Annotated in this window: 59 protein-coding genes (2 of these 59 running past the window's edge); 36 read left to right on the plus strand and 23 right to left on the minus strand. The window is 44.7% G+C overall.

Annotation, left to right across the window (positions count from 1 at the left end; all coding sequences use genetic code 11):
* The 5 genes in view from ACVFI8_RS14965 to ACVFI8_RS14985 are tightly spaced (at most 58 nt apart) and all read right to left on the minus strand, a layout consistent with a single transcriptional unit that may run on beyond the window.
* Window positions 1–153, minus strand: the 5' end (the start) of a protein-coding gene (locus ACVFI8_RS14965) for a DUF4426 domain-containing protein (protein ID WP_248712775.1). Its footprint begins 282 nt before the window's first position; only the first 153 of its 435 coding nucleotides appear in the window; its start codon is at window positions 151–153; the stop codon falls past the left edge of the window.
* 58 nt (window positions 154–211) lie between these two features.
* Entirely contained in the window at window positions 212–499 is a 288-nt protein-coding gene (gene yggU / locus ACVFI8_RS14970; protein WP_248712774.1) for a DUF167 family protein YggU, read from the minus strand.
* Window positions 500–1,045 carry a YggT family protein gene (locus ACVFI8_RS14975; protein ID WP_248712773.1) on the minus strand — a complete coding sequence of 182 codons (546 nt, stop codon included), beginning with the start codon at window positions 1,043–1,045 and terminating at the stop codon, window positions 500–502.
* A 17-nt stretch (window positions 1,046–1,062) separates the two neighbouring features.
* Entirely contained in the window at window positions 1,063–1,884 is an 822-nt protein-coding gene (gene proC, locus ACVFI8_RS14980; protein WP_248712772.1) for a pyrroline-5-carboxylate reductase, read from the minus strand.
* A gap of 23 nt (window positions 1,885–1,907) precedes the next feature.
* A complete protein-coding gene (locus ACVFI8_RS14985) occupies window positions 1,908–2,606 on the minus strand; it encodes a YggS family pyridoxal phosphate-dependent enzyme (RefSeq protein WP_248712771.1) in 699 nt (232 codons plus the stop codon).
* A gap of 26 nt (window positions 2,607–2,632) precedes the next feature.
* On the opposite strand from ACVFI8_RS14985, the gene ACVFI8_RS14990 reads away from it, so the two are divergent.
* The 4 genes from ACVFI8_RS14990 to ACVFI8_RS15005 all read left to right on the plus strand — a co-directional run bounded on the left by ACVFI8_RS14990 (window position 2,633) and on the right by ACVFI8_RS15005 (window position 6,529).
* Entirely contained in the window at window positions 2,633–3,667 is a 1,035-nt protein-coding gene (locus ACVFI8_RS14990; protein WP_248712770.1) for a type IV pilus twitching motility protein PilT, read from the plus strand.
* Window positions 3,668–3,675: 8 nt separating this feature from the next.
* Window positions 3,676–4,794: a PilT/PilU family type 4a pilus ATPase gene (locus ACVFI8_RS14995; RefSeq protein ID WP_248712769.1), complete on the plus strand. Its 1,119-nt coding sequence runs from the start codon at window positions 3,676–3,678 to the stop codon at window positions 4,792–4,794.
* Between the two features lie 22 nt (window positions 4,795–4,816).
* Complete coding sequence (gene yaaA / locus ACVFI8_RS15000; RefSeq protein WP_457871782.1) at window positions 4,817–5,596, plus strand: peroxide stress protein YaaA; 780 nt, start codon at window positions 4,817–4,819, stop codon at window positions 5,594–5,596.
* Between the two features lie 201 nt (window positions 5,597–5,797).
* Window positions 5,798–6,529, plus strand: a complete 732-nt coding sequence (locus ACVFI8_RS15005; protein WP_248712767.1) for an OmpA family protein — start codon at window positions 5,798–5,800, stop codon at window positions 6,527–6,529.
* 73 nt (window positions 6,530–6,602) lie between these two features.
* Here the strand turns inward: ACVFI8_RS15005 and srmB are convergent, their stop codons facing one another.
* Window positions 6,603–7,859: an ATP-dependent RNA helicase SrmB gene (gene srmB / locus ACVFI8_RS15010; protein ID WP_457871783.1), complete on the minus strand. Its 1,257-nt coding sequence runs from the start codon at window positions 7,857–7,859 to the stop codon at window positions 6,603–6,605.
* Between the two features lie 107 nt (window positions 7,860–7,966).
* Here srmB and ACVFI8_RS15015 point away from each other — a divergent pair, with 107 nt between their 5' ends.
* Both ACVFI8_RS15015 and brnQ read left to right on the plus strand, forming a co-directional pair.
* The gene (locus tag ACVFI8_RS15015) at window positions 7,967–8,683 is read left to right on the plus strand and encodes a tRNA1(Val) (adenine(37)-N6)-methyltransferase (protein WP_248712765.1); all 717 of its coding nucleotides are present in this window, start codon (window positions 7,967–7,969) and stop codon (window positions 8,681–8,683) included.
* Window positions 8,684–8,814: 131 nt separating this feature from the next.
* Window positions 8,815–10,122 (plus strand): branched-chain amino acid transport system II carrier protein, encoded by a 1,308-nt coding sequence (gene brnQ, locus ACVFI8_RS15020; protein ID WP_457871784.1) that lies wholly within the window; start codon window positions 8,815–8,817, stop codon window positions 10,120–10,122.
* A gap of 55 nt (window positions 10,123–10,177) precedes the next feature.
* On the opposite strand, the gene fldB is transcribed toward brnQ, so the two are convergent.
* Complete coding sequence (gene fldB, locus ACVFI8_RS15025) at window positions 10,178–10,702, minus strand: flavodoxin FldB (protein WP_248712763.1); 525 nt, start codon at window positions 10,700–10,702, stop codon at window positions 10,178–10,180.
* Window positions 10,703–10,806: 104 nt separating this feature from the next.
* Here fldB and xerD point away from each other — a divergent pair, with 104 nt between their 5' ends.
* The 4 genes from xerD to trxC all read left to right on the plus strand — a co-directional run bounded on the left by xerD (window position 10,807) and on the right by trxC (window position 14,944).
* Window positions 10,807–11,715, plus strand: a complete 909-nt coding sequence (gene xerD / locus ACVFI8_RS15030; protein WP_248712762.1) for a site-specific tyrosine recombinase XerD — start codon at window positions 10,807–10,809, stop codon at window positions 11,713–11,715.
* Window positions 11,716–11,825: 110 nt separating this feature from the next.
* The gene (dsbC, locus tag ACVFI8_RS15035; RefSeq protein ID WP_457871785.1) at window positions 11,826–12,677 is read left to right on the plus strand and encodes a bifunctional protein-disulfide isomerase/oxidoreductase DsbC; all 852 of its coding nucleotides are present in this window, start codon (window positions 11,826–11,828) and stop codon (window positions 12,675–12,677) included.
* A gap of 82 nt (window positions 12,678–12,759) precedes the next feature.
* Entirely contained in the window at window positions 12,760–14,481 is a 1,722-nt protein-coding gene (recJ, locus tag ACVFI8_RS15040) for a single-stranded-DNA-specific exonuclease RecJ (protein ID WP_457871786.1), read from the plus strand.
* Window positions 14,482–14,506: 25 nt separating this feature from the next.
* Window positions 14,507–14,944, plus strand: a complete 438-nt coding sequence (trxC, locus tag ACVFI8_RS15045; protein ID WP_457871787.1) for a thioredoxin TrxC — start codon at window positions 14,507–14,509, stop codon at window positions 14,942–14,944.
* A 51-nt stretch (window positions 14,945–14,995) separates the two neighbouring features.
* Here the strand turns inward: trxC and ACVFI8_RS15050 are convergent, their stop codons facing one another.
* From ACVFI8_RS15050 to ACVFI8_RS15060, 3 genes are all read right to left on the minus strand, one after another.
* Entirely contained in the window at window positions 14,996–15,997 is a 1,002-nt protein-coding gene (locus ACVFI8_RS15050; RefSeq protein ID WP_457871788.1) for a hypothetical protein, read from the minus strand.
* Between the two features lie 129 nt (window positions 15,998–16,126).
* Window positions 16,127–16,372: a hypothetical protein gene (locus ACVFI8_RS15055; RefSeq protein WP_457871789.1), complete on the minus strand. Its 246-nt coding sequence runs from the start codon at window positions 16,370–16,372 to the stop codon at window positions 16,127–16,129.
* Between the two features lie 76 nt (window positions 16,373–16,448).
* Window positions 16,449–16,844, minus strand: a complete 396-nt coding sequence (locus ACVFI8_RS15060) for a hypothetical protein (RefSeq protein ID WP_248712756.1) — start codon at window positions 16,842–16,844, stop codon at window positions 16,449–16,451.
* A 298-nt stretch (window positions 16,845–17,142) separates the two neighbouring features.
* Here ACVFI8_RS15060 and ACVFI8_RS15065 point away from each other — a divergent pair, with 298 nt between their 5' ends.
* Window positions 17,143–17,538 (plus strand): GlcG/HbpS family heme-binding protein, encoded by a 396-nt coding sequence (locus ACVFI8_RS15065; protein WP_248712755.1) that lies wholly within the window; start codon window positions 17,143–17,145, stop codon window positions 17,536–17,538.
* A 395-nt stretch (window positions 17,539–17,933) separates the two neighbouring features.
* Window positions 17,934–20,216, plus strand: a complete 2,283-nt coding sequence (locus ACVFI8_RS15070; RefSeq protein WP_457871790.1) for a hypothetical protein — start codon at window positions 17,934–17,936, stop codon at window positions 20,214–20,216.
* Window positions 20,217–20,276: 60 nt separating this feature from the next.
* Here ACVFI8_RS15070 and ACVFI8_RS15075 read toward each other — a convergent pair whose 3' ends face one another.
* Together ACVFI8_RS15075 and ACVFI8_RS15080 are read right to left on the minus strand one after the other, a co-directional pair.
* Window positions 20,277–20,426, minus strand: coding sequence for a hypothetical protein (locus ACVFI8_RS15075; RefSeq protein WP_248712753.1), 150 nt, complete (start codon window positions 20,424–20,426; stop codon window positions 20,277–20,279).
* A 334-nt stretch (window positions 20,427–20,760) separates the two neighbouring features.
* Entirely contained in the window at window positions 20,761–22,665 is a 1,905-nt protein-coding gene (locus tag ACVFI8_RS15080; protein WP_248712752.1) for a sigma-54-dependent Fis family transcriptional regulator, read from the minus strand.
* 289 nt (window positions 22,666–22,954) lie between these two features.
* Here ACVFI8_RS15080 and ACVFI8_RS15085 point away from each other — a divergent pair, with 289 nt between their 5' ends.
* The 6 genes from ACVFI8_RS15085 to ACVFI8_RS15110 all read left to right on the plus strand — a co-directional run bounded on the left by ACVFI8_RS15085 (window position 22,955) and on the right by ACVFI8_RS15110 (window position 28,936).
* The gene (locus tag ACVFI8_RS15085; RefSeq protein ID WP_457871791.1) at window positions 22,955–24,055 is read left to right on the plus strand and encodes an ABC transporter ATP-binding protein; all 1,101 of its coding nucleotides are present in this window, start codon (window positions 22,955–22,957) and stop codon (window positions 24,053–24,055) included.
* Complete coding sequence (locus ACVFI8_RS15090; protein WP_457871792.1) at window positions 24,048–25,151, plus strand: ABC transporter ATP-binding protein; 1,104 nt, start codon at window positions 24,048–24,050, stop codon at window positions 25,149–25,151. The genes ACVFI8_RS15085 and ACVFI8_RS15090 overlap by 8 nt, the downstream gene beginning before the upstream one ends.
* Window positions 25,144–26,007 carry a carbohydrate ABC transporter permease gene (locus tag ACVFI8_RS15095; RefSeq protein ID WP_248712749.1) on the plus strand — a complete coding sequence of 288 codons (864 nt, stop codon included), beginning with the start codon at window positions 25,144–25,146 and terminating at the stop codon, window positions 26,005–26,007. The genes ACVFI8_RS15090 and ACVFI8_RS15095 overlap by 8 nt, the downstream gene beginning before the upstream one ends.
* Window positions 26,008–26,029: 22 nt before the next feature.
* Window positions 26,030–26,830, plus strand: a complete 801-nt coding sequence (locus ACVFI8_RS15100) for a carbohydrate ABC transporter permease (protein ID WP_248712748.1) — start codon at window positions 26,030–26,032, stop codon at window positions 26,828–26,830.
* A gap of 10 nt (window positions 26,831–26,840) precedes the next feature.
* The gene (locus ACVFI8_RS15105; protein WP_248712747.1) at window positions 26,841–27,113 is read left to right on the plus strand and encodes a DUF2160 domain-containing protein; all 273 of its coding nucleotides are present in this window, start codon (window positions 26,841–26,843) and stop codon (window positions 27,111–27,113) included.
* A 98-nt stretch (window positions 27,114–27,211) separates the two neighbouring features.
* Window positions 27,212–28,936 (plus strand): ABC transporter substrate-binding protein, encoded by a 1,725-nt coding sequence (locus ACVFI8_RS15110; protein WP_248712746.1) that lies wholly within the window; start codon window positions 27,212–27,214, stop codon window positions 28,934–28,936.
* Window positions 28,937–29,149: 213 nt separating this feature from the next.
* On the opposite strand, the gene ACVFI8_RS15115 is transcribed toward ACVFI8_RS15110, so the two are convergent.
* The 7 genes from ACVFI8_RS15115 to ACVFI8_RS15145 all read right to left on the minus strand — a co-directional run bounded on the left by ACVFI8_RS15115 (window position 29,150) and on the right by ACVFI8_RS15145 (window position 38,136).
* Window positions 29,150–29,821 carry a hypothetical protein gene (locus tag ACVFI8_RS15115; protein ID WP_457871793.1) on the minus strand — a complete coding sequence of 224 codons (672 nt, stop codon included), beginning with the start codon at window positions 29,819–29,821 and terminating at the stop codon, window positions 29,150–29,152.
* Between the two features lie 40 nt (window positions 29,822–29,861).
* Window positions 29,862–30,278: a hypothetical protein gene (locus ACVFI8_RS15120; protein ID WP_457871794.1), complete on the minus strand. Its 417-nt coding sequence runs from the start codon at window positions 30,276–30,278 to the stop codon at window positions 29,862–29,864.
* Window positions 30,279–30,300: 22 nt separating this feature from the next.
* On the minus strand, window positions 30,301–30,546 hold the full coding sequence (locus tag ACVFI8_RS15125; RefSeq protein ID WP_457871795.1) for a hypothetical protein: 246 nt from the start codon (window positions 30,544–30,546) through the stop codon (window positions 30,301–30,303).
* A 611-nt stretch (window positions 30,547–31,157) separates the two neighbouring features.
* Window positions 31,158–32,405, minus strand: coding sequence for a hypothetical protein (locus tag ACVFI8_RS15130; RefSeq protein ID WP_457871796.1), 1,248 nt, complete (start codon window positions 32,403–32,405; stop codon window positions 31,158–31,160).
* A 5-nt stretch (window positions 32,406–32,410) separates the two neighbouring features.
* Window positions 32,411–33,550, minus strand: coding sequence for a hypothetical protein (locus ACVFI8_RS15135; RefSeq protein ID WP_457871797.1), 1,140 nt, complete (start codon window positions 33,548–33,550; stop codon window positions 32,411–32,413).
* Window positions 33,551–33,850: 300 nt separating this feature from the next.
* Window positions 33,851–34,759: a response regulator gene (locus tag ACVFI8_RS15140; RefSeq protein ID WP_457871798.1), complete on the minus strand. Its 909-nt coding sequence runs from the start codon at window positions 34,757–34,759 to the stop codon at window positions 33,851–33,853.
* Window positions 34,756–38,136, minus strand: a complete 3,381-nt coding sequence (locus tag ACVFI8_RS15145) for a hybrid sensor histidine kinase/response regulator (protein ID WP_457871799.1) — start codon at window positions 38,134–38,136, stop codon at window positions 34,756–34,758. Before ACVFI8_RS15145 ends, ACVFI8_RS15140 begins: the two co-directional genes overlap by 4 nt.
* 307 nt (window positions 38,137–38,443) lie before the next feature.
* Between ACVFI8_RS15145 and urtA the strand changes: the two genes are divergently transcribed.
* From urtA to ACVFI8_RS15180, 7 genes are all read left to right on the plus strand, one after another.
* Window positions 38,444–39,706: an urea ABC transporter substrate-binding protein gene (urtA, locus tag ACVFI8_RS15150; protein WP_457871800.1), complete on the plus strand. Its 1,263-nt coding sequence runs from the start codon at window positions 38,444–38,446 to the stop codon at window positions 39,704–39,706.
* A gap of 66 nt (window positions 39,707–39,772) precedes the next feature.
* On the plus strand, window positions 39,773–40,699 hold the full coding sequence (gene urtB / locus ACVFI8_RS15155; RefSeq protein WP_248712737.1) for an urea ABC transporter permease subunit UrtB: 927 nt from the start codon (window positions 39,773–39,775) through the stop codon (window positions 40,697–40,699).
* A 12-nt stretch (window positions 40,700–40,711) separates the two neighbouring features.
* Window positions 40,712–41,920, plus strand: coding sequence for an urea ABC transporter permease subunit UrtC (urtC, locus tag ACVFI8_RS15160; protein WP_457871801.1), 1,209 nt, complete (start codon window positions 40,712–40,714; stop codon window positions 41,918–41,920).
* Entirely contained in the window at window positions 41,907–42,671 is a 765-nt protein-coding gene (gene urtD / locus ACVFI8_RS15165; protein WP_457871802.1) for an urea ABC transporter ATP-binding protein UrtD, read from the plus strand. Before urtC ends, urtD begins: the two co-directional genes overlap by 14 nt.
* 11 nt (window positions 42,672–42,682) lie before the next feature.
* The gene (urtE, locus tag ACVFI8_RS15170) at window positions 42,683–43,372 is read left to right on the plus strand and encodes an urea ABC transporter ATP-binding subunit UrtE (RefSeq protein WP_248712734.1); all 690 of its coding nucleotides are present in this window, start codon (window positions 42,683–42,685) and stop codon (window positions 43,370–43,372) included.
* Window positions 43,373–43,411: 39 nt separating this feature from the next.
* Complete coding sequence (gene fmdA, locus ACVFI8_RS15175; RefSeq protein ID WP_248712733.1) at window positions 43,412–44,647, plus strand: formamidase; 1,236 nt, start codon at window positions 43,412–43,414, stop codon at window positions 44,645–44,647.
* A gap of 9 nt (window positions 44,648–44,656) precedes the next feature.
* The gene (locus ACVFI8_RS15180) at window positions 44,657–45,013 is read left to right on the plus strand and encodes a zinc ribbon domain-containing protein (protein ID WP_248712732.1); all 357 of its coding nucleotides are present in this window, start codon (window positions 44,657–44,659) and stop codon (window positions 45,011–45,013) included.
* Window positions 45,014–45,066: 53 nt separating this feature from the next.
* Here ACVFI8_RS15180 and ACVFI8_RS15185 read toward each other — a convergent pair whose 3' ends face one another.
* Entirely contained in the window at window positions 45,067–45,411 is a 345-nt protein-coding gene (locus tag ACVFI8_RS15185; RefSeq protein WP_248712731.1) for a DOPA 4,5-dioxygenase family protein, read from the minus strand.
* 114 nt (window positions 45,412–45,525) lie between these two features.
* Here ACVFI8_RS15185 and ACVFI8_RS15190 point away from each other — a divergent pair, with 114 nt between their 5' ends.
* On the plus strand, window positions 45,526–45,735 hold the full coding sequence (locus ACVFI8_RS15190; protein ID WP_248712730.1) for a ribosome alternative rescue factor ArfA: 210 nt from the start codon (window positions 45,526–45,528) through the stop codon (window positions 45,733–45,735).
* Here ACVFI8_RS15190 and yjjG read toward each other — a convergent pair.
* Complete coding sequence (yjjG, locus tag ACVFI8_RS15195) at window positions 45,732–46,409, minus strand: pyrimidine 5'-nucleotidase (protein WP_248712729.1); 678 nt, start codon at window positions 46,407–46,409, stop codon at window positions 45,732–45,734. The genes ACVFI8_RS15190 and yjjG overlap by 4 nt on opposite strands.
* 301 nt (window positions 46,410–46,710) lie before the next feature.
* On the opposite strand from yjjG, the gene rpsP reads away from it, so the two are divergent.
* Genes rpsP through rplS form a run of 4 tightly spaced genes read left to right on the plus strand, consistent with a single transcriptional unit; the run spans window position 46,711 to window position 48,674 of the window.
* Window positions 46,711–46,956 carry a 30S ribosomal protein S16 gene (gene rpsP / locus ACVFI8_RS15200; RefSeq protein WP_248712728.1) on the plus strand — a complete coding sequence of 82 codons (246 nt, stop codon included), beginning with the start codon at window positions 46,711–46,713 and terminating at the stop codon, window positions 46,954–46,956.
* 24 nt (window positions 46,957–46,980) lie between these two features.
* Window positions 46,981–47,511: a ribosome maturation factor RimM gene (rimM, locus tag ACVFI8_RS15205; protein WP_248712727.1), complete on the plus strand. Its 531-nt coding sequence runs from the start codon at window positions 46,981–46,983 to the stop codon at window positions 47,509–47,511.
* Between the two features lie 8 nt (window positions 47,512–47,519).
* Window positions 47,520–48,293: a tRNA (guanosine(37)-N1)-methyltransferase TrmD gene (gene trmD, locus ACVFI8_RS15210; RefSeq protein WP_457871803.1), complete on the plus strand. Its 774-nt coding sequence runs from the start codon at window positions 47,520–47,522 to the stop codon at window positions 48,291–48,293.
* 27 nt (window positions 48,294–48,320) lie between these two features.
* Window positions 48,321–48,674 (plus strand): 50S ribosomal protein L19, encoded by a 354-nt coding sequence (gene rplS, locus ACVFI8_RS15215; protein WP_248712726.1) that lies wholly within the window; start codon window positions 48,321–48,323, stop codon window positions 48,672–48,674.
* Between the two features lie 62 nt (window positions 48,675–48,736).
* On the opposite strand, the gene ACVFI8_RS15220 is transcribed toward rplS, so the two are convergent.
* Together ACVFI8_RS15220 and mutH are read right to left on the minus strand one after the other, a co-directional pair.
* Complete coding sequence (locus ACVFI8_RS15220) at window positions 48,737–49,060, minus strand: isoamylase early set domain-containing protein (protein ID WP_248712725.1); 324 nt, start codon at window positions 49,058–49,060, stop codon at window positions 48,737–48,739.
* Between the two features lie 97 nt (window positions 49,061–49,157).
* Window positions 49,158–49,826 (minus strand): DNA mismatch repair endonuclease MutH, encoded by a 669-nt coding sequence (gene mutH, locus ACVFI8_RS15225; protein WP_248712724.1) that lies wholly within the window; start codon window positions 49,824–49,826, stop codon window positions 49,158–49,160.
* Window positions 49,827–50,465: 639 nt separating this feature from the next.
* On the opposite strand from mutH, the gene rppH reads away from it, so the two are divergent.
* The 6 genes from rppH to nhaR all read left to right on the plus strand — a co-directional run.
* On the plus strand, window positions 50,466–51,005 hold the full coding sequence (gene rppH, locus ACVFI8_RS15230) for an RNA pyrophosphohydrolase (RefSeq protein ID WP_248712723.1): 540 nt from the start codon (window positions 50,466–50,468) through the stop codon (window positions 51,003–51,005).
* A gap of 3 nt (window positions 51,006–51,008) precedes the next feature.
* Window positions 51,009–53,276, plus strand: coding sequence for a phosphoenolpyruvate--protein phosphotransferase (gene ptsP / locus ACVFI8_RS15235; RefSeq protein WP_457871804.1), 2,268 nt, complete (start codon window positions 51,009–51,011; stop codon window positions 53,274–53,276).
* Between the two features lie 85 nt (window positions 53,277–53,361).
* Window positions 53,362–54,168, plus strand: a complete 807-nt coding sequence (lgt, locus tag ACVFI8_RS15240) for a prolipoprotein diacylglyceryl transferase (RefSeq protein ID WP_371923138.1) — start codon at window positions 53,362–53,364, stop codon at window positions 54,166–54,168.
* A complete protein-coding gene (locus ACVFI8_RS15245; RefSeq protein WP_248712720.1) occupies window positions 54,165–55,016 on the plus strand; it encodes a thymidylate synthase in 852 nt (283 codons plus the stop codon). Before lgt ends, ACVFI8_RS15245 begins: the two co-directional genes overlap by 4 nt.
* Window positions 55,017–55,210: 194 nt before the next feature.
* Complete coding sequence (gene nhaA, locus ACVFI8_RS15250; RefSeq protein ID WP_248712719.1) at window positions 55,211–56,437, plus strand: Na+/H+ antiporter NhaA; 1,227 nt, start codon at window positions 55,211–55,213, stop codon at window positions 56,435–56,437.
* 65 nt (window positions 56,438–56,502) lie between these two features.
* A protein-coding gene (gene nhaR / locus ACVFI8_RS15255; protein ID WP_248712718.1) for a transcriptional activator NhaR crosses the window boundary here: on the plus strand, window positions 56,503–56,752 show its 5' portion. Its footprint extends 689 nt past the window's final position; the window shows 250 of its 939 coding nt (coding positions 1–250); its start codon is at window positions 56,503–56,505; the stop codon falls past the right edge of the window.

Genomic DNA, 56,752 nt, shown 5'->3' on the forward strand with positions numbered 1-56,752 from the left:
ATAAATTTTGGCCACTTCAGCAGGGATAAAGGTAGAGTTAAAAGCGACATAATGCACTTCATAATCACCTAAAATGGCTTTTTGCTCTGCATGACTGGGTAGGGTAAATAACATCAAGCTAGAGATTAAGCTTATTAGCAAAAACTTACTCATAGTGGTGACCTTTTAAACAAATGTGGTTTTAGTATAGAAAGACTTTAGTCAACAATCCTTACAACAAAGCCGCAATAATCTCTGGTATTGTCGTTGGGTTGGTGATGCTCACTGTTTTGTGACGGCCAAGCTCACCGCGAACAATTTCGACGTGTGATTTAGCCACTTTACATTGCTTGGCTAAATATTTAATTAAATGTTGATTGGCTTTACCGTCAATAGGAGGCGCGGTAATGGCGATTTTTAGCGCTTCGCCATGCAAGCCTATAATACTGTCACGGCTAGCCTTAGGTTGCACGTAAACCTGTAATAGCAGGTTTACGCCATCTTGACTGACCGCGGGCATTTATAACATCTGCCAAAATGGAATCCAGCCGCTTAATAATATATTTAAAAAATTAAGGGCAATAAACAATACCAATACCGATAAGTCGAGACCGCCTAATGAAGGTAGAATTTTTCTAATAGGTGCCAACATCGGTTCGGTTAACTGACCCAGTACATATTCAACCGGGCTCCGCCCTTGGCTTACCCAACTAAGAATGGCCCGCAGTAAGAGTACCCAAAATACCATCATGCCAGCTTCTTTAAACATATTTACCACTGCTAGAATAGCTAAGGTGGGTACATCTATGCCGCCGGTCATCAGCATTAATATTGCCCATTTTGCAGCCACCACCAATAAAGCAATCACCACCGCTGCCCAATCAACACCTGCAAAGCCAGGAATAATGCGGCGTAATGGCACCACCAAAGGATTAGTCGCTTTTACTACAAACTGACTAAGAGGGTTGTAAAAATCAGCGCGAGCTAATTGTAACCAAACCCGTAGCAATACGACTATTAAATACAGGTCAAAAACTGTTTTTATAAGAAATTCAAACGCTTGCATAACTTCCTCAAAACTTATTAAAATAAACTTTCCATTTCTTTACCGCGTTCAATGGCGGCGTCCATGGCGTTAGTCACAATAGTACGTAAACCTTGTTCTTCAAATACTCGAATTGCTTCAGCAGTTGTTCCTCCCTTAGAAGTAACATTGGCCCGCAGTGTCGCTAAATCAAGGTCTGGATTAGCTGCAACGAGCTCGGCACTGCCTAAAGCGGATTGTTGCACCAACATCCGCGCTTGCTCGGGGCTAAAACCTAAGCGCTCTGCGTGTTGCTGCATGGCTTCCATAAACAAGAAAAAGTAAGCCGGCGCGCTGCCTGCTGCTGCAATGATATGATTTATTTCATCTTCTTGTTTTACCCAGCAGGTTTCACCCACGGCTTGCATCAACTGTTCAGCAGCCTGGCTTTGCTCAGCGCTAACATCACTTGGAGCATATAAACCAGTCATACCTCGGCCCACTAACGCGGGGGTATTTGGCATAGTACGCACAATCGATACCTGTTCACCGAGCAGACCTTTTAAGCGCTGTACACTAATGCCAGCAGCAATCGATACGAATAACTTGTCACTTAAGTCTGTAGCTTGCTCGGCGATGGCTTGGCATACCACAGCCATCAACTGAGGCTTTACGGCTAATACAATGAGATCACTTTGCTCAATAGCCTGACTATTATCTCCAGTGACATTTACACCAAATTGCTGTTGTAGTTTTTGTTGTTGTTCAGAATTTGGATCGCTAGCGGTAATACTGCTAGCACTTGCGCCGTTAGCGATTAGGCCGCCAATTAAACTGCTGGCCATGTTGCCGCCACCGATAAACGCAATTCGAGCTGTCATGTTGGTATTCCTTTGTTATTTATTTAGCTACGTTGGCCAAATATAGCGCTACCGACTCGTACCATGGTGCTGCCATGATTAATTGCGGTATTCATGTCGCCACTCATGCCCATGGAAAGGGTATCGACACTAGCATATTGCTGTTGCAGTTGAGAAAACTTTTTAGCCATCGCGGCAAATTGCGTCTCTAACTGTTGATTATTTTCTACCTGTTGCGGAATAGCCATTAAGCCTCGTAAGCAAAGGTTGGGTTGTTGCGCCACGTGCGCGGCGAGCTCGTCAACTTGGTCGAGGCTAAGCCCTGATTTTGTCGACTCTTGGCTAACATTAACTTGTAGGCATACTTGTAGCGGGGGCATACCCGCTGGTCGTTGTTGATTTAAACGATCCGCTATCTTGGCACGGTCTAAGGTTTGTAACCAAGCAAAATTCTCTGCAACCAAACGTGTTTTATTGGATTGTAGTGGGCCAATAAAGTGCCATTCTATGGGGTCATTTAGCCAGTCTTGCTGACGACTTTCGACAATTTTATCTACACCTTCTTGCACATAGTTTTCACCAAATAAACGCTGGCCAGCTTGATAAGCTAATCCAATATCTGACAGAGGTTTAGTTTTACTAACGGCCAATAATGCAACAGCATTAGCCGGACGATGTGCTTTATCTAACGCTTGCTGAATTTCGTGGTTAACAAATTGAAGTGCTTGGGTAATACTGCTCATAGTCTCAACGTCGAGGAATTGAATAAATGGATGTTACCGAATTACTGGCCTTTAGTGTAAAACATAACGCGTCAGATCTACACCTATCAGCTGAATTACCGCCAATGATTCGAGTTGATGGTGAAGTTAGAAAAATAAACTTACCTGCGCTTGAACATAAACAAGTTCATAGTTTGATTTATGACATTATGAACGACAAACAGCGAAAAGAGTATGAAGAGAACTTAGAAATCGATTTCTCGTTTGAGGTTCCAAGTATTGCTCGCTTCAGGGTTAACGCCTTCCAACAGAACCGTGGTGCAGCAGCGGTATTCAGGACGATTCCTTCAGAAGTATTGACCTTGGATCAGTTGGGCGCGCCTGCGATCTTTCGCACAATATCTGAGCATCCTCGTGGCTTGGTATTGGTGACAGGGCCTACCGGTTCGGGTAAATCAACCACGCTAGCGGCAATGATCGATTACATTAACGAGCAGCGCCATGAGCATATTCTTACCATTGAAGACCCGATAGAATTTGTTCACAAAAACAAAAACTGCTTGATCAACCAACGGGAAGTTCACCGAGACACCCATAGCTTTAATAACGCATTGCGTTCGGCACTGCGTGAAGATCCCGATATTATTCTAGTGGGTGAATTACGTGATTTAGAAACTATTCGTCTAGCGCTTACCGCAGCAGAAACGGGTCACCTAGTATTTGGTACTTTGCACACCACCTCTGCGGCTAAAACCATTGACCGTGTTATCGATGTATTTCCAGCGGCTGAAAAAGACATGGTTCGTTCTATGTTGTCAGAGTCATTACGCGCAGTAATCGCCCAAACTTTACTTAAAAAGCTTGGCGGTGGGCGAGTGGCCGCACATGAAATAATGATTGGTATTCCGGCTATTCGTAACTTAATCCGCGAAGATAAAGTGGCGCAAATGTACTCTGTCATTCAAACTGGTATGGCGCATGGTATGCAAACCCTTGATCAAAATCTTAAAGAGTTGGTAAACCAAGGCATGGTGTCTTATGAAGACGCTAAAACTAAAGCCGCTGATCCCAACAATTTTTAGGAGGAGCTATGTTACTCGATGATCTATTAAGCGATATGTCAGAGCGCAAAGCATCAGATTTGTATCTTTCTGTGGGGGTCCCGCCGAGTGCAAAAGTGAGTGGCCGCTTAACCCCGTTAAATGAACAAAAACTCATGCCTGAGCATGTGATGGCGATGTTGGCGACTATTCGTACTCCTGCTCAGCTTGAGGCTTTTGAACATGGTCGAGAGGCCAACTTTGCTATCGCGCGCAAAGGCTTAGGCCGCTACCGGGTGAGTGCATTTTATCAACGTGAACAGCCAAGCATGGTGATTCGCCGTATTGAGACAAATATTCCCAGTTTTGAGCAGTTGCAATTGCCGCCGATTCTTAAAGAAGTTGGCTTGTCTAAGCGTGGCTTAATTTTGTTTGTGGGGGCAACGGGGGCAGGTAAGTCTACCACTCAGGCTAGTATGATTGATTATCGCAACCATAATTCTAGCGGCCATATTCTCACCATTGAAGATCCGGTAGAATTTATGCACAAACACGCTGGTTGTATTGTTAATCAGCGCGAAGTAGGCATCGATACCCCTTCGTTTGAAGAGGCCTTAAAGAACTCACTGCGTCAGGCTCCTGATGTGATTCTAATTGGCGAAATTCGTACCCGCGAAACCATGGAGTTCGCCTTACAGTTCTCTGAGACTGGTCACCTTTGTATGGCGACGCTGCACGCCAACAATGCTAACCAAGCTTTAGATAGGATCATGCACTTAGTACCAGAAGAGCGGCATCGCCAGTTGTGTTTCGATTTGTCGTTTAACTTGCGGGCAATTGTGGCGCAGCAATTAGTGCCAACAAGAGATGGCAGTAGTCGACGCGGCGTATTTGAAATTTTGCTTAATACCCCCTTAGCGGCTGACCTGATCCGTAAAGGTGAAATGCATAAACTCAAAGAGCTGATGACGAAGTCTCGTGAGCAAGGGATGTTAACCTTTGACCAAAGCTTATTTGAGCTATATGAGTCCAGTGTGATCGGTTACGCCGAGGCGATTGCGCATGCTGATTCTCCTAACGATTTACGTCTATTGATTAAATTGCATGGCACCGATAAATCGAATAGTTTAGACAGTGGTATGTTAGACGGTGTTACCGTCGATTTTTAGATGCATAAAGTAAAGGAGCATTATGTTAGCGGTTATTTCACCAGCTAAAACTCTCGATTTTAGTTCCGAGTTGCCCAGCCATAAGCATACTCGGCCAAGCCTGATAGAGCATAGCGCCGAGTTAATTGATGTGGCTCGACAGTTGAGCCCAGCAGATATAGCCAGCTTAATGAAAATCAGTGATAAATTAGCAGGCTTAAACGCCGCGCGCTTTGCTGATTGGTCTGCTGAATTGCCAGAAGAGTATGCCCGCCAAGCGATTTTTGCTTTTAAAGGTGATGTCTATACGGGGTTAGATGCCAGTAGTTTAAGCGCTCAGCAATTGGATTACGCGCAACAACATTTACGTATTTTGTCGGGCTTGTATGGTTTGCTAAAACCCTTAGATTTAATGATGGCTTATCGGCTGGAAATGGGAATTAAACTAGGCAACGCCCGAGGCAATAACTTGTACCAATTCTGGGGTGACATTATTACCGAGCAGCTGAATCAAGCCTTAGCTGAACAAGGTGATAATGTATTGGTTAATCTAGCATCGAATGAATATTTTAAGGCGGTGAAGCCTAAACGGTTAAACGGCAGTGTTATTACCCCCATTTTTAAAGATCAGAAAAATGGTCAATATAAGATTATTAGCTTTTATGCAAAGAAGGCTCGCGGACTAATGGCGCGCTATATGTTTGATAATAAAGTGTCTAATCTCGAGCAACTTTGTGCGTTTGATTCCGATGGTTACTATTTCGACGAAGCCAGCTCTAATGCGACAAGCTTAGTGTTTTTACGTGACCAAGTTAACGCTTAACCAGCCTAGTTTTTACTACCTGTTCACATATCCTCAGCAAGTGAATTGATTACACTTAATAATTGATTCACTTGTGATTTACGCCAAGGCCTGCCAAAATCAGCTTTATAACCGCCAAAGAGTGGTATGAAAGGGTAAAGACTGGCTTATTTTTCTCAACGTAGTGACATGAATGTCGCATTAAGGCCATACGGAGATAGTATGAAAAATAAGATTGCATTGGTTGTAACATTGGTTGGCGCAGCAGCCTTATCGGGTTGTTCAAACGCGCCAGAAGGAGATGCTGGAATATTGTGCCCTGCTATTGGCGCAGGGTTTGGTGGTATCGTTGCTGGCGGCGCAGGGGCTGTTGGTGGCGGTATTGTCGGCGCGATGTTTTGTGCAAATCCCGACAAAGACGGTGACGGCGTAGCTAATAGCCAAGACGAGTGTCCTGATACTCCAGCTGGGGCTGTGGTGGATGAGCGCGGTTGTGAGATCGTTGAAGAAGTGGTTGTTGTCGAAGAAGTGATGGTGGAAGAAGTAGTAGTGGTTGCAGTTGCAGCAGCAGTACTTATTCCCGAATCTTGTGAGCAATACGTGATGGTTGAAGACAACCAAGTGGTTGGTTTTGAGCACATTTTGTTTGGCTTTAACAAAGATGAATACGACGCAGAAGAGCAACAAAAGGTTGAGTGTATTGCTAAAACCATTATTGCTAATGAGTTAACTATCGACGCTGTTGGTTATACCGACAATATCGGTAATGACGAATACAATATGGCATTAAGTGTACGTCGTGCAGACAACGTAGCTGATGCTTTGTTGGCCGCAGGTGTAACAGCCGACCGTGCGGTAGAAGAAGGTAAAGGCGAAGCAGCACCTGCAGCTAGCAACGCGACCGAAGAAGGACGCGCCCATAACCGTAGGGTTGAAGTTCGGGTTTATAACTAATTAAGCCATTACCATAAAAAAAGCCACGCATTGCGTGGCTTTTTGTTACTGAGTGTTCGCCATTAAAACAAGGTTACTTCTTGGCTTTTTTAGCCAGTTTCTTAGCGCGACCTTTAGCGCGCTTTTTAGCGAGCTTCTTATCCACCACGGTTTTAGGTTTCTTCTTCTTAGCGGGCGCAGCTGAAATTTTGTTAGTAGGGCGCAAGCTGTCAATTACTCTGCGTTTAATGGGTTCTTCGGTATAACGTTCAGCCTTAGCTAATGCCCCCATGTCATGGGCTTCCACTAGGTTAATTGCTATTCCTTTGCGTCCTGCACGAGCGGTACGACCGATACGGTGTACGTATACATCGGGGGTGCGCGGAAGGTCGTAGTTAAAGACATGACTAATTTCTGGAACGTCTAAGCCTCGTGCGGCAACGTCAGTGGCAATGAGAAACTTTACGTCACCGTCTCTAAATGCCTGCATGGCTTGGTTACGTTTATCTTGCGCCATTTCGCCGCGTAAGTATGAAGCCTTTATATCATCACTTTGTAAACGTTCTGCAAGGGCGTATAAGCGCTCGCGAGTTTTTACAAATACGACACAGCGTTCAATATCTTCATGCAGTAAATAGTGGCGAAGCAATTGATACTTGTGCTCAGCATCATCACAAAAATGCACTAATTGATGAATTTTTGCTCGCTCGCTACGTGGAGAGTTTATTTCAATCTGTTGTGGTTCTTGCATTACCTTCTCGGCAAAACGCAATAAACCGGCGCCTTCTAAAGTGGCAGAAAACAACGCTGTTTGCCCACGTTCGCTGGTGGCATCACTGATGGTTTCCATGTCTTTAATAAAACCCATGTCTAACATGCGATCGGCTTCGTCAAGGATCAATACTTCGATAGCTTGGCAATCGAACACTTTGTAGGTGATGTATTCCATTAAACGACCAGGGGTCGCAATCACAATGTCGATATTGCTTTTGAGTTGTTCAGCATGCACATCGTATTTGACCCCACCGGTGATATCGATAGTGGTAAGGTTAGTATGGGCGGTGGCTAGACGAGCTTGCTCGGCGACTTGCATCGCTAATTCACGAGTCGGGGTTAATATGAGTACTCTACCTGGTCCAGCTTTGCGGCGTGGGTAATCCAATAAGTGTTGGATTGCCGGCAATAAAAAAGCCAAGGTTTTGCCGGTACCGGTTGCGGCACTGGCTAATACATCTCGACCGTCTAGCATTGCAGGGATCGTTTGCTGCTGGATCAATGTGGCTTTAGTTAAGCCCATCTCGCTAACAGCTTGTAAAATTTGAGAGTCTAGGTCGAGGTCTTCAAAGGTCATTAGAAAATCTACCAATTTGTGAGGCGCCATCGACTTGAATCAAAAGCGCGGGTCATTTACATTCGCGGCATAGTATAGCGCCAAACAGAGGCAAGCAAGAAGTGATCATGCATAAACAACGTTCAGGCTTCACTTTTAAGCAGTTTCATGTAGCACATGATCAGTGTGCCATGAAAGTGGGAACCGACGGGATCTTATTAGCGGCTTGGTTGCCTATGGAAGCAGCCTCGCTAATTTTGGACGTGGGAACGGGCACAGGCCTGATCAGTTTAATTTTGGCTCAGCGTACTAAGGATAGCGTGCAGATTGACGCGATTGACATTGAAGCAGATGCTTGTCGGCAGGCGCAACAGAATGTTAAACATAGCCCATGGCCGAATAAAGTGATGGTACGCCAACAAAGTATGCAGTTATTCAAGCCCAGTTATGCCTATGATCTTATCGTGTCTAACCCCCCCTATTTTCCTGCAGGGCAAGAATTTGACAAAAAGCGGCAATTGGCTCGCCATAGTGGTGAGTTGAATGCGCAACAGTTTTTTGCGGCCGCTGAAAGCTTGTCGCATAACGACACCCATATTGCCTTGGTATTACCTTGTGATGTTGCTGCCCGCTGGTTGCTTTGTGCAGAAAGTCACCAGTGGTATCTTGAGCGGCAAGGCGTGGTAAGTTCGGTTATGGGTAAAGCGCCGATCCGTAATCTTCTGCTGTTGTCTCGTAACAGTAAAGCGATAGCTGTTGTCGAGCAAATCCTTATCTATCAAGAAGATAAACGCTACTCATCGCAGTACGTTAATCTTTGTGGTGAATTATATTTAAAAATGTAGGTTATTTGGTTGTTGAGTTGGATCAATTGCCGTTAATGTAGCCTAATGTTCTGGTTTATTGTTTATATCTCGTGCTATATACTGCTTCGCTTAAAATTATAATCGATAGCAAACTACAACGGGGAAAACACATGACCAAAGCGCTTGGATCATGGAATACAATTAGTTTAGGGATGATGGTATTTGCCTTCTTTTTAGGCGCAGGCAATTTGATATTTCCACCTATGGCTGGGATGTTAGCGGGTGATAACCTGTTAGTGTCTATGTTAGGTTTTTTGGTTACCGCTGTAGGCTTACCACTACTGGGTTTACTGGCTATCGCTAAAGCGGGTGGTGGTATTGTTGAATTAGGGCGTTATTTGCCGAGTAAAGCGGCTAATGCCATCGCACTCGCCATTTACCTGGTGTTAGTACCTATGTTTGGTATTCCCCGAACCTGTTTGGTCGCTTATGAGCTGGGCTTAGTGCCGTTAGTGGAGAATGCAAACCAGTTAACGCTAATCGGGTATTCACTGTTTTACTTCTCTGCAGCTTTGTTTTTTATCTTACGCCGTGGTGGCCTGATAGACAGTGTGGGTAAGGTGATTACTCCTTTATTGGTGATGTGTATTGCAGCCATAGGTTTTGCGGTTTTTAAGCAACCTTTTGCAGAAATAGCGCCAGCTCAGCAAAACTTTGCCTCAATGCCATTTGGTCAAGGTTTCATTGATGGTTACAACACTATGGATGCCTTAGCAGCCTTGATGTTCGGGGTGTTGATGATTGACGCCCTAAATAGTAAAGGTGTTACCGGAAAAGCTGAGCAGTTTGGCTATTTAGTTAAAGCCAGTTTAATTGCGGCCACTGGCTTAACGTTATTCTACGTGGTGTTGTTTTACCTAGGTGCTACGGCGACAGGGGTCGCACCCGAAGCGAGCAATGGTGGTGAAATTATCGTCGCTTATGTTGGCTTTTTGTTTGGGCCTAAAGGCCAATTGTTGTTATCAACCGTGGTTGGTTTAGCCTGTTTTACCACGGCAATTGGCGGTATTTCATCGTTCTCAACCTATGTTAATAATAACTTTAAGCTATCTTACAAAGTGACGGCTATTGTTACCGCTGCATGTTGCGCATTGGTTGCTAATATCGGTTTAACGCAATTGCTGGTAGTGTCTATTCCTATTCTTATTGGTATATACCCAGTGGCGGTTGCGTTGATTGCGTTTAATTTGATGGTGTCTTTGTTTAAACGACCAGAGATGTCAGCGCGATTAATCGTGGGGGTAGCTGCAGCGTTTGGTTTGTTAGATGCGATTAAAGCCGCAGGTGTGAACATGGACGCGTTTAATATTTTGCCTGGGTTCTCGCAAGGCTTTGCATGGCTGCTACCAACCTTAGCGGCGGTAATTGTTAGTGTACTAGCACGCCCAGTAAAAGAGCAGGTAGTCGAAACAGCTTAAGCTACTGAAAGACAATATAGCCGCATTCATTGGGCGGCTATATTGTTAAAGAGCGTTAGTTAACACCGAGTTGCTTTAGCTCTAAGCGTATTTGTTCACACCAACGTTGAATACGACTATCACTGGCGTCATATTGGTTTTCGTCATCTATGGCTAAACCGTAAAAAAATTCACCGTCTTCGGTTAGCGCTTTAGAGGCTTCAAACTCATACCCTTGATTAGGCCAGAAACCGATAAAGTTGGCCCCTGAGGGTGCGAGCTGTTCGAACAGCATGCCCATGGCATCTAAAAACCACTCGCTATAACCCACTTGGTCACCCAAACCGAACAGAGCAATGGTTTTATTTTTTAAATCAAGACTTTCTAGGTTATCCCAGACTGCTTCCCAATCTTCTTGTAATTCGCCATAATCCCAAGTGGAGATCCCAAGAATCAGTAGCGAATACTCGGACATTTTATTTATATCGCAGTCTTTGATGTTAAACATGTCGACCTGGTCTTCGCCAAATTCAGCCTGAATTTTTTCGGCCACTATCTCGGTGTAGCAGGTAGAAGAACCATAGAAAAGGCCAATACGCATGGTTAAACATCCTTTAGGGTTGATAAATTTCGCGGGCAGTGTACCAAAAGCCTTAACTAACACCAATATACAGGCTGTGTTGCTCAGGCTTACAGTGGAACAATATGCCAAATAAACAGATAAGTGACGGCTCTAGCATCCATGTCGATCGCTTTATAGAACAATTGTGGTTTGAACATGGTCTCGCTGACAATACCCTGAATTCTTACCGTAATGATTTGCAACAATTAGCCAGTTTCTTAGCCCTGAAAGATATTAAGCTTGAGCTGGCAACAGCCATAGAACTGCAGAGTTTTATTGCCTCACGCTATGAACTCGGCCAAAAAACAAGCACAGCGGCTAGGCAGCTTTCAAGCTTACGACGTTTTTATCGATTTTTAGTACAGCAGCAATTTAGGGCTGATGATCCGACTGCTTTATTGACCCAGCCCAAATTAGAGAAAAAGTTACCGGGCACATTAAGCGAAGCTGAAGTTGATGCCTTATTGGCTGAGCCGCAGATTGAAGACCCGATCCAGCATCGAGATTTAGCGATGTTGGAAGTGCTGTATGCGACTGGTCTTAGGGTAACAGAATTGGTCAGTTTGCAAATGGAGCAAGTAAGCTTACGTCAGGGCTTAGTGAGAGTCATCGGTAAGGGGGGCAAAGAGCGTTTAGTCCCTTTAGGCGAGCAAGCTGTGGACAGCATAGAGCAATATCTACGTCAGGCTAGGCCGATGCTTCTCAATAGCGAGAGTGATGTATTGTTTCCTAGCTCACGTGGTCGTCAAATGACTAGGCAGACCTTTTGGCATCGAATCAAGCGTTATGCGAGTTTAGCGGGGATTGCGAGTGATATATCCCCCCATACACTGCGTCATGCTTTTGCTACTCACCTATTAAATCACGGTGCAGATTTAAGAGTGGTGCAGATGTTATTAGGACATAGCGACCTATCTACTACCCAAATATATACTCATATCGCAAACCAGCGTTTGCGTTCGGTTTATCAACAGCATCATCCTCGTGCTTAAGCGAGATGAGAATAAGTTTGTAATTAAATTTTGCAATTACATTATAGAGGCGGTAAGTTTTGCAGGGTTTGCACGGTCTGCTTAAACACCCCTAATTCGGAGAAAATTTAATGAGATTATCCAAGGCCTTATTGTTGTCGTTCAGCCTTTTCGGTTTAAGCTTAAATAGCGCGTGGAGCGACGACAGTGCAGAGCTAAGCAGTGAGCAGCAAATTAGTGTGTTGCAACAACAGGTAAAAACCTTAGAAAGCCAGCTTAATACATCTGCAAAGTTGGATAGCAGCAAAACTAAGCACGTCATTGAGGCGCGTCTAGGGGTAAAAGTTGATGCAATAGCCGAAACACCATTAGCGGGCATCTATGAAGTAGCAACTAGCCAAGGTATGTTTTATGTCAGTAATGATGGCCAGTATCTGATTCAAGGTAGCTTGTTTGATTTGGTTAACCGCGTAAATCTAACCGATGCAAGTATGGCTAAAGTTCGGATTAAACAGCTCGCTAGCTTTGAAGACGACATGATTGTGTTTAAAGCTAAAGATGAAAAACACGTGATTACGGTATTTACTGATACTAGCTGTGGCTACTGTCGTAAGCTGCATAACGAATTGTACACCTACAAAGATAAAAACCCTCAAACTAAGAAAATTGAAGAGTTACCCGGTTACACCGATTTAGGCATTACGGTACGTTATTTAGCCTTTCCACGCGGTGGGGTCGATTCACCAGTATATGGTGAAATGCAAAGTGTGTGGTGTGCTGACGATAAAGCGGCTGCCATGAGCTCGGCCAAAAATGGCCGCTCCATTGCCAACGCTAGCTGCAATAATAATGTTATTCAGCAATACCAATTAGGCGAAGCCTTTGGTGTGCGTGGTACCCCTGCCATGGTGTTAGAAGATGGCACCATGCTGCCAGGTGACCGACCTCCTGCAGCACTACTTGACTATTTAAACCAAGGTTAAGCTTTTTTGCTGCTATCAGGCTCCTGCTTTTTGTTATAAAGGGGAGCCTTTTTTATTTCACTTAAATAGAGTAGCCAATTACGTGTTATTACGCCGCCGAGACAATTTCGATACCCAATCACTGCCCGCTGAGTGGCCAGAACTGATTAAACAAGTGTATGTGCGTCGCGGCGTAAAAACAGCCGCCGACGTTGAGCGCCGAGCCCAAGCCTTGCTGCCGTTTCAAGGCTTACAGGGTATGGATGATGCCGTTAATCTACTTATTGATAATTTACAGACAAGAAAAAAAATAGTTATTGTTGGTGACTTCGATGCCGACGGTGCCACCAGTACCGCGGTGTTAATGGCAGGCTTGCCGCAGTTTGGTTTTTGCGGCGTAGATTTTTTAGTGCCCAACCGTTTTGAATATGGCTATGGCTTAAGCCCCGAAATTGTCGAGCTAGCTGCCGCCAAGGGAGCAGAGCTAATTATCACTGTCGATAATGGTATCTCGAGTTTATCTGGGGTTGATAAAGCGCAATCACTGGGGATTCCAGTGTTAATTACCGATCACCATTTACCCGGTGAACAGTTGCCCAAAGCTGCAGCCATTGTTAACCCCAATTTATCTGCTTGTGCTTTTCCTAGCAAAAACCTTGCAGGGGTAGGGGTGGCATTTTATCTGTTAATGGCTTTACGCAGTAAAATGCGTCAGCAAGACTTGTTTGCCAAACAAGGCTTACTAGAGCCTAATATTGCTAGTTTATTGGATCTTGTGGCCCTCGGTACGGTTGCAGATGTGGTGCCGCTAGACAGCAATAATCGCATCTTGGTGCATCAAGGAATACAGCGGATTAGAGCGGGGGCCTGTCGGCCTGGCATTCAAGCATTAATCGAAGTATCGGGCAGAAATAAAGCCAATATGGTGGCCAGTGATTTAGGTTTTGCTATTGGCCCACGCTTAAATGCAGTGGGGCGGCTAGATGACATGAGCTTAGGGATCCACTGTTTACTGAGTGATGACATCCATCACGCCCGTCAATTGGCCAGTGAAATGGATAGTTTAAACAGTGAGCGTAAAGACATAGAACAAAGCATGCAGCAAGAAGCGCAAGTCAGTGTTAGTCAGCTGAGCCTAGATGCTGAAAGCTTGCCTAAGGCGCTGTGTTTGTATCAAGCTGACTGGCATCAAGGCGTAGTGGGGTTGGTGGCTTCTCGAATCAAGGAGCAGCATTATCGGCCGGTATTCGCCTTTGCCGATGGTGATAATGGCGAAGTGAAGGGCTCTGGTCGTTCCGTGGCGGGGGTGCATCTGCGAGATTTATTAGAGCGGATAGATACTCAACACCCAGGCTTAATTAGCAAATTTGGAGGTCATGCCATGGCTGCGGGCTTATCACTACCCCAGTCGCGTTTTGCCGAGTTTAAAGCGTGTTTGGAAGAAACCGCCAAAAGCTTCATTGATGAAGACTGCCTGACTCATACTTTACTGAGTGACGGTGAATTACTCCCTGAGCAACTGGTCTTAGCCTTTGCCGAAATGCTACGCGAATCAGGGCCGTGGGGACAGGGTTTTCCAGAACCCTTGTTTGATGGTTATTTTGAGCTGTGTAGCCAGCGAGTGGTAGGCGAAAAGCATTTAAAGATGAGCGTTAAATTACTAGGCATGAATAATGAAATTGATGCCATTGCCTTTAATGTTGACCGCAATATTTGGCCCAACGCTAGCTTAAAACAGGTGCAGCTAGTGTATAAGTTAGATGTGAATGAGTTTAGAGGTCGCCGCAGTGTGCAGCTAATGGTAGAGCATTTAGCCCCTGCGTAAACTTACTATATTTGGAGAACAGTAGATGTCTGAATCGTTAATTGTTATTTGCCCAAGCTGTAAAGCGGGGAACCGTTTGCCTCTATCACGTATGGGGGAGCAAGCTAAATGTGGTAAATGTAGCCAAGCCTTGTTTAATGGCCAGCCTATTGAGGCTGATGAGGCGAGTTTTGCCCGCCACATTAGCGGTGATTTACCGGTAGTGGTCGATTTTTGGGCACCGTGGTGTGGCCCTTGTAAAAGCATGGCGCCGGCTTACCAGCAAACAGCGGAGCAATTTGCCCATAAAGCGCAGTTTTTAAAAGTGAATACTGAAGAGCAACAAGCGCTAGCGCAGCGCTATCAAATTCGCTCTATCCCTACGTTAATGTGTTTCAAAGGCGGTAAACTACTTGGCCAACAAGCGGGTGCTTTACCTGCACAAGCGATGCAGCAATGGATTGAGCCGTTTATACAGTCTTAAGCGCTAAATGTAGACAAAAATGCCCAAGCTAATTGCTGGGCATTTTTAGGGTTAATCGCGCACTAAGTTTTGTAGGTGGATGATCGCCTTTATCGCATTCTCAAAAGAAAAAACAATATTAGGCTCTGCTAGCTGAAGGCTTTCGAAGTGTTCAGGCTCAATAAGTACGGCTTCGTGTATCGCACCTTGATAATCTATTAAAGCCCAGTCCAATAAACTGTAGGCGCCGGCATAGGCATAAGAAGAACTAATTCTGATGACATTTAGGTTTGCTACCGTGTCATGCTTCACCTTCCAAGTAAATTCACCCACTCGGAAAGCGTCATCACCAACAAGCTCATAGGTGGCGGGTTGAGGTATGATTAGTTGCGCTATCTGGTCGACCGTTTTATCGGTAATTGAGCCTTCAGCAATCAAACTATCCTCGCTATCAACCACGATCAGTGCTTGCGTGGGGACCGATATTACCTTGTAACCAAAGCCTTCAAAGTGCGCGTTGATCCAACTCCAGGAAACGTCTTCAATATTCAGTGCCTTATTTAGTGCGCCGTCTTTTGAAAGGTCAATTTGCTCAGCGTAAAGTTTGAAATTGGTATCGATACTTGCGCTGGTTATAAATAAGTGGTCATCCATTACTTGCATTTGGTCGCTTGAGCTAAGCCAAGACGCGTTATGGACTAGATTCCAAGATGTTCCATTCCAGATGTCTGAGCTAGTTGACTGGGTATAGCTAATCTCTTCTTCGAAGGTGTTATTTTCAGGGGAGTATTTGACTGAGTATGGCTGTGGGTCGTTGGCAAATACATCAATGTTAATGGTATTTTCTTCGAAATGGTTCGCTGCATCGTCGGAGCTGTTAACAATGTAGCTATTTTCCCAGCTTAGTATTTGCTGGTATTGTTCAAGGGTTAACTGACTAGGAGTTAACACCGGGGGATTGGTAGTTGGAGGATCAATAGGGTCTAATTTACTGCCGTCTCCGTTGTCACCACCTCCGCAGCCAGCTAACGATAAACCAAAAGAGAGTGTCAAACAGACTAATAACGTGCGCATCCTATATCCTTATATAATTAAATGACTTCATTGTCACTAACGATAGAGCGCGCAGATAATGACATAAAACATATTAATGTTTAAGTTATATTTTCATCAAGGAATTGTAATTAGGTGCTGTCGGTACAGTTATTTTTCTTTAGTTGTTTTGGGGTCGTTCGAGCTAGCTTTCATTAAGATTAAAGTTAGCATGATTTTACTAGGGACCAGCAACAGTAAGCCCAGACCGATGATTCCGGCGATAATCTGCACGCCTTGTACGCCCATGCTAACGCTAATATCAGTAAACATAGCCAGGCCAACCCCGCCAATAACCAACATTAGCCCAAAGGTCATCACGCTATACAGCACATACTTCCAAGATTGTTGAGTCACCACTAGCTGCCATTTGTCTTAGGTTATGAGTGTATTATTCAGCAGGCCTTGCTTTGCTATATTGCGCTAGCGCAGTTTATTGAAAATCTTTTGCATCGGCCGCTGTAAATGATGCTTTGTCTAGGGTTGTGTCTACAATTGCTTGGTTGTTCCATCTCAGCGAACCTCGCACTAACCAGTGTGAATTAATTAGTGGGGCTTGTGGCATAGAAACAATCACCTGCAGTTCTTGTTGGTCGGCAGTTTTGGTATCAAGTAAAAAACGAGAAGGGCTTAAGGGATGAACGGCAGAAATTAACACTATGCCTTTTATGTAGGCGGGCTGTTGTTTGTTTAACGCGTCCTCAAGTTGTTGTTCATCGACAGTAATAAAAGGGCTATTAGGCGACCATGTATAATAGCAAAAAAGGGCGATCAGTAGCGCCATGACTATCGGGATTCGCTTATCGATATTTTGAGGGTCTTTTGCCAAAATGATCCACCTGTTTGCTGATATTTTCTTAGCCTAACATAAGTGCACTGAGGCTAGAGGGATGTTTAACGTTATTATCCCTATACCTGTGATATAACAGACCTAGTCTGATAATACCCGCTTTGGCTTGCGCTAATTTTTTATCTGTTCTACCGCTGGTTGATTTACTCAATCGCATTCTGCCGGATTAAGTGGCGATAATCAGTACTAAAGTGCGAGGCAATTGAGCCTAAGCTATTGGCATCGGCGTTAATCCTTTTTAGACTCAAGCCACTATTTTTACTTATAGAGACTTCTTATGGATATTAGTTTTGATCATGCCAGTACTTTAATTCAGCAAGCTTTGAGCTTAGCCAGTCAGCAGCAAGTAAATATTGCAGTGGCTGTCGTAGATGCCCACGGCGAATTGGTGAGTTTTGCGCGCATGGATGGGGTCGCTTTTCATGCCGCGGTGTTGGCGCAAAACAAGGCTTACACCTCGGCGCGTGATCGCCAGCCCACGGCAAACTTGGCAGCTTGGGCTCAAGATACAGGTAAAGACCTTGGGTATTGGAGTGATCCCCGTTTTACTGGTATTGCAGGTGGTGTCCCTATTTATTTGCAAGGGCAAGTCGTTGGTGCAATTGGTGTCAGCGGCATGAGTGAGCAAGACGATGCCGCTTTGGCGCAGGCGACTATTGATGCTTTAGCCTAACAGAGTTCAAACTTTACCGATTAGTGTGGATCTTTGGTTTGCGCTATTGAGTTATCTCTCATACTATTTCCCGTCAATCTATTTGACACTACTCAAGCGTGGTTCAGTCTCTCACTGCTTAGCTTGAGGGGAAGGCCCATCTGAAAGCTCAGCTTAACCAATCATCAATTATCCATAGATATGGGGTGATTTGTGAATAGACTGTTTTGCTTAAGCTTAAGCTGAATAGGTTTAGATGCTGCTATTAACAAAGCGGCTAAGGCCATTTGGCTTAATGGCTCCCGCTTATATTTAAGCAGAAGTTAACATTAAGCTTGCTCAGATTGAGTTTTAGTCGCTCAAGTGATAGGGCGAAAATGCTTTTCGAAGCAAAATGAAAAATACAGGGAAGTAATATGAGTGTTGGAATGAACAAGCCTTTGGCTCAATCTATCAAGCTAAGCTTTTTGGCTTTGCCGTTGTTATTGAGTGCCTGTGCTGGCGGTGATGAAGAGTCCGCAGCGTTTGTTTCTGAACCAGCGGTTGTAGCTAAAAGCCTTAGCCTAGATGAAGGTAATACGCACTTAGTTGAGGGCGACACCAGCCAATTACAGATAAATATCGAATATGAGAATGGTACGAGCAAGCGTCTAGCAGCTTCTGACATTAGTTGGGCATGTGACTCATCAGCGGTGAACATAAATAACAAGAGCTTTTTAACGGCTTATGAAGTCGGTGAAGCGACATGTACCGTGACTTGGGAAAAGTTAAACCTAGCGGTAGGTTTTACGGTAAGCGCGGAACAAATTTTGGTGGATTATATCGCCATTTTGCCGCAAGGATCGTTGGTTATGCCTTTGGCTACCAAGCAAAGTATTCAACTTATTGGCTATTTTTCAGATGGCTCAAGTGAAGCATCTCCGAGTGATAGTCAGTTTAGTTGTGATAGCGATGTAGTAAGTGTTGATGCCAAAAATGTACTCACCAGTAACAGTGTCGGGCAGGCAACTTGCACTGCTACGTGGCAAGGAAAGAGCAGCGACTTATTGGTTACTGTGCTTGCGCCATCAGCAGATAACCATAAACTTTCTTTATCTTTTCTCGACCATTTACGTTACTCCGATAAAGATTACAGCCGTTTTTCTGCTTGGGTTGATCAAGCGGTAGCAGGTAACCCCGGTTATGGCTTTTCTCCTGTTGATGCTGTCTATATGTTCTACCTCACTCAAGATAAAAAATATATCGATCTAGCGATTGAGGATGTGGAAGCTCAGGTTGTTGCGGCTGAACAAAAGATGGCCGAGAACGACAAACCAAAAACCAGCTTTGACTCTTACTTATATGTTGGTGATTTCATCTCTGAGTTAGCCTATACCTACGATTATGGTTATGACTTACTCACCGAAAGTCAAAGAACACGTTGGAGAAACTACGCCGAACAAGCTATCTGGAATGTGTGGAATCATAAAGACGCTCAGTGGGCGGGGAACGCTTTCCCATGGAGCGGTTGGGCCACGACTAATCCCGGTAATAACTATCACTTTAGTTTTTTGAAAGCGACCATGACTTGGGCCTTAGTTGATGAAAATGAGACTTGGTTAGCGCTGCTAAACGATGACAAATTACCTAAGTTGGTTGAGTACTTTGCTCAATTTGAAGGAGGAGGTAGCCGAGAGGGCACCGGTTATGGTGTCGCTCAGGGTAAACTATTTGAGCTTTATCTTATCTGGCGTGATTCGGTCGGTGTTGATTTGTCTGCAGAGTCACAGCATACCAAACAGACTATCGATTATTGGATCCATGCTACAACGCCAGGCCTAGAAAACTTTGCGCCAATAGGCGACCAATCTCGAGTCTCATTTCCGGTTTTCTTTGATTACCATGAAAATCTAGTGCACCGTGCGGCATCACTGAACATTGGTAGCGATGAAGCTAAACGTGGTAAGTGGTGGTTAGACAATAATTCTGTAGAGCAAATACGCTACGGCTTTAATTTGCATACCACCTTGTTGCAGCAAGAACTAAATGAGTTAGTCCCCAGTGATTTGATTTACCATGCAACCAGTGCAGGACACATATTTGTTCGCTCTTCTTGGAATGATGATGCGACTTGGTTATCTGCAGTGGCTGGCATCTATGATGAGTCTCATGCTCATCAAGACCAAGGCGCATTTAGCCTGTTCAAAGATGAGTGGTTAGCGGTTACCCAAAATATTTGGTCGCACAGCGGTATTCATCAAGAAAGCGCAGTACACAACATTATACGCTTTGAAGAAGCGGGTGAAATTATTCCCCAAAAACGGGGTACCGAAGCCAGCATGACTTACAGCGTTGATGGCGCAGACACCACCATTAACATGGACCTGAGCCAGATATACCCAGCCTATGACTCGATTACTTCTTGGCAACGAGAAATTCGCTTTAGCGATCGCCAAGTGGTGGTGAGTGACCAATGTGTTGTGGCAAATACTGTCTCTGCTATTTGGCAAATTAATTTGCCAGTAGAGCCAATCGTACAAGCTAATGGTTCGATACTCGCAGGTAACTTATTGATAACTCCAATTAGCCCCGCCAAACCTTTGGTGAATATCGTGAATTGGCAGGACGTGGATGCAAAAGAGTACCTAGAACCACGCTATAAGTTAGAGCTAGAAAGTGCTGACTGTAGCTACCAAGTGCAGTTAGACATAGTCAATTAGTCGCTAACTAAGCAAATCAACTAAAAAGGGAGCTCAGAGAGTTCCCTTTTTTACTTGTGCTTAAAGGCTAAAATAAAACAACAGCAATAGCAGTAAGGCCGCCAGCAATAGCAGATTACCATCGCGTTTTGCTTGTTGTATTTGAGTGGTATCAGTCACTCGCATCGGCGTATGTTTAAGGTAGATAAATTCGATTAGAAACCATGCCATCGGCAACAGCAATAAGGGGTAAGCGCTATTAAGGCGATGCGCTAAATAGCCTGTGGTAACTAGGTTTAGCAAATGAAATGAATATCGAGCTATCGCTCGCCAACCAAAGCGCCTACTGCTGTGTATATAACTGAGTTGGCCACAGTATTTACAACAGCAAGGCGACGCAGAGCCTGACAAATACTTAGACCAAAATTTGATGCCGCACTGTTGGCAAGAGGCACATAAAAACATCCAATACCGCTCACTTTCTCTGTAAACATATAGTCATTAACACTAAAGCTAAGCAAACTGTGACGAACAGTCAAGGGTGTTGTATTTACGCCAAGCTTATCTATTTGTAACCACTTTCTCGCAAACGCTTGTACACGGTATTACGGCTCACACCAAGCTGTTGTGCGGTTTTAGATATGTTGCACGACAGTGATTGGTATAGCGCTACGATGTCATCATTGGTGGCGGTTTTATGAGTGTCTGCCTCATTATTAAGTGGCGCAACCGAAGGAGTAAACGCTTCAACATTCGTGGCTTTGCTGGCTAAATCAGCAAAGAAGTCGTCGGGTAAGTGAGGTAAGTCAATCGCTTGATTGTCTGACATGGCTTGAGCAATTTGAATCACACTGACTAACTGACGAATGTTACCCGGCCAGGGATGCTGACAAAAGCTATGCATTGCCCGCTCGGTGATCAGCGCATCTTGCGGGGATTCGGCGTAGTAATTAAGTAAAAACTGGATCAGGTGTTGGCGGTCACTACGATGGCGTAAGGCTGGCAGTTCGATGTTTAAACCGCTTACTCGGTAATATAAATCTTGGCGAAAACTGCCCGCTTCTACGTCGTCTTTTAGATTGCGGTTGGTGGCCGATACCAGTTTAAAGTCCACTGGATAAGACTCTGTACTGCCTAAGGGATTAACTCGACGCTCTTGTAATACACGCAGTAATCGCGCCTGCACGTTAAGTGGCATGTCGCCAATTTCATCTAAAAATAGGGTGCCTTTGTCGGCCTTGCGAATTAGGCCAATATAGCCCTTGCTGCTAGAACCAGTGAAAGCCCCTTTTTCATAGCCAAATAGTTCTGATTCAACCAATTCTTGCGGAATAGCTGCGCAGTTTACCGTTACCATATTCTGTTTACTGCGTTGACTCGATTGATGTAGCGCTTTGACAAACACTTCTTTACCAACACCGGTTTCTCCGCGAATGAGAATGGGGATGTCTTTGTCTACAATGCGTTTACTTTGCGCGACGGCTTTGGCCATTACCGGGTCACCTAAGCTTAAATCATCTAGCAAGAAGGATTGTTTTTCAGAACGATGTTGCGGCTTGGCGGTCGAGTTACTGTTTAGCAAAGTTCTAAAGTCGAGTACTCGTGGTTTGGCTTGTTTAGGTTTGTGTAAAATACCATGAACTCGGAACTGTTGGCGGGTTAACAAGGGAACTTGAAAGCTCTCCGGTTGGTTAATTAATTGACCAACGCTCACATCAAAAAGCTCACTGATATTCACTAACTTTAAGTCGGTCGCCAATACTAACTCAGCGCGCCGGTTGGCTGAGATAACCAAACCCGTTTCGTCAAAAACGATCAGTGCAGACCACTGGCTATCAATGTTTTCTGGGCTGGTATTAAACCGAAGCAAAAAGTGTTCATTATTGAAATGAGATATAATCAGTTGGTTTTCAACTGCCTGCGACATGATTTTTACCATGCCCAAGGTATGAGACTCGGGTAAGTAGGTATCACTGGATATATCAATCACCCCGACCATCTCCCTATCTACACCGTATATAGGTGCAGCTGAGCCAGTCATAAAGCGATTAGCGACTAAGAAGTGTTCGTCGTGATGAATTTGTACCACACTACCGGTTTTTATGGCTGTACCAATGGCATTGGTGCCTAACACCGGCTCTTGCCAGCCAGTGCCAGGGGAAAATATCTCGTGGTGTTGTTGTTTAAATCGTTGTTCACCCCAGCTTTTTAGCACGTAACCTTGATGGTCTGCCAGCATCACTTGACTGTTACTATTGGCTAATAAGTTTTCGTAATAGGGCAAGACTTGGTGATGAGTGGTTTCGAGTAATTGATGATGTTGTTCCAGTAAACAAGATAGATCTCCGACAGATTTATGCTCAAGCTCGGGCTCACTGTGATGGGTTAGGCCTGACTCACGGCAGCGCTGCCAAGAATGTTTAATTAAGGCTTCATGCTCCAAATACCACTGCGATTTTTCGCTCATCATCGTCCCTTCATCAGCATCACATCTGCTTGTATGACCTGTATCCGGCCTGAACTTTCGCATACGAACATTAACTGGTCAAAGTTTATTAACAAAATGTTCACATTGATCACGTTTTATGAACATGTTTATTTTCAATAAAAAACGTAAATATTTTAATTTTATTTTAAATCAGTGGTTTAGTTTTATTTGGTGAATGTGGCATGGCTCTAGCAATACCTTTCGTAGATTTGCGTATTTGAACACAGTGCGAACATTGTTCAGCACGAACGTTAAAGGAGAGCCCCCACCCATGTCACTGACATTGGAAAATGTAACAAGGATGGTTGATGGCCAATACTACATAAATAAAGCCAGCCTCAATTTTGAGCCGGGTTCGTTTAATGTATTACTTGGTCGCACCCTGTCGGGTAAAACCAGTTTGATGCGATTAATGGCCGGATTAGATAAACCTAACTCTGGTCGTGTGCTGATGAATGGTTTAGACGTCACTGGCGTGTCGGTACAAGAACGTAACGTATCGATGGTTTATCAGCAGTTCATTAACTACCCCAATATGACGGTGTACGACAATATTGCCTCGCCATTGCGTTTGGCTAAAGAATCAGAAGCCACCATTGAGAAGCGGGTAATGGAAACCGCCGAGATGTTGCGGATTACCGATTATCTGTCACGCTTGCCTTTAGCGCTTTCTGGCGGTCAGCAGCAACGAACCGCGATGGCTCGAGCGTTGGTAAAAGATGCCGATATCATTTTATTTGATGAGCCCTTAGTTAACTTAGATTACAAGCTGCGTGAAGAGTTACGTCAAGAAATGCGAGACTTGTTTGCTCAGCGTAACACCATCGCGATTTACGCGACCACAGAGCCCAACGAAGCCTTAGCGCTGGGTGGCACCACCACCATATTGCATGAGGGCTGTGTGGTGCAAAGTGGTCCCACCGCAGAAACTTATCATTCGCCTTGCAACGTAACAGCCGCCGCGTTGTTTAACGAGCCGCCAATTAATTTGATTAGCGGAAAAATGAGCACCACTGAAGTGACCTTTGATGACAAGGTGCACTTCCCACTAAATGCCGATCTTAAAGCCTTGGGCGAAGGCGATTACCAGTTTGGTATTCGCCCTAGCCATTTAAGCTTACTTCCTAAAAATGATGATGACCTAGAGATTTCAGTGCAGGTGGAACTCGCCGAAATCTCGGGCTCAGAAACCTTCTTACATGTACGTAACGAGCATTTTCAATTAGTGCTGCATCTCTCTGGCGTGCATTCCTACCATGTGGACGAAAAAATTAAAATTTATGTGCCTACCCACAAGCTGCATGTATTTGACCAAGCAGGGCAACTCATTCAGGCCTCGAGCCGCCGCATAGAGGATCATTATCATGGCTGAGATCCAACTCAAATCACTGGCTCACTGCTATGACAAAAATGCCGAGCAGCCGCAATACGCTATACGAGAAATGAACCACGTATGGCACAAAGGTGGAGCTTACGCGCTGTTGGGGCCATCGGGTTGTGGCAAGTCAACCTTGTTAAATATTATTTCAGGTTTGTTAGAGCCATCAGACGGTGAGGTATTGTTTGATGGGGTGCGAGTGAATGACATTCCACCGCAAGAGCGCAACATTGCCCAAGTGTTTCAGTTCCCCGTGGTGTACGACACCATGACGGTATATGACAACCTCGCTTTCCCGCTGCGTAACATGGGCGCGAGTATGGCCAAGGTGCAATCAAAGGTGGGTGAAATTGCCGAAATCCTTGAGCTTACCGCGGTACTCAATAAAAAAGCCGCCAACCTGAGTGCCGATGAAAAACAAAAAGTCTCTATGGGGCGGGGCTTGGTGCGAGATGATGTATCCGCCATTTTGTTTGATGAGCCACTTACGGTTATCGACCCGCATTTAAAATGGAAGCTACGCCGCAAGCTTAAACAAATTCACGAGCAGTTCAACATAACCATGGTCTACGTGACCCACGACCAACTTGAAGCCTCTACCTTCGCCGACAAAATTGCGGTGATGTACAACGGCCAAGTGGTGCAATTTGGCACGCCCCGAGAGCTGTTTGAGCAACCTAACCATACCTTTGTGGGGTATTTCATCGGTAGCCCCGGCATGAACCTGCTGGAGGTTGAGCGTTGCGAGCAAGGTGTGTGTTTTGGCGAGCAAAAGATAGCCCTTAGTCATAATGAGCTGGCCGCGGTTAACGCCACTACCTCAACCAACTTAAAGGTGGGTATTCGCCCCGAGTTTGTGCATGTATGGGACAAACCCAATGGTAATGCATATCAAGCCGAAGTGCTGTTTGTTGAAGATTTAGGTACTTATAAGATCCTCAGTTTACAGCTGGGAGATCAGGTTATTAAGGCTCGCCTGCAAGAAGACCAAAGAGTACCGCAGCAACTTGCTTACATCAGCTTTCCTGAACAATGGCTGATGTTATACATCGACGAATACTTGGTGGCCAAGGAAGATAATCATGATTAAACCCTATACCAATAAGGCGTGGTACTTAGTATTGCCAGTATTTGCTCTGGTGGCCTTTAGCGCCATTATCCCCTTAATGACGGTAGTGAATTACTCCATTCAAGACATTTTTGATGCCAATACGCGTTATTTTGTGGGCACTGAGTGGTACCGAGAAATCCTTAACGATACGCGCTTGCATGATTCACTGTTACGCCAATTTATTTTTTCTGGCTCGGTGCTGTTAATCGAAATTCCTCTAGGTATTTTGGTGGCATTAATGATGCCGGCTCGAGGCCCTGGCTCGGTGGCATGTTTGCTCACATTAGCGCTGCCTTTGCTGGTGCCACTTAACGTGGTGGGCACCATTTGGCAGATCTTTGGTCGAGCAGATATTGGCTTATTTGGTTGGGCGCTTAATAGCTTGGGTATTGACTACAACTATGCCTCTAATCCGATGGATGCGTGGTTTACCGTATTGCTCATGGATGTATGGCACTGGACCTCGCTAGTGGCCTTGCTGTGTTATTCAGGCTTGCGTGCGATTCCTGATGCTTATTATCAAGCGGCCCGTATTGACCGCGCTTCAAACTGGGCTGTATTTCGCTTTATTCAATTACCGAAGCTAAAAAATGTGCTGCTGATTGGTGTACTGCTGCGCTTTATGGACAGCTTCATGATTTATACCGAGCCCTTTGTGCTTACCGGTGGTGGCCCTGGTAACTCAACCACTTTCTTAAGCCAAACCCTAACCAAAATGGCTGTAGGCCAATTTGATATCGGTCCGGCTGGGGCGTTCTCGATCATTTACTTTTTAATCATCTTGTTAGTCAGTTGGCTGTTCTACACCGCCATGACCCATAACGACGGTAAGTAAGCACTAGCGAAAGGATGCAACTATGAATATCAAAAAAACACTGGGAATGAGCCTATACATATTGTTCCTACTGTTACCCATTTATTGGCTAGTGATTATGTCGTTCAAGGGTAATCAAGAAATTTTGGGTGGCTTAAGTTTTTGGCCTGAACATTTCACCGTAGCCAACTACGTGACCATTTTCAGCGATGCCAGCTGGTATATGGGTTACGTTAATTCGATTTACTACGTGTCGCTGAATATGGTGATTACCTTGGCGGTGGCTTTGCCAGCGGCTTATGCCTTTTCGCGATTTCGCTTTATTGGTGATAAGCACTTGTTCTTTTGGCTGCTTACTAACCGTATGGCACCACCGGCGGTATTTTTGCTGCCGTTTTTCCAGCTTTATTCTTCGGTGGGTTTATTCGATACCCACATTGCGGTGGCCTTGGCGCACTGTTTATTTAATGTGCCATTAGCGGTGTGGATTTTGGAAGGATTTATGTCGGGCGTACCCAGAGAAATTGATGAAACCGCCTACATCGACGGTTATAGCTTCCCCCGCTTTTTTGCCAAAATTTTTATCCCGCTTATTCGCTCAGGCATTGGGGTAACGGCCTTCTTCTGCTTCATGTTTAGTTGGGTAGAGTTGCTATTAGCCAGAACCCTTACCTCGGTAGATGCTAAACCGATTGCTGCAGTCATGACCCGCACCGTGAGTGCCTCGGGGATTGATTGGGGCGTATTAGCTGCGGCAGGGGTATTAACCATTTTACCCGGCGTATTGGTTATTTGGTTTGTAAGAAACCATGTGGCAAAAGGTTTTGCCCTCGGACGGGTATAGGAGAAACAACATGAATTGGATGGCATGGACTACTCCATCAGCATTATTTTTTACCGGCATTGGTTGCATTTTATTTGCCATGACCTGCTGGGAATTAAAGAGCCCTTGTGTAGCAAGAAAAGGGTTTTTACCGATCACTACCACCCGTGGTGATCGATTGTTTATTGGTTTATTGACCAGCGCGTTTATTCACCTTGGCTTTATTGGGATGACTGAACTGAGCATCTGGTTGCCGTTTTCGGTAGCGGTGGTGTGGCTGATTATTGTAATGAAATGGGGGTGACCAGCACAAAATTTGAGAGCAAAAAAGGATGTGCGATGGCATAAAAAAATGCCTTAGAAAAACAATATGCACTTTAAAAAAACAAAAGGAATGAAGAAATGCCCTACAACAGAAAATCAGTGTTTAAGCTGGCTCGCCTGAGTGTAGCCATGGTTATTGCCGGATGCAGCAGCTTAGCCCTAGCAGATCAATACAGCGATGCTGCCAAACAATGGGTAGGAGATGAGTTTACGCCTTCAACCTTAAGCCAGCAGCAGCAAATGGATGAGATGGCATGGTTTACCGAAGCGGCAAAACCATTTCGCGGTATGGAAATCAATGTTGCCTCAGAAACCATTACCACCCATGAATATGAAAGTAAGACCTTAGCCAAGGCGTTTTTCGAGATTACTGGGATCAAGGTTAATCATGACTTGATCCAAGAAGGGGACGTGGTAGAAAAACTGCAAACGCAAATGCAGTCGGGTCGTAATATTTATGATGCCTACGTAAACGATTCAGACCTAATTGGTACCCACTTCCGTTACGGTAAAGTGGTACCCATTAGTGATTTTATTAAAGGCGAAGGTAAAGAGGTGACCTTGCCAACCCTAGACTTAGAAGATTTTATTGGTTTGAGCTTTACTACAGGCCCAGACGGAAAAATCTACCAACTGCCAGACCAACAGTTTGCCAACCTTTATTGGTTCCGCGCCGATTGGTTTGAACGTAGCGATCTAAAAGACAAATTCAAAGCCGAGTATGGTTATGAGTTAGGCGTGCCACTTAACTGGTCAGCCTATGAAGACATTGCCGAGTTCTTCTCTGAGAAAGTAAAAACCATTGATGGCGAGCGAGTCTATGGCCACATGGATTACGGTAAAAAAGATCCATCTTTGGGCTGGCGCTTTACCGATGCTTGGTTATCAATGGCGGGTGCCGGCGATAAGGGTATTCCAAATGGTATACCGGTAGACGAGTGGGGTATTCGTGTTGAAGGGTGTAACCCTGTTGGCTCAAGTGTTGAGCGCGGTGGTGCTACCAATGGCCCTGCGGCCGTTTACGCAACATCTAAGTACGTTGAGTGGCTTAAAAAATATGCGCCACCAGAAGCGCCCGGTATGACCTTTGGCGAAGCAGGCCCAGTGCCAGCTCAGGGGGCGATTGCTCAACAAATCTTCTGGTACACCGCCTTTACCGCGGATATGACCAAACCGGGTTTACCGGTGGTGAACGAAGACGGTACGCCAAAATGGCGTATGGCACCTTCGCCACGTGGCCCTTACTGGGAAGAGGGTATGAAGTTGGGGTATCAAGATACCGGCTCGTGGACGTTCTTAAACTCCACTCCGCTAGACAGACGCCAAGCAGCTTGGTTGTATGCGCAGTTTGTGGTGTCTAAATCAGTGTCACTTAAGAAAACTTTAGTGGGCTTAACGCCTATTCGTGAGTCAGATATTAACTCGCAAGCGATGACCGACGCCGCGCCTAAACTAGGTGGTTTGGTCGAGTTTTACCGCAGTGATGCGCGAGTACAATGGACACCCACCGGCACCAACGTACCAGACTATCCAAAACTGGCACAGCTTTGGTGGCAATATGTGGCTGAAGCGGCCAGTGGTGAGAAAACTCCGCAACAAGCAATGGACGGCCTAGCCGCAGCGCAAGACAAAGTGTTAACCCGTTTAGAGCGCAGCGGTGCGCAAGGCGAGTGTGGTCCGAAGCTTAATCCTAAGCAAGACGCCTCTTACTGGCTAAACCAACCTGGCTCACCCAAAGCCAAGCTAGCCAACGAGAAGCCGCAAGGTAAAACTATTGCTTATAAAGATTTAATCGCCCAATAAGCAAGCGTGTAAGTTAAAAGACTCAGCCTTGGCTGGGTCTTTTTGTTAGCCATTTAATAAGAGTGCTAGGTAGCTTGTTGAGAGGGGGTATTAAATCTCTATGCAAAGAAATATAAAGTTACTCTGACACCTTATATCTCTATTCGCGCTTCGAAATGGATGGATTAAGCTTCACCATTCTAAGTGAAACGCCCTGTGCGGAGCCGCATGCGGCTACCCGATTATATTCATATTTTCTGAAATCCAATCAATGACATAAGACTTATCAACTGGACTGTAATAGCTTAAATGTGGAAGACCAACGATAAATGTATCTCTACCACCAATTTGAGCCCTAAACCCCTTACAAACCCACTCGCCATGACCAGCCTTGATTCGAGTCTCTTCGCCGCTAAATAGACTTTTTAGGAAAAAGTAAGGAGAGGCTGATGTCTCTGAGTTACCGAAAGTTAAGATTAGTTTAGGCTTAACAATATCCAGGATATATTCATGAAACCCCCAACAGATACCAGCGAGACCAAAACAAAGTTCATCAGCAGACTTTGATGTTTTAAAGATTAAGTTAGTAGCACAAACATCTCTGGTATCGTAACCAAGATTTTTAATTAACCAACGGATTCTTTTTTGTAGAGGAGCATCGCCCGCAGAGTATAATTTTCGGCCATTCTCCCATGCTTCATCAATGTAAGAGTTTTCATCTCTTGTAAGCATTTTGTCAATATGGTCATTAATTGAGATAAATCCACTACCTCCTGGATTTAAGCCCATTAAGTAAATGTCACCTTTTTTTAACGTTTCGTGAGAGCTATAAATAACCTCACCATCGGAATCTAAAAGGTATTTTAATGTTTCTTTTGCTCGCTGTGGTAATTCTGATTTTTTCACTTAACCTTCCCCGCGAAGCGGTTTATTTAAGGCTGTATTGCTACAGCGTTTTACTATGAGCAAAATGCTCGACTGTCTCAGCTTCATATTTTGCCATTACTTTCCCCCACTTTGTTTCATTTCTAAAGTAAGGCTCTAGTTTCTGAAGGTTGTCCTCGTCACTTGTAATAACCTTAATATTAGGGTCAGCGGGAACCCGAGACTCTACCTCGCATTCAAAAACATCACTGTAAGCTATATTCTGCAAACAAATTTGGAAGTCTCCGAAATACATTAAAGCCTCTTCTGATTGGCGAATAAATGAATCGAGAACTACTTCACGGTTTTCCTCAAACTGAATCGAAATTAACTCATAGTGAATAGCTTGTATGGAAAAGCGAAATGTTCTGAAAAGACTAGGATTTATTATTTCATGGGATTCAATTTTGCTTATTACTGCCAATAGAGAATTACCCATAGTTTCAAGTAATCCAAGGTACTCAGCGTGGTTGGTTTCTGGTTTCAACCCAATAACAGAGTACTTTTTCCCTCTGCCGCTTCTGCTCTTCTTTTTGTACTTTGATTGTATTCGCATGCTGCTGTTTAAGCTGCCTAAATCCAAAGAAAATTGATACTACAGCAACAATAAGAGTAACCGTTAATCCACCAAAATCAGTAGCTAACGTATAACAGTCAACACCACTAATGAACAAGCAACTTTCTACAATTTGGCTTGTACTAGCCATTTAAGCTCCTTTTCATAACGCTAAGTAGGAAGCACGTGCTTCCAATCCCCTTCAATGAGCAGGCTTCCTATCACAGAAAGTGTCACCTAGCGCGAAGTCGTAAGTCTGTTCATGCTCTCTCTTTAACTTATTGTCTACTGTGAGGTTTTCTTTTAATTTTATCAATAGTCAGTGTTCAAATTTTGTAGGCCGTTTTGACAAAAACAGCCTGATAAATGGTGGAGCGGTAGTTAAGTCATAGCGCTTTACTCGCCAAAAAATTGAGAGGACAAAATAGTTTTAGCCTATAAATCACTTTGGGGCATGTGCATGCCAGCGTTCACTTTCCCCCTTTCCTTCATTATCGCCGAGTCGCGCAGGCGCTTGGCGCTGAGCAACGAAGGATAAAGATAATGCAGGGCGACCTTTCTTTTTGCTTCGTTTATCTTTGGTCGCCAAAGAAAAATGACGTCGCCGAGAGGCGAAATCCAATACAGCTGCCAAGGGAAAGCAGCATCAAGTTACCAAGCTTTGGGGCACAAACATGTTAGCGCTAGTTCAACTACCGATAAATACGTCGTATTGAAAACTCAAGGATTTGCTTACTGAATGCTTATAAATACCAAGTAAGTTTAATCATAAATACTGCCGATGTTAGCGCTAGAGATAAATCGTGGGTTTTGCTTTATTCGCTGATGCAAACGCTCTAGTTGGATAGCGTCACTGTATTTGGGGAATACACTCACATCGGCCAGTTGCTGGTGGCTTAATTTGCTCTGTCGCCATTGACTCCATGCCGAGTTAAGCAATAGTCGTTCAGTGTCGCGGATAACGCTTTTCAGCCGATAACGTAAAATAATATTACGCAGTACTCGGCGTAAACTGCGGTTTTGTTGCTTAATGGCCAAGCGATGCAGGTACTCGTAAAACGATAGGTCTTCTTCACTTTTAGGCGCAAGTTGTTTTAAGGCTGCCAGTGACGTCTCTTGCGCAAAGTGGAAGTCGTGGATGTTGTTAAGCTTCATAGCCATATAGGTTCGTTGGCATTTGGCGCAGCATCCGCAGTTACTGCGTGGATCCTTCCAGCATACCCATAAGTTACTTAGCGCCTCTGGCTTGCTTTTAATTACGGCAATTTTGGCGGCGCGGTCAGCCTCTAAACCTAGGTGCAAAATTTGGCATGATTCAGTAGACCAAAGCGGGTCTAGCAAGGGGTGACTATTGGATGGGTGAATGGCGTCGTAGGTTACCGCCCCACTTAAAATCATGCTGTTAGGGTTGAGTAGTAAGCTAACACTGGCTAAAGATGCGCCAAAGTTGGCAAAGCGAGCTAGGCCTGTCCATCCGGTAAATTCTTTTAAATTGCTTTCAACACATATCAGCCGTTTATTGAATAAATCAGCGGTTTTTTGGCAACGGTTTACTAAGTGTTGCCAAGAGGCAAGCGGCATTGAAAAATCAAAACCATTAATCAATACTAGGTTGTCTAGCCTATTGGCATGTTGGATAAGGTTGTAGGTGCCGTCGACCCCACCAGAAAAAAAAGCGCTGTGGCCAAGCTGGGTGGTAGAGGTATGAAAGGCTTGGCTGGTGGCCGATATTTTAATGCGCTTAAAGATGGGGTTCCAAGCGTGCATGATGGTTTGAATGTGTGGCAGCTTTTCTAGCAAGCTTGCCGATACATAATATTGCCGATCAATCTCGATATCTTCGCCTAAAAACATCGCGGGTATGAGTGCTGAGCATAAAAAGGGGCTGGCATCGTTGCAGGCTATTAAGCAGTCGCTACTGGTTTTAAACCACAATGGAAACGGCCCTAACATGGCAGATATTTTCTGGTATTTAGCGTGTTTTTCTAGCTCAAGCTGATGGATGCGCATAGGGCTTAATGCCGTATAACCATTTGTTTAAGTTTGTGGGCATACCCATGTAAAATGAGTTCATCAAATTGGTTTGCAAGCTCCCGTAGTTGGAAGTTTCGTTTTATATGTTCTAAAGCCTTAATCATTACGGTGTCGTTAATGGCTTTGGCTTGCTCTATATTTTCTTCTAAAAATTGCAAGTCGTGCACATTGTAGAGCTTTAAGCCGCTGAGTTTCTGCTTAACCATTTGGTCGGTGAGAGTGGGGAAGGTGTCGGTGTGAATGCCTAAAGTGCGAAGGCTGCTCATGGTTCGTAGGCATTTTTCGCATTCGCCGCAATTGTAGCCATCATCGTGCCAACATACTCGCAAAATGGCCAAGTAATCGGGGTCATTGGCTAAGGTTTTTAATTTATCAATTCTACGAGTATTCGCACCATGATGGATAATGTGGGTATGCTGGTTACTCCAGAGACGATCGGTAATATAGTTTGACCCTTCAGGTATGTTGTTTTGATAGGTTAAGCCTGCCGCAATAAAACACTTCTTAACGCCAAGCGCTAAGGCAATGCTAGATAAACCACCGCCAAAACATACCCCCCAATTAAGTTTGTTTTTATAGCCTAAAAATCTCACATTGGTTTCACAAGGGATCAGTTGCTTGCCTTGTTTTGCTAGGTATTGTTTATTGCAGGCGAATGCTTGTTGGTAAAGCGCATCGCTGTTGAGTTGCATGTCGATACCTTTAGCAAACAGTAAGTAGTCTATCTCTTGTTGTTTTTGCTTGTAGGTGTAGGTGCCATCGATTCCTCCTGAGAAGAAAGAGACCGTATCGTTGCATGTATTGACTTGTTCGCAGGGAGTGCCGCCAATAATGTTTACGGGGTATAAGCGATGGCCTAGATAGGGTTGCCAATGACTAAAAATGCGTTGTAGTTGCTCTAAATTCTCGACAAGTTTGGGAGAATAGTAGGCGCTACTTTCTAGCTCGATGTCTTGATTGTTCGCCATGCTAATCAATAAACTGGCAGCGATGAAGGGGTCGGCACTGTTGGTGAGCGGCACGTTTTCTGGAAACTTATACCACAAGTCAAAGCCGTTACAGTTTGCGCGTAAAATGGAGTAGCCCGAATGCTGCTCTGTGCGAATGGAAGAAATCTTCATGAAGCCCCCTTGCTTAACTGTAAAGCCTAGTGCTTTTAAAGAAAGTTACCAATCTGTTAGCCGAAAAGCCGCGTTAAGGAGGAAAATAAAGTGTTATCAGAGTCTGTTGTTGTTTACAGCTGTCAGGTGATTTTAATCGTCAATCACAAAATATAAATGTCTTCCTTGGTCATCGGCTTTCTTTAGGCGTTAAGAGGTGTGGATTGCTGGGGGCGACAAACCAATGCTGAACCACAGCAATGATTAACAAAAGACATGTTAATCATTATTGGGCAGCAGTGGCAGATTACGACGCAGTGCTTATATATCGTTTAAATAGGCTAAGCAGACCGCGGTGGCACTGGTTCGGTTTTCTACAGCAAGCTTTTGGAACACCGGTTCAAGGTGCTTGTTTACGGTGCGCGGACTCATGGTCAGTATTTGGGCAATTTCTCGATTGGTTTTGCCTTGGGCTAACCAAAATACCACTTCAGACTCTCGCTCGGTTAAGTTAAACCGTTGCCGCAGTGAATCGCGAATGCTCTGTTCGTCGTTATCGACTAAGCGTAATAGATGTTCACCGGGTGACGATTGTCCCAAGTAACGCACTTGCAGAGGCTTAGATATTTTTTTTACAGATAAGAGGCTGTGCTTTTCGGGGGCGTGAGTGAGCCATTGCCTCAGTTGTTGGCAAACTATGTCGGCAGTTTCGCTTGCTTCAAAGTCAACTGAAGAGAGGATTAGTTTGGCCTTCGAACTCGTCCAAATCACTTGCCCTTTGCTACTGAAGGTAAACGTAGCTTGACCCATTTCATCTAGGGCTCCATGGGCACTGCGTGTTAGCCGGGCATTGTGTAAATGCACGGTTATCCGGGCAAACAGCTCATCGAGTTTTATCGGTTTGTGAATATAGTCGACGCCGCCAGATTCTAGGCCTTTGATCACCGACTCGCTGTCGCTCAAACCGGTCATGAACATTACCGGTATATCACTAGAATCACTGTTTTTCTTCAGTAATTGGCAGGCTTCAAAACCGTCCATGTTAGGCATTAATGCGTCCATCAGAATTAAATCTGGATTAATCCGTTGGGTAATATTTAAGGCTTGTTGTCCGTCCATGGCAACCAGTACGGTGTAACCTTGTTCGATTAAGGCGGTGTTTAACATGCCTAAAGATTCGGCAGCGTCGTCGACGACTAAAATAATACCTTTTGAATCTGTTGTACTCATACGGCTAGTACCTTCTTACAAAAATTCTCGATGTTGGTGACGTTATACTGGGCTAAATCTTTTCTTAGCTCGCTGGTAATGTTGACCGCTGTTGAGTCTTGTTCCAGAACATCAAGCAGCTTATCGATGCCTTGAATAAAGCCCAGTTGCGCCATGTCTAATATTTCTTGTAATTGTTGGCGGTGTTGATCGCTTAGCGCAGTCTTAGAGCCTAAAGCTTGATAGTCGCTTGCTTGATGCTGTTTAACTGGGTGGTAGTTCCAGCCAATGGCTAAGGCCTTGGCTATTTTTTCTAACAGCGCATTGTCGCGTATTGGTTTTGCTAAATAGTCATCGTGAAGTGGTCGTGCGTTCGGGCTTGTACTCGGTCCTAACTGAGGTGCTTCGGTCGCATCGGCAGAAACCATAATAATGGGGGTGTTTATTCCCTGTTCACGTAATTTTTCGAGCAGTTGCCAACCATTCATTCCTGGCATGGATATATCAAGTAAAAATAAATCAATGGTTGATTTATCAAGGGTGTTTAAGCAGGCATGAGCGTCGGTCGCCTCGAGCACCACAAAGCCTAAGGGGGAGAGTATTTCGGCCACTAGGCCGCGATGGTTAGGGTCGTCATCCACGACCATTACTGTTTTACTGGAACCATTAATTGAACTAATTCTGGCTTGAGCGGGAGGCTGACAGGTGTCTTTGTCAATGCTAGACAGCATTAAGCTTAATTTGAAGCAACTGCCTTCACCCGGCGTGCTGCTTAAGCTGATATTTCCTCCCATGATGTCAGTGAGCAGTTGGGTGATAGTTAGCCCAAGCCCAGTGCCTGGTAATTGCGGCAAACCGGGTTTACGGACCCGTTCAAAAGGCTTGAAGATCCTATTTTCATCTTCTTGTTCAATGCCCACTCCGCTATCTTGGATAACAAATTCGGCTACTTGGCTACGATAGCCAACACTGAGCGATACACCACCTTGTTGAGTAAACTTCACCGCATTAGAGAGTAAATTTATGAGTATTTGGCGCAGGTGAGTTTCATCAGCGACTACCCAGTGGGGTAAAAATGGGCTTGGCGTATAGCTGAAACTAATGCCTTTTTCCTGAGCTTGCAGGCTAAACATATCGACCAGGTCGTCAATTAACTCGCCAATGGCCACTTGGTCGCGTTGTAGCTCCAATCGGCCCGCTTCAATACGTGATATGTCTAGCAAGCCTTCAATGATGTCGGCTAAGTGCTCGCCACTGCGTTTTATTAGCGATATTTTTGCCGCATGCTCGCTGGATAGCCCGGCTGCTTTTTCTAGTAGCTGGGCATACCCTAATATTGAGTTGAGTGGCGTTCTCAGTTCATGGCTAATACCTGTGAGGTAACGGCTTTTCGCTTGGTTAGCTGATTCAGCAGTATCCTTGGCTTGCTGCAGGGCTTTATCGGTGGCTTCATGGGCCGATATCTCGTGACTCAGCAGTTTAGTTTGGCGCATCGACTCATCTAACGCGAACTGACGGCTGTCGTTAGCTAAAACAAATAGCCACACTAATACCCCAACAATAATCATCAATAAAAAGAATACTTGGCTGAGGGTTGCCGAAATGGCTGCTTTGGTGGTGAGGTCTGTAATAGGAATGCGCAAATAGACTAAGTAAAACAAACCGGCAATCAGTGTGGCTATCAGCCCTAATAGTCCAGAGAATTGTAGTAGCCGGGTATTCATTAAAGACGACACCGCCTTAGGAAGAATAAGCGCCATGAATTGACTGAGTTGCTCACCAAATCGGGCTTTTTCTTTGCACTGATCATGGCAGCGGGCATCCAAGGTGCAGCACAATGAACAGATGGCGCCACCATAAGCGGGGCAACTGGCTAAATCTTCAATCTCGAATTGATTTTGGCATACCGTACATTCGCCTTGGTGTTTAAATTGCAGGCTTGATTCTCGTGCAATGTAGTAGCGACCCTTGGTGGCAATGGCGATCAGTGGCGAGCAGATAAATGCCACCGAGAGGCCGATAAAAGGCGACAAAGCCTGAGCGGTTTCACCTAGGTTTCCGGTATAGCAAACAATGCCAAAAAATGAGGCAATAATCATCGAACCCACCCCCACTGGATTTATGTCGTAGAGGTGTGCACGTTTAAATTCTATGTGCTTGGGGCTATAGCCAAGCGGTTTGTTAATCACTAAATCGGCGACCAGTGCACCTACCCAAGCGACCGCTACATTTGAATAAATTCCTAGTATGTCTTCGATAGCAGAGTAGATCCCCAGCTCCATAATCAGCAAGGCGATGATCACGTTAAAGACTAACCAAACCACTCGGCCGGGGTGGCTATGGGTTAGGCGAGAAAAAAAGTTAGACCAAGCAATAGACCCAGCATAGGCGTTAGTAACATTAATTTTGAGCTGGCAAACCAACACAAATATCCCCGCTAACGACAGAGCAACGATCGGTGATTGGGTCACATAGGAAAAAGCGACTTGGTACATTTGAATAGGATCGCCCGCCACGTCGGCACCCACACCGGCATTAATGGCCAACACCACTAAAAATGAACCCAAGAGTATTTTTATTGCCCCTACGATTATCCAACCAGGGCCTGCACTAAGTAGCGCTACCCACCAGCACGCGCGGTGTTTTTGTTTCTTCTCAGGCATGAACCTTAGGAAGTCGACTTGTTCGCCAATTTGCGCCATCAAGGAGAATAAGACACCTGAGGCTGCACCAAACAAATGCAAATCAAACTGGCCTGGCGAAGCCTCTTGGTGACCTTGGTATTGCAACCAGTTGTCTATTGCGCTTGATTCGTGCCACAGAATAAATATAAAAGGGGCAATCTGCAGAACTAACCATAGCGGTTGGCTCCATAGTTGAAAGCGGCTAATGAAGGTGATCCCATGGGTGACTAAAGGGATCACTACAATAGCGCTGATCAGGTAACCAATACTTAAGGGGATGCCAAATAACAACTCAAGAGCAGAGGCCATGATCGCCGCTTCAATAGCAAAAAATATGAAGGTAAACGAGGCATAAATAAGCGAAGTAATAGTAGAGCCAATATAGCCGAAACCTGCACCACGAGTGAGCAGATCAATATCTACCCCGTAACGCGCCGCATAGTATGAAATTGGTACACCACAGAAAAAGATGATGGCGGATACCACCAGTATCGCCGCGATAGCGTTATTAAAACCAAAGTTGAGCATCAGTGCGCCACCAATGGCTTCTAATGCGAGGAACGAGATAGCGCCTAAGGCGGTATTGGACACTCGGGCTACCGACCATTGCCGCGCACTTTTAGCGGTGAACCTAAGCGCATAATCTTCTAGCGTTTGGTTTGCCACCCAGCGGTTATAGTTTCTCCGTGCTTTGAATACGTGCTGGTCTTTCATCCTTGAAATGCCTTTTCAATGGTTGCCTAGTTACCTTAAGCATTAATCAGGCCGTTGCTACCTGTCTATAATGTTAAAAATGTTATCAAATCAGTTGCTTACGAGATTTTTTATTATCTTTATTATCACTAATTAGTCTTTGCATTAATGGATATCTGACACTAAAGCAATCTCTCCGATTCTGGTATGCGTCAAATGACGTAGGGCGCTAGAGCAATTGGCTCATTTTGCTAGGCGTTTAAGTTTTGCATGATGGTAATCACCAAGTACGGACACTTTGTCTTACAACCTCAGTAGGGATACCACTATGCAAAAACTCAACAAATCAGGCTTAAGCAATTCGCTGCGCCGCCAAATTTTAAAGGGAATGATGGCATTGCCTGCTGCCATGCTGGTTTCGCAGCTCAGTTTTGCGGCTGCTTTAAGTACTGCAGAAGTGAATACCACCGGACTAGCAGTGACTGACGATACCGTTAAAGTGGGTATCCTGCACTCGGTAACCGGCACCATGGCGATTAGTGAAACAGGCTCGGTGCAAGCAGAAATGTTAGCCATTGAGCAAATCAACGCAATGGGAGGCGTGTTAGGCCGTCAGATTGAATATGTGCAAGAAGATGGCGCCAGTGATTGGCCGACCTTTGCTGAAAAATCTAAAAAATTGTTAGTTAAAGACAAGGCCGCAGCCGTTTTTGGTTGTTGGACATCAGCCTCTCGTAAAGCGGTATTACCCGTGTTTGAACAGTATAACGGTATGTTGTACTACCCGACTTTTTATGAAGGTTTGGAGCAATCACCTAACGTTATTTACACCGGCCAAGAAGCTACTCAGCAAATTATTGCAGGTATTGATTGGGTAACAAAAACCAAAGGCGCAAAAAGTTTCTTCCTACTGGGCTCTGATTATATTTGGCCACGTACCTCTAACAAAATTGCCCGCAAGCATATTGAAAAATTGGGTTTGAAAGTCGTGGGCGAAGAGTACTACCCGCTTGGACATACCCAGTTTAACTCGGTAATTAACAAAATTAAGCTGAAAAAACCTGATGTGATTTACGCCATTGTAGTGGGGGGGTCTAACGTTGCCTTCTACAAGCAGCTTAAAGCCGCAGGCATTGACATGACTAAGGAAAAACCACTGGTACTCACCATTTCAGTGACTGAAGACGAAATCTTAGGTATTGGCGGTGAAAACATCCAAGGTGCTTACGCAGCGATGAAGTACTTCCAAAGCTTAACTAACCAAAATAACGAAGAGTTCGTAGCTGCCTTTAAGAAACGTTGGGGCGACGACATTGTGATTGGTGATGTAACTCAAGCGGCTTACTTAGGCCCTTGGTTATGGAAGGCAGCAGTAGAAAAAGCCGGTTCATTCGACATTGATAAAGTACGCGCAGCGTCTCCTGGTTTAGAGTTAAAAACCGCTCCAGAAGGTTACGTACGAGTACATGAAAACCATCACTTATGGTCAAAAACTCGAATTGGCCACGCTAAAGCCGATGGTCAGTACGAAATCGTCTATGAAACTGAAGAACTGATTGAGCCTAATCCATTCCCGAAAGGTTACCAATAAGCAATCGTAGTGGCCTGCACTCGCAGGCCACGCTCTCTTTTCGCTTAATTTCATGAGGGATTTGAAATGTTTGCCGATTATACCAGTACAGAGCTTACCGCTATTTTTGCTATGCAGGGATTTGCCGGTCTTATCTTGTTTTCTGTTTTTGTTCTTATGGCGTTAGGGCTTGCCATCATATTCGGCCAAATGGGTGTGATAAACATGGCGCATGGCGAGTTTATGATATTAGGCGCCTATATCACCTACTTATGCTCTCAATTATTTAGTAATTATATGCCCGGTTTGTTTGATGGTTACTTTTTTGTAGCCATGATTTTGGCCTTCTTTGTCACCGGAGCCTTAGGAGCGCTGGTTGAATGGGCAATGATTCGCCACCTTTACAAACGCCCATTAGATACCTTACTAGCCACCTGGGGTTTGAGCCTCATTCTACAGCAGCTTTATCGTACCGTATTTGGCGCGCGTGAAGTTGGCGTAAGCCTACCGGATTGGTTGATGGGGTCGTACGCCATTACAGACATTATCGAAGTGCCAATAAACGGCATATTTGTGATGGGACTAACCATTGTTATTACCTTTGGCGTTTACCTGTTAATGCAAAAGTCACGCTTAGGTAAACAAACTCGTGCAGTTGTGCAAAACCGCGCAATGGCCGGGGCTGTCGGAATTAATACCGAACGTGTAGACCGCTATACCTTTGCGCTAGGTTGTGGCATCGCTGGGGTGGCCGGTTCTGCTTTCACCATGGTGGGGTCGACCGGACCAACTGCTGGCCAGCTATACATTGTGGATACTTTCTTAGTGGTGGTATTTGGCGGTGCATCTAGTTTATTAGGCACCGTAGCGTCAGCGTTCACCATTTCTCAGGCGCAATCCACCATGGAGTTTTTCCTCAGTGGTTCTATGGCCAAAGTACTGACCTTGTTAACCGTTGTGGGCATCTTAATGTTGCGCCCTCAGGGTTTGTTCTCATTAAAAATACGTCGATAGGGAGAGCTATTTATGTTGTTAACTCAAATACGTGCCCAATCAAATAAAGTGCTCGCCAGTAATGACCTTTGGAAGTACTTGCTATTAGCGGCGACCCTGTTTGTGGTGCTGCCATTAGCCTTAGATATATTTCGTTTAAACCTCATCGGCAAATACCTTACTTACGCATTTGTCGCCTTAGGCCTAGTGCTATGTTGGGGCTGTGGCGGAATTTTAAGCCTAGGACAAGGGGTATTCTTTGGCCTAGGTGGTTATTGCATGGCAATGTTTCTTAAATTAGAAGCCTCTAGCCCTGAAGCTACTGCGATTCAGTCTACACCGGGTATTCCTGATTTCATGGATTGGAACCAGCTAAGCGAACTGCCGTGGTTTTGGCAGCCATTCCATAGCTTCGGTTTTACCCTGTTCGCGGTGATTGCAGTGCCCGTTATATTTGCCTTTATTATTGGTATTGCGATGTTTACCCGTCGCGTTGGCGGTGTATATTTTGCAATTATTACCCAGGCCATCGCTGCCATTTTGACTATCTTGATTATTGGTCAGCAAGGGTATACCGGTGGTGTTAATGGTATTACCGATTTACGTACCCTGATGGGCTGGGACATTCGTAGTGAGTCTGCCCAATACATATTGTATTTCATTAACGCTTGTTTGCTGTTCACCTGCTTGTTTATTGGGCTGTACGTTAAGAAATGTAAGTTAGGCCGTTTACTGGTCGCCATGCGTGAGAAAGAAGATCGGGTAAGGTTCTCTGGTTATAACGTGGCAAGCTTCAAAATTTTCATCTTTTGTTTAGCTGCTGCCTTTTCGGCAATTGGCGGTGCCATGTTCACCTTACAAGTGGGCTTTATGTCGCCATCATTTGTTGGGATTGTACCATCCATTGAAATGGTCATCTTCTGTGCGGTCGGTGGGCGCTTATCACTACTGGGAGCCATTTACGGCACCTTAGTGGTTAATTTAGCCAAGACCAGCTTTTCTGAATCCTTTCCTGAGCTGTGGCTATTTGCCATGGGAGCCTTGTTTATTGGCGTAGTGATGGCTTTTCCTGATGGCTTAGCCGGACTTTATCAAACCTACATTCAACCTTGGTTTAAGCACTTCATTAATCGCGACAAAGTGGGGTTGAAACCGCCTACAGCGACCTTGGATGCAACACCACCTGCGCCAAGTGCTGAACCCGCTTCAACCACGGGGAGTTATCAAAATGCCTCAGCCTAAACAAAAAACCAATAGTAAAGATTTTGTATTGAGTATTGAAGATCTCACTGTGTCTTTCGACGGATTTAAAGCGGTAGACAATCTGTCTTTATATGTTGAGGAGCAAGAGATTAGAGTAATTATTGGGCCCAATGGTGCCGGTAAAACAACAGTACTGGATTTGATCTGTGGTCGAACTAAAGCAACCACTGGCTCAATAAAATTTAAGCAAAAAGAGCTAACCAAGCTTAAAGAACACCAAATTGTTCATGCAGGAGTAGGGCGCAAATTTCAAACCCCGTCTATTTACGAAGACTTGAGTGTGTTTGAAAACCTAGAAATTTCTTACCCCAAAGGGCGTAACGTCTGGGGCGCATTAACCTTTGTGCGTGACCAAGCAGTCAAAGACAAAGTGCTTGAGATTGCTGAAATGGTGTTTCTTAGTGACAAGTTACACGAGTCGGCCGATTTACTCAGCCACGGTCAAAAACAGTGGTTAGAGATAGGCATGTTGCTGATTCAAGACCCTGAACTATTGATGTTAGACGAACCGGTTGCGGGGATGTCGGTGGCCGAGCGCAAACAAACCGCCTCATTATTGCAGCGTATTACTAAAGACCGTTCGGTATTGGTGATAGAGCACGATATGCAATTTGTTGAAGACATTGCTGATCGGGTAACGGTATTACACCAAGGCAAGGTGTTGTCTGAAGGCTCGATGCAGCGGGTGAAGAACGACCCTAAAGTGGTCGAAGTTTACCTAGGACATTAAGGAGAGAGTGAATGCTTGAAATAACTGATTACCACGTGGCCTATGGCCAAAGTGAAGTGATATCGGGGATGAACTTTAGCCTAGAAAAGAACGAAATCGTGGCGATTTTGGGGCGCAATGGCATGGGTAAAACTACCTTGATGAAATCGCTAATTGGCATGATTGGCAGCCGAAGTGGCGAAGTGAAGCTAGATGGTAAGGAACTGAGTGGCCAAAAAAGTCATCAGCGAGTGGCCTCTGGCTTGGGCTTTGTGCCCCAGGGGCGGATGATTTTTTCTACCATGACGGTGCAAGAGAATATCGAAACGGGGTTAACCAGTGTTGGTAAAAGCAGTGTGCCCGATGACCTTTACAGCATCTTTCCGGTGTTATGGGAAATGCGCCATCGACGCGGTGGCAATTTGTCTGGAGGGCAGCAGCAACAATTAGCCATAGCCCGAGCCTTGGCCAGTAACCCAAGTGTGCTGCTACTGGATGAACCTACCGAAGGTATCCAACCCTCCATTATCAAGGACATGGCCAAAACCCTTAAACAAATTCGCGATCAGCGTGGGCTATCGATAGTGGTGTCTGAGCAGGTATTAAGTTTTGCGCTTGATGTTGCAGATCGCATTGTAGTGATAGAGAAAGGCAAAATTGTGCACGACGTAAAGCGTGACGAAGTAGATGAGCAACAAGTTGCCGCCTATTTGTCTGTGTAACGGGCTATTAGGCGTAGTTTATATTCAAGGAGAATAATCATGGCAGAAACAATAATTAAAGTGGACTTAAAACAATCGGCATACGATAACGAAAAATTGCATAATCGTTGGCATCCCGATATTCCTATGGCGGCTACAGTAAAGCCGGGCGATGACTTTATTCTGGAGTGTATCGACTGGACTGGTGGCCAAATCAAAAACAATGATGACGCTTCGGATGTGCGCGATGTTGATTTATCTCAAGTACACTTTTTAACTGGACCTGTCGGTGTAGAAGGGGCAGAACCCGGTGATTTGTTAGTGGTTGATATACTAGATATTGGCACGTTTGATGATTCACAGTGGGGCTTTAATGGCTTCTTTTCTAAACAAAATGGTGGCGGGTTTTTAGATGAACACTTCCCCGAAGCGCAAAAGTCGATTTGGGACTTTAACGGCATGTTTACCAAGTCTAGGCATATCCCTGGGGTAGAGTTTGCAGGCTTGATACACCCCGGTCTGATTGGCTGTTTGCCCGACAAAAAAATGTTGGATGAATGGAATCGCCGCGAAAAAGAGTTATTTGATACCAATCCTGAGCGGGTGCCAATGTTAGCCGCCTTGCCTTATGCGCCTACTGCTCACATGGGACAAATGAAGCCTGATGAGGCTAAAGTAGCGGCCGAAGAAGGCGCTAGAACCGTGCCACCACGTGAACACGGCGGCAACTGTGACATTAAAGACTTATCGCGCGGTTCGAAAATCTATTTCCCTGTTTATGTTAAAGATGCGGGCTTGTCTGTAGGCGATTTACACTTTAGCCAAGGCGACGGCGAGATCACCTTCTGTGGTGCAATTGAAATGGCCGGATGGATCCATTTACGCGTTAATTTAATTAAAGATGGCATGTCCAAGTACGCGATTAAAAATCCCATTTTCAAACCGAGTCCAATTACTCCGCGTTACGACGATTACTTGATCTTTGAAGGTATCTCAGTGGATGAACATGGCAAACAGCATTATTTGGATGCCAACGTGGCTTATCGACAAGCGTGTTTGAATGCCATTGAATACCTCAAAAAGTTTGGTTACAGCGGAGCGCAAGCCTACTCATTGTTGGGAACCGCGCCAGTGCAAGGGCATCTTAGTGGGGTAGTCGATGTGCCGAACTCCTGTGCCACTTTATGGTTACCTACCGACATATTTGAGTTTGATATTAAACCCAATGCTGATGGTCCCACTAAATACTTAGATGGCAGCATCGATATGCCCTTAGCGCCAGACCTAGATAAGTAAGGAGCACTTATGCCTGTTTATGACTATAAATGTGCCGATCATGGTTTGTTCTATGAACTGGCGGCGATGGACGACAGCGCTAAGCCGGCCGAATGTCCGCAGTGTGCGGCCCTTTGTGCACGAGTGATTGTTCTACCGCCATCAGTATTAGATATGGCGGCAGAAACTAAACAAGCCATCGAGCGCAATGAAAAAGCACGTCACGAGCCGCAGCACTCTACCAGTGATACTCGGGCAGAGAATGCTGAGAAGCTTAAGAAAGGGTGCGGTTGTACTCATACCAAGCGAGGTGGGTCTAAGCTGCTCTATACGGCTAGCGGTGAGAAGATGTTCCCATCAATGCGACCTTGGATGATTAGCCACTAGAACAGTAGGTCGTCGTATACAAAAGTAGGCCTTGGCCTACTTTTTTTATGGCCTTATTTAAACATGGCTAAGTTAAGCGGCACGGCTTCACCCAACCAATAAGCGTGCTCGGTGTGGTCTTTTAAATCATCACCGGTTTGACCATGTACCAATATAGTCAAACCTTGTCGCTGGGCATCTAAGTAAGCAATTAGCCTATCAAAGTGCTGGTGGTTGAAGCTGATTTGGCAGCTCCAGCGCGGGTGAGGCCCCACTTCAGTTTGGTGTAGACGGCCTATTTTTAATTTGAACCGATCTGCTACTTCGAGACATAGGTGTTGAGCTATGTTGAGCGTATTTGCGTCATAGTAAATATGCGCGTGGTAATGTTGGTAAAGGTTCTGGGGGTAAGTATTCACTTTAGGAGCTCCTAGCAGGGCAGTGATAGAGCGTTCGCTTTTTTGTGTGGTTGATTTATACTAGCGAGCATTAATGGCCATAGGGGCCGTTTGATAGTCATTATGAGGGGTTTTATGGCTAAGAAACAAGTCACACCGTCGGTGCTGGTGCATGACCATGGTCGCGGACAAATTAACGACAACGCGATAAAAGCTTTGGTCACCAGTTCGCTGTTTAAAAGCAAAGTGGAACGGCCGAAAAAAGGTAAAGGTTCATATAATAGAAAGGGGCATAAGCTGAAGGGCAATGCCCCTTTCGACATCTTGGCGTTCAGATTTATTTAAACGCCTGTTAATAGGCTTTGTAGCTGTTTAAGTGAACTCACTTCATGATGAGGCTCGATTCCTTCAGGTTTGGCTTGCCCATGGCGATTCAGCCAGCAAGTATCAATACCCGCGTTAATCCCACCTTGAATATCCGAATGCGGATTATCACCGACCATTAAAATAGCGTCTTTTGCAGGATATTGCATGTGCTTAAAAGCATGCTCAAAAATCGCTACATGTGGCTTAGCAACACCGACTTGTTCTGATATTACCAGCGGGAAGAAATAATCTTTTAAGCCTGTGCGCTCCAAGCGAATGGTTTGTAAGGCAGTAAAACCGTTAGTGATAATGCCCATATTCACCTTTCCTAATAAGGCGTCTACCAAATCTTTGGCTCCCGGTAGCAGGCGACATATTTCGGCCATAGCGCTTAAAAATGCACTGTTTAATTGCTGAGGGTGAATATTTAACTTGCGAGCCCAATGGCTAAAGCGTTGTTGTTGTAGGTCAGTGGCCGAAATTTTACCCGCTTGATAGTCAACCCAAAGCGGTAAATTTTTGGTTTGGTAAACATGATAGTCTTGCTCACTAAAGTCGACGTTATAACGAGAAAACATTAATTTGAGCCCCGCAAAGGCGTCAAAATCAAACAATGTCTCGTCAGCATCAAACAGTACCCATTGATACCTCATCTAACCCTACCTAAGTGTATGTATAAGAAGCCTATCATGGTGGGGCAAGCGATGAAGCTTGTCAAAGTGACTTAATCGTTATCTGGTATTAAGGCATTGGCGATTAGGCTCTTTCTGTTTAACTAAATGTTTGACCTTATTATTGTTGAGTCTCGAGTTCTGACTGACACCTTGCTTGGTGAGCAATTGAACTCGCTTGTAGCGCTTGCAATTAACCAAGAAAGGAGTACAATTCCGCGGCTTCAATTAGCGGGGATCCCATTTAGGGACCTTACATTTTATAAACTAGTATGAGGACGATATGGTTACCATTCGTTTGCAACGTGGCGGCGCAAAAAAGCGTCCATTCTATCAAGTAGTTGTTACTGATAGCCGTAATTCACGTGACGGTCGCTTCATTGAAAAATTAGGTTTTTTCAATCCGATAGCTCGTGGTCAAGAAGAGCGTATTCGCTTGGAACAAGACCGCATTGATCACTGGGTTAGCCAAGGCGCTGCGGTTTCTAACCGTGTAGCTAAGCTAATCAAAGACTCTAAAGCAGCATAATTCAGTTTTTTTGGTGGAGTTAAGATGAGCAATACAGAACAGCCCATCGTTATAGGTCGCTTAGGTGCCGTATACGGTATTAAAGGTTGGCTTAAAGTTAACTCGTTCACTGAAGACGCAGAAGCTGTATTTAACTATCAGCCTTGGTTGATAGGTCGTTCTGGCGAATATACTTCAATTGAAGTGACAGAATGGCGGCGACACAGCAAATCTTTCATCGTTAAGCTTGCGGGCTTTGATGTAAGAGAACAAGCTCAAAGTTTGACCGGAATGGATATTGCGGCTTTGCCGGACGTTCTACCGGAGCTGGCTGATGATGAATATTACTGGCGTGATCTAATGAACATGCAAGTGGTTAATCGCAGTGGCTATAACTTCGGACATGTAACCGATTTAATGGAAACAGGTTCTAATGATGTCTTGGTTGTGAAAGCCAATTTGAAAGATGCCTTTGGCAAAAAGGAACGGTTAATTCCGTTCATAGAGTCTCAGATAATTGATAACGTCGATCGCGAGTCTCAAACTATTACTGTTGATTGGGATCCTAGTTTTTAGGTTCCTTTATGGCTGAACAGAGACCACAATTGTGGGTGGGAATAGTCAGTCTATTTCCTGAAATGTTTAATGCTATAAGCGAGTATGGTGTAACTGGGCGTGCGGTAAAACGCGGCTTAATAAAGATTGAGTGTTGGAATCCTCGTGATTTCACTCATGATCGTCACCGTACGGTGGACGACCGGCCTTACGGCGGTGGCCCTGGTATGTTAATGATGGTGCAGCCCTTACGGGATGCTATTCATGCTGCCAAACAGGCTGCTGGTGATGGGGTTAAGGTGATTTACATGTCACCGCAAGGGCGTACCTTGAAGCAAGATGGAGTAATGGAGTTAGCTCAACAGCAAAAGCTGATTATAGTTGCTGGTCGCTATGAAGGCATTGATGAACGCTTGATTCAAGCTGAAGTTGATGAAGAATGGTCGATTGGGGATTATGTGTTAAGTGGTGGTGAGCTGCCAGCAATGAATATGATAGACGCCGTCTCACGGTTAATTCCGGGAGTTCTGGGGGATAAAGCTTCAGCTGAGCAGGATTCATTCTCTGATGGATTATTGGATTGTCCACACTATACTCGTCCAGAGGTTTTGGATGGGCAAGCAGTGCCCCAGGTATTGCTAAGTGGTAACCATAAAAAAATCGATGAATGGCGCTATAAACAGGCACTTGGGCGAACCTACTTGAGGCGACCGGAGTTATTGGAGAATCTAGCTCTGACTGACAAGCAAGAAAAGATTCTTGCTGAGTTCATCCAAGAGCAAACGCCCTTGGATAATAAATAAAGATTCAGTTAATTCTAGGAAATAGTAATGAGCAATATCATTAAACAGCTCGAAGAAGAGCAATTGAAGCAAGACGTACCTGCGTTCGCCCCTGGTGACACAGTAGTCGTTCAAGTTAAAGTAAAAGAAGGTAACCGTGAGCGTTTACAAGCGTTTGAAGGTGTAGTAATTGCTAAGCGTAACCGCGGTTTACACTCTGCATTTACTGTACGTAAAATCTCAAACGGTGAAGGCGTTGAGCGTGCATTCCAAACTCACAGCCCGATAGTTGACAGCATTACTGTTAAGCGTCGTGGTGACGTTCGACGTGCTAAGCTTTACTACTTGCGTGAACTTTCTGGTAAGAAAGCACGTATTAAAGAAAAGTTGGCGACTAAATAAGTCTACTTCTTCGAGAATAAAAAGCCCGCTAATGCGGGCTTTTTTTATGTTCGTTAAAAGGTTTAGGCGACAACTTGTAATACTGAGTTTTCGCCATCAACACCATTGGCTTCGTAACTGTCGGCCACCCAGTCATTATCGTAAGCTTCTGTACCATCACTTAGGCATAACTTGTATTTGAACTGGTAACTGGTCTGCTGGTCGGTTGGCACGTTTACTACCACCTTGAACTTACCGTTTTTTAGTTTGGTTAGTTCGATAGGCTCCCATTGATTAAACTCTGCCAGCAAGAAAATTTGCTGAGCGTCTTGGCTGGCTACTTTTTCAATTTCAAAGGTAACTTTTACTTCAGGCTTCGATTTAAGATACTGTTTTTTTAACGGCATGGTGTCTCCTCCCAGAGATATTGTAAATCCGTATACAATGTGACCAAGTTGATTCTTTCAAAAAAGTGAGAGCTAGGTCAACTGTTGATTAATATTTTTACAGTTGAAAGTGCTGCTTAAGTATCTGCCCAGTGAAAATGGTTTTTAGATAATAACCCCTTGGTAGTGTTTCAATTAGCCCTCCATTGGGGCCTATTGCAGCAGTGCGAGCCTTGTTATTAGCGGCCTTAGGACGTAATTGCAGTACTTGTCCGTGGCGGGCTGTTATTTGATCTATTTGGCCAAAAGTGATCATTTCCATCAATTCTTCCCAATCTGATCGGAGCAGTTGCTCTTGCTCGACATTTGGGCTCCATAGGATCGGATTTGCCACAATGCGTTGATCGATAGGGATCTCTCGCTCCGCTAATATTGGGATCCACAATACCCGCGAAAGCTTATTGTATACATTGCTGTTGTGCCAAGTTAACCCTGCAACATTGGTGAGGGGGGTAATACATACATAGGTGCTTTCTAGTGGCTTGCCCTTTGAGTCAATAGGGATTGTTTTCAGCTCTATGCCTAGTTCAGGAAAATCTTGAATAGGTTTACTGCCAGCGCTTGCGCCTAAGCACCATTCAATCAGTTGACCTCCCCAGCCTTTTTCGCGCTTAAAATCAGCGGGCACCTTAAAGCCTTGTTGTTGCGCTAGTTCTCCTAGAGTTAATCCAGCTAAAGATTGCGCGCGTTGATAGAGTTCGGCTTCACTATTAGGTTTATTTGTCATGCTTAATTCAAGCTTGCTAAAAATACTATTGTATAGAAGCTAGTCAGTAATTGCAGTACCAAGAATAAAGCCTGTTTTTCTTTGTTAAGTTGTTGAATTAAATAGCTTTAGTGCTTTTTGTTCGTGGCGTTGACTTGAATGATGACAGTTATTCATGGCTATCTATGAGTTACGCACAGGTTTATGCACATAATCTTTGGATAACTATGGCTAATTGTTATTAACTTGGTTTTTATTAACAGCTAAGGCTGATTTAACTAAGAATGACGATAATTGAAACAGAATTTTAAGACTAAATGCTGTTAGTTCTAGATTGTTTGTTTTTTAAGCGTTTAAACTTATGTACAAGTCTAAGCCTGTATTATTTAATGCTAACAGTTGGTGGTTGTATTTAACCTTTTGTATTTAATAGTTTTTATTGTATTTTCCTTTGTTGGTTTTAGAGGCTTAGTTACTTGTTTGTAGTCGTTACTGGCTTTTACCCCAAGTTATCCACAGCCTTTCTCACAGATAAATCGAATAACTTCACTAAACCTTTGTTATTACAATTTAACGCCTTTGTGATTGCTGTATTTGCCGCGCTAGACGATCTGTGAAAGAATCAGTTTATCTATAGTTTTTTAGCTGAAGGTTGTTTCAGTGATTGATGGGGATGGTTATCGTCCCAACGTTGGCATCGTTATTTGTAATCAGCGTGGTCAGGTATTGTGGGCACGTCGATATGGTCAACATTCATGGCAGTTTCCTCAAGGTGGTGTAGATGAGGGTGAATCTGCTGAACAAGCGATGTATCGTGAGTTACATGAAGAGGTCGGCTTGTTGCCGCAAGATGTAAAAATTCTAGCAACAACCAGACATTGGCTACGTTATAAATTACCGAAACGCCTAATTCGTTGGGATAGTCCGCCGGTTTGTATCGGACAAAAACAAAAATGGTTTTTACTGCGTTTAGTGGGTAAAGAATCGAGTATTAAATTTGATTGTTGTGGTCATCCAGAATTTGATGATTGGCGCTGGGTAAGTTTTTGGTATCCGGTTCGGCAGGTGGTGTCGTTTAAACGCGAAGTGTATCGCAGAGCGTTAAAAGAATTTGTGAATATCGCTATGCCTTATACACGACCTGAAAGAACGCCACCAAAGGACAAAAGACGACGTTTTAAGAAACGCAAAGGAGCTTAACGAGTGCTAGGAGAGTTACGAGCCATTGTTGAACAGGTAAGCAATGCCGATACTCTCGACGGTGCTCTGGCGATCCTTGTAGAGGAAATACGTTTTACTATGCAAACTGATTGCTGCTCAGTTTATGTTACAGATGAGCAGCAACAAAACTTGGTGTTACGGGCTACCGACGGCTTAGCATTGGAAGCTGTTGGGAAAGCGTTTGTGCCGCTCGGAGAAGGCGTTGTTGGCCAGGTCGCTGTTCGCGAAGAGCCGATAAACTTAGCTGATGCTCGATTAAACCCGCATTTCAAATATCTTCCGGAAACCGCTGAAGACGGTTTTTTCTCATTTCTTGGTACTCCGATCACCCACCAGCGCAAAGTACTGGGCGTATTGGTGGTGCAACAGTCTGAAACTCGAAGTTTTGACCAAAGTGAAGAATCATTTTTAGTGACTTTAGCCGCCCATCTGGCGGGGGTGTTAGCCAATACTGATATTCAAGCAGTCCTTAGTGAACCAACTAAACACAAGTGGACTCACGCCATTAAGGCGGGATCTAGCTCTAGTGGAATTGCGATTGCTAAAGCGTGGATAAATCGCTCTACTGCTGCTTTAGAGCAACAACAAGTAGACGTGTGTGATGATATTCCCCATCAAATAGAGCGCTTCAATTCAGCGCTTATTGTCACCCGTGAAGAGTTTCATAGTCTTGCCATTAAATTGTCCGAACAATTACCTAAAGACGTAGCGTCTATTTTTGATGTTTATCAGCATATGCTCGCTGATGCGAGTTTGGCCGGCGATATTCGCAACAAAATTGAAGAAGGTTATCAGGCGGAAGGGGCTTTACGCTTAGTGATTGAACACTATGTTAAGCAGTTTCAAGAAATGAATGACCCTTATTTAAAAGAGCGTGCGGTAGATGTTAAAGATGTTGGTTTACGCTTATTACACGCTTTAGAACTTGGCCCAGATGTCGAGTTATTACCCACCGAGCCGGTTATTGTTGTGGCCGAAGAAGTCACTGCCACCATGTTTGCACAGATACCTCGGCAACTTTTAGCCGGTGTTGTGTCTCAACGGGGGGCCGCTAATTCTCATGCGGCTATTTTGGCCCGAGCCATGGGGATCCCTGCATTAATGGGGTTAAGCTTTAATGTTAATAAGCTGCGCGGTTGTGAATTAGTGTTGGATGGGTATTCAGGTGAGTTGTTTGTTGAACCTGAACAAATCATTAAAGATGAATACACTGCTCTATTAGTGCAAGAAAGCGAAATTAATAGTTTAGTGCAGCTGGATTTAGATAAGCCTGCAATAACGAAAGATGGTTTACGGCTTGAGTTGTTAATTAATGCAGGGCTAAGTGCAGATAGCGATATTGCAATAAATGCCGGGGCTGATGGCGTGGGGTTGTATCGCACAGAAGTGCCTTTTTTAATGCAAGATCGTTTCCCTTCTGAAGAAGAACAATTTGTTCGCTATCGCGATATATTGAGCCGTTACCAAGGGAAAGATGTTTGTATGCGAACCCTGGATGTTGGGGGCGACAAGCAATTACCTTATTTTCCTATTGTTGAAGAGAATCCTTTTTTAGGCTGGCGTGGGATTAGACTGACACTTGATCATCCAGAAATATTTTTAGTGCAAGCCCGAGCAATGTATCGCTCATCCATTGAGTGCGGTAATTTGTCGATCATGTTACCGATGATTAGTTGCCTAAATGAAGTTGACGAAGCGTCTCGTTTATTGGAGCAAGCTTGGGCAGAAGTTGTTGAAGAATTGCAGCTGAAAGAGCCCCCGATTAGACCTAAACACGGGGTAATGCTGGAAGTGCCTTCAGTATTATTTTTGTTACCAGAGTTAGCCCAACGGGTCGATTTTTGGTCGGTAGGTAGTAACGACTTAACTCAATATTTATTGGCTGTAGATCGTAATAATACTCGGGTCGCTGAGCTATTTGATACTTTTCACCCGGCCGTGGTTAGGGCGCTTAACCAAATCATTGAGCAAGCTAATGTATATAATACACCGGTTAGCTTTTGTGGAGAGTTGGCTGGCGATCCGGTTGGGGTTCTATTGGTCATTGCGTTGGGGTATCGTCGCTTGAGTATGAGTAGCTTCAATTTAGCAAAAATCAAATACATTATTCGTCATATAGAACATAGCGATTTGTTTGATATGAAGGAAAAAATCCTTCAATGTCAAAGCGGTTCGGCTATTTATACTTTGTTATATGAGTATTTAGAACAACAACAAATGTCACAGTTAGTACGTGTTAGTAAACATTAACCTTCTTAGCATGCGTGAAAGCTTGTTTCATGGCGTAATTCGCTGCAAAATGCCCATTCTTTTTAATTCTTAAATAGAGCAATTTATCGTGTCTACACCTTTGCAATTCCCTGAGATTGACCCGATCGCTATTAGCATCGGTCCATTAGACATACGCTGGTACGGTTTAATGTACTTATTCGGCTTTCTATTTGCGATGTGGCTGGGTAATCGTATGGCCGATAAACCCGGCAGCGGTTGGACGCGTGCTGAAGTCAGTGACTTATTGTTCTATGGTTTTGTGGGAGTGATTATCGGCGGCAGAGTCGGTTATGTGATGTTTTACCAATTCCCTCAATTTTTAGATAATCCTTTATATTTATTTAAGATTTGGACTGGCGGAATGTCTTTCCATGGCGGCTTGTTAGGTGTGATTACCGCGATGCTGTGGTTTGCTCGCCATACTAAACGGCACTTCTTTACGGTGGCGGATTTCATTGCTCCCCTGATCCCCTTTGGCTTAGCCACTGGTCGCTTGGGCAACTTTATGAATGGCGAGTTATGGGGGCGGGCCACCGATATGCCTTGGGGGATGATTTTCCCTACAGGCGGTGCGGTAGTTAGACACCCTTCGCAACTGTACGAAGTGGTTTTGGAAGGGGTTGTACTACTGATTATTTTGCTGGCTTACGCAAAACGTAAACCGCCGATGGGGGCTATTTCAGGCGCGTTTTTGTTAGGTTATGGTAGCTTCCGATTTATTATCGAATTCTTCCGTGAGCCAGACAGCCATTTAGGTTTGTTGAGTTTAGGCATGAGCATGGGGCAGATTTTGTCATTGCCGATGATCATATTCGGAGCCTTGTTTATCGCATGGGCTTACCGTCGCAACACCACAGAGAGTAAAGCATGAAACAGTATTTAGATCTTTGTCAGCGAATCGTGGACCAAGGTACCTGGATCGAAAATGAACGTACCGGCAAACGTTGCTTAACCGTTATTAATGCTGATTTAGAATACGATGTGGCGAATAATGAGTTTCCGTTGGTCACCACGCGGAAGAGTTATTGGAAAGCGGCTATCGCAGAGTTACTGGGCTATATTCGAGGCTTGGATAACGCGGCTGATTTTAAAGCCTTAGGAACACCAACATGGTTAGCTAATGCTAATGAAAATGAAGCATGGTTAAACAACCCCGCGCGTAAAGGCGATAACGATATGGGGCGTGTTTATGGTGTTCAAGGGCGGGGGTGGCGCAAGCCAGAAGGTGGTACTGTAGACCAACTTAAAAAGATTGTGGATGACTTATCAAATGGCATTGATGACCGTGGTGAGATTTTGTCATTCTATAATCCCGGTGAATTTCATTTAGGCTGCTTACGCCCTTGTATGCATACCCATACTTTTTCGTTGTTGGGTGATACTTTGTACCTTACTTCGTCTCAGCGCTCGTGTGACGTGCCGCTTGGCCAAAACTTTAATCAGATCCAAGTGTTTACATTTTTGGCTTTGATGGCTCAGATTACCGGGCATAAACCTGGTAAGGCTTACCATAAAATTGTGAATGCACATATCTACGAAGATCAGCTTCAGCTAATGAAGGATGTTCAGTTAAAACGTGAACCTTTTGCTGCCCCCAAATTGCATATAAACCCCGATATAAAGTCGCTGAAGGACTTGGAGACATGGGTCACATTAGATGATTTTGAAGTGACGGATTATCAATTTCACGACCCTATCGCTTACCCCTTCTCGGTGTAGCCCCTTTTAAATCGCAGCTGAGTTATTTGTTAACTCAGCGATGTCTACTTCTCAGTTTTTCTGTTAACCAATGGTTAAACTGTTGTTTTTCTACCTTATCATCGGAAATTCCGATGGTAAGCGTAGCTACAAGTGAATATCTTTCATTACATCACTGAGTAAAATACTTAGTTCATTTTACTCAGTGAGCTGTTATGAAATCATTTATTGATCGTTTTCTTCGAATGGAAGCTGCCGGCGGCATATTATTAATGCTTGCTGCTGTGGTGGCTTTGTTTATGGCCAACAGCGCTTGGTTATCTCCAGCCTATTTTGCTTTTCTAGATACGCCTTTTCAGGTGCGTATTGCTGAACTCGATATTAATAAGCCATTGTTGTTATGGATTAACGACGGCTTAATGGCCATTTTCTTCTTGGTCATTGGCTTGGAAGTTAAGCGCGAAATGGTTGAGGGGGCACTCTCTTCGAAAGAGAGGGCTTTGTTACCGGTAGTTGCTGCTGTTGGTGGCATGGTTGTCCCTGCTGCTGTATACCTTCTGTTTAATATTGGGGATGCGGAACTCGCCAAAGGCTGGGCAATTCCTGCTGCTACAGATATTGCTTTTGCACTGGGAGTCATGGCTTTATTAGGTAAGCGTGTGCCTGCCAGCTTGAAAGTATTCTTATTGGCATTGGCTATTGCTGATGACTTGGGAGTTATCGTGGTTATCGCCTTATTCTACACCAGCGAAGTCGCGATTATGCCGTTGGTGTGGGCTGTTGCGGCAACGCTAGGTTTGTGGATGCTAAATAGGCGTGGCCACGCAGGCTTAAGCGCCTATATGTTGCTTGGCCTAGTGCTGTGGGTTGCGGTACTTAAATCTGGGGTACACGCTACCTTAGCCGGTGTGATTGTAGGCTTTATGATTCCAATTAAGGCAAGCACCGGTGGCTCTCCCTTGAAGAAGTTAGAGCATGCTTTACACCCCGCCTCGAGCTTCTTCATTGTGCCTATTTTCGCGTTTGCCAATGCGGGAGTGCCGCTGGCAGGTATTAGCTTAGAAAGCTTTCAAAGCCCGCTTGCTTTAGGTGTTATCCTTGGCCTGCTGGTTGGTAAACCTCTAGGTATTTACACTTGCAGTCGCTTAGCGATTCGCGCGGGTTGGGCTAAGCTGCCAGAGGGCGCGAATAATACCCAATTACTCGCCACTTCTATGTTGTGTGGTATTGGCTTTACGATGTCTATTTTTATCTCTTCACTTGCCTTTGCTGGCCAAACTGATTTGATAGGGCTATCGCGTTTAGCTATATTGGCTGGGTCGGTTACTGCAGCGTTGCTTGGCTATGGTTTATTGCATTGGTCAACCCGTGAAGAAGCCGCCAAGTTGGCTAGTAGTCAGTCGGGAGAAAACAACAAATCTCTCAGTGCGTCTTCCGTTTAGATTCGTGAAGGCCGAACGTTATTAATCATGCAAACCCCGTCAAGGGGTTTGCTGTTAGGTAAGGCATGTCACATTTAAACTATAACCACTTATATTATTTTTGGATGACCTATAAGCGCGGCTCCGTGACCGCGGCAGCTGAAGCTTTATTTCTCACCCCCCAAACAGTTACTGGCCAGATCAAGCAGTTAGAGCAACGCTTAGCGGGAGAATTATTCATTCGCCGTGGCCCTAAAATTACGCCTACAGAATTAGGCCAATTGGTCTACAAATACGCGGATAAAATGTTTAGCCTTAGTTACGAGATGCTGGATA

The organism is Agarivorans sp. MS3-6, from assembly GCF_054112545.1.

Excerpts from the sequence above, each read along its gene's own strand:
- ACVFI8_RS14995 (WP_248712769.1), top strand. The coding sequence starts at position 3,676 with ATGTTACTCGATGATCTATTAAGCGATATGTCAGAGCGCAAAGCATCA.
- urtC (WP_457871801.1), top strand. The coding sequence starts at position 40,712 with ATGTTGTTAACTCAAATACGTGCCCAATCAAATAAAGTGCTCGCCAGT.
- ACVFI8_RS15075 (WP_248712753.1), bottom strand. The coding sequence starts at position 20,426 with ATGGCATGGTTTCTAATCGAATTTATCTACCTTAAACATACGCCGATG.
- fldB (WP_248712763.1), bottom strand. The coding sequence starts at position 10,702 with ATGCGTATTGGCCTTTTCTATGGTTCTTCTACCTGCTACACCGAGATA.
- ACVFI8_RS15080 (WP_248712752.1), bottom strand. The coding sequence starts at position 22,665 with ATGATGAGCGAAAAATCGCAGTGGTATTTGGAGCATGAAGCCTTAATT.
- ACVFI8_RS14985 (WP_248712771.1), bottom strand. The coding sequence starts at position 2,606 with ATGAGCAGTATTACCCAAGCACTTCAATTTGTTAACCACGAAATTCAG.
- urtA (WP_457871800.1), top strand. The coding sequence starts at position 38,444 with ATGCAAAAACTCAACAAATCAGGCTTAAGCAATTCGCTGCGCCGCCAA.
- rpsP (WP_248712728.1), top strand. The coding sequence starts at position 46,711 with ATGGTTACCATTCGTTTGCAACGTGGCGGCGCAAAAAAGCGTCCATTC.
- ACVFI8_RS15125 (WP_457871795.1), bottom strand. The coding sequence starts at position 30,546 with ATGGCTAGTACAAGCCAAATTGTAGAAAGTTGCTTGTTCATTAGTGGT.
- ACVFI8_RS15070 (WP_457871790.1), top strand. The coding sequence starts at position 17,934 with ATGAGTGTTGGAATGAACAAGCCTTTGGCTCAATCTATCAAGCTAAGC.
- ACVFI8_RS14975 (WP_248712773.1), bottom strand. The coding sequence starts at position 1,045 with ATGCAAGCGTTTGAATTTCTTATAAAAACAGTTTTTGACCTGTATTTA.
- ACVFI8_RS15085 (WP_457871791.1), top strand. The coding sequence starts at position 22,955 with ATGTCACTGACATTGGAAAATGTAACAAGGATGGTTGATGGCCAATAC.
- urtD (WP_457871802.1), top strand. The coding sequence starts at position 41,907 with ATGCCTCAGCCTAAACAAAAAACCAATAGTAAAGATTTTGTATTGAGT.
- ACVFI8_RS15180 (WP_248712732.1), top strand. The coding sequence starts at position 44,657 with ATGCCTGTTTATGACTATAAATGTGCCGATCATGGTTTGTTCTATGAA.
- ACVFI8_RS15220 (WP_248712725.1), bottom strand. The coding sequence starts at position 49,060 with ATGCCGTTAAAAAAACAGTATCTTAAATCGAAGCCTGAAGTAAAAGTT.
- ACVFI8_RS15140 (WP_457871798.1), bottom strand. The coding sequence starts at position 34,759 with ATGAGTACAACAGATTCAAAAGGTATTATTTTAGTCGTCGACGACGCT.
- brnQ (WP_457871784.1), top strand. The coding sequence starts at position 8,815 with ATGACCAAAGCGCTTGGATCATGGAATACAATTAGTTTAGGGATGATG.
- urtE (WP_248712734.1), top strand. The coding sequence starts at position 42,683 with ATGCTTGAAATAACTGATTACCACGTGGCCTATGGCCAAAGTGAAGTG.
- ACVFI8_RS15050 (WP_457871788.1), bottom strand. The coding sequence starts at position 15,997 with ATGCGCACGTTATTAGTCTGTTTGACACTCTCTTTTGGTTTATCGTTA.
- xerD (WP_248712762.1), top strand. The coding sequence starts at position 10,807 with ATGCCAAATAAACAGATAAGTGACGGCTCTAGCATCCATGTCGATCGC.
- ACVFI8_RS15245 (WP_248712720.1), top strand. The coding sequence starts at position 54,165 with ATGAAACAGTATTTAGATCTTTGTCAGCGAATCGTGGACCAAGGTACC.
- ACVFI8_RS15135 (WP_457871797.1), bottom strand. The coding sequence starts at position 33,550 with ATGAAGATTTCTTCCATTCGCACAGAGCAGCATTCGGGCTACTCCATT.
- ACVFI8_RS15130 (WP_457871796.1), bottom strand. The coding sequence starts at position 32,405 with ATGCGCATCCATCAGCTTGAGCTAGAAAAACACGCTAAATACCAGAAA.
- ACVFI8_RS15090 (WP_457871792.1), top strand. The coding sequence starts at position 24,048 with ATGGCTGAGATCCAACTCAAATCACTGGCTCACTGCTATGACAAAAAT.
- ACVFI8_RS15190 (WP_248712730.1), top strand. The coding sequence starts at position 45,526 with ATGGCTAAGAAACAAGTCACACCGTCGGTGCTGGTGCATGACCATGGT.
- ACVFI8_RS15005 (WP_248712767.1), top strand. The coding sequence starts at position 5,798 with ATGAAAAATAAGATTGCATTGGTTGTAACATTGGTTGGCGCAGCAGCC.
- fmdA (WP_248712733.1), top strand. The coding sequence starts at position 43,412 with ATGGCAGAAACAATAATTAAAGTGGACTTAAAACAATCGGCATACGAT.
- trmD (WP_457871803.1), top strand. The coding sequence starts at position 47,520 with ATGGCTGAACAGAGACCACAATTGTGGGTGGGAATAGTCAGTCTATTT.
- ACVFI8_RS15015 (WP_248712765.1), top strand. The coding sequence starts at position 7,967 with ATGCATAAACAACGTTCAGGCTTCACTTTTAAGCAGTTTCATGTAGCA.
- ACVFI8_RS15095 (WP_248712749.1), top strand. The coding sequence starts at position 25,144 with ATGATTAAACCCTATACCAATAAGGCGTGGTACTTAGTATTGCCAGTA.
- yggU (WP_248712774.1), bottom strand. The coding sequence starts at position 499 with ATGCCCGCGGTCAGTCAAGATGGCGTAAACCTGCTATTACAGGTTTAC.
- dsbC (WP_457871785.1), top strand. The coding sequence starts at position 11,826 with ATGAGATTATCCAAGGCCTTATTGTTGTCGTTCAGCCTTTTCGGTTTA.
- ACVFI8_RS14990 (WP_248712770.1), top strand. The coding sequence starts at position 2,633 with ATGGATGTTACCGAATTACTGGCCTTTAGTGTAAAACATAACGCGTCA.
- ACVFI8_RS15145 (WP_457871799.1), bottom strand. The coding sequence starts at position 38,136 with ATGAAAGACCAGCACGTATTCAAAGCACGGAGAAACTATAACCGCTGG.
- mutH (WP_248712724.1), bottom strand. The coding sequence starts at position 49,826 with ATGACAAATAAACCTAATAGTGAAGCCGAACTCTATCAACGCGCGCAA.
- nhaA (WP_248712719.1), top strand. The coding sequence starts at position 55,211 with ATGAAATCATTTATTGATCGTTTTCTTCGAATGGAAGCTGCCGGCGGC.
- trxC (WP_457871787.1), top strand. The coding sequence starts at position 14,507 with ATGTCTGAATCGTTAATTGTTATTTGCCCAAGCTGTAAAGCGGGGAAC.
- yaaA (WP_457871782.1), top strand. The coding sequence starts at position 4,817 with ATGTTAGCGGTTATTTCACCAGCTAAAACTCTCGATTTTAGTTCCGAG.
- srmB (WP_457871783.1), bottom strand. The coding sequence starts at position 7,859 with ATGACCTTTGAAGACCTCGACCTAGACTCTCAAATTTTACAAGCTGTT.
- ACVFI8_RS15110 (WP_248712746.1), top strand. The coding sequence starts at position 27,212 with ATGCCCTACAACAGAAAATCAGTGTTTAAGCTGGCTCGCCTGAGTGTA.
- rplS (WP_248712726.1), top strand. The coding sequence starts at position 48,321 with ATGAGCAATATCATTAAACAGCTCGAAGAAGAGCAATTGAAGCAAGAC.
- proC (WP_248712772.1), bottom strand. The coding sequence starts at position 1,884 with ATGACAGCTCGAATTGCGTTTATCGGTGGCGGCAACATGGCCAGCAGT.
- ACVFI8_RS15120 (WP_457871794.1), bottom strand. The coding sequence starts at position 30,278 with ATGGGTAATTCTCTATTGGCAGTAATAAGCAAAATTGAATCCCATGAA.
- ACVFI8_RS15105 (WP_248712747.1), top strand. The coding sequence starts at position 26,841 with ATGAATTGGATGGCATGGACTACTCCATCAGCATTATTTTTTACCGGC.
- urtB (WP_248712737.1), top strand. The coding sequence starts at position 39,773 with ATGTTTGCCGATTATACCAGTACAGAGCTTACCGCTATTTTTGCTATG.
- ACVFI8_RS15100 (WP_248712748.1), top strand. The coding sequence starts at position 26,030 with ATGAATATCAAAAAAACACTGGGAATGAGCCTATACATATTGTTCCTA.
- rimM (WP_248712727.1), top strand. The coding sequence starts at position 46,981 with ATGAGCAATACAGAACAGCCCATCGTTATAGGTCGCTTAGGTGCCGTA.
- yjjG (WP_248712729.1), bottom strand. The coding sequence starts at position 46,409 with ATGAGGTATCAATGGGTACTGTTTGATGCTGACGAGACATTGTTTGAT.
- ACVFI8_RS15065 (WP_248712755.1), top strand. The coding sequence starts at position 17,143 with ATGGATATTAGTTTTGATCATGCCAGTACTTTAATTCAGCAAGCTTTG.